Source organism: Paenibacillus sp. 1A_MP2, from assembly GCF_052244825.1.
GTDB lineage: Bacteria > Bacillota > Bacilli > Paenibacillales > Paenibacillaceae > Paenibacillus > Paenibacillus vandeheii.
In genome coordinates, this window is the sequence record NZ_JBQQCS010000001.1 from 1,785,463 (window position 1) to 1,843,133 (window position 57,671).

The 57,671-nt window shown below is 48.4% G+C and carries 54 protein-coding genes and 9 pseudogenes (2 of these 63 only partly in view); 58 read left to right on the forward strand and 5 right to left on the reverse strand.

Features of this window, described 5'->3' with window-relative positions:
- The 26 genes and pseudogenes from ACTWJ7_RS08875 to folE2 form a co-directional block, all read left to right on the forward strand.
- On the forward strand, positions 1–834 hold the 3' portion of the coding sequence (locus ACTWJ7_RS08875) for a LysR family transcriptional regulator (protein ID WP_301881321.1). 39 nt of this gene lie to the left of the window's left edge; the window shows 834 of its 873 coding nt (coding positions 40–873); its start codon lies off the left edge, out of view; the stop codon is at positions 832–834.
- Between the two features lie 68 nt (positions 835–902).
- Positions 903–1,964 (forward strand): LLM class flavin-dependent oxidoreductase, encoded by a 1,062-nt coding sequence (locus ACTWJ7_RS08880; RefSeq protein ID WP_301881322.1) that lies wholly within the window; start codon positions 903–905, stop codon positions 1,962–1,964.
- Between the two features lie 199 nt (positions 1,965–2,163).
- Entirely contained in the window at positions 2,164–3,279 is a 1,116-nt protein-coding gene (locus ACTWJ7_RS08885) for an amidohydrolase (protein WP_301881471.1), read from the forward strand.
- Between the two features lie 265 nt (positions 3,280–3,544).
- Entirely contained in the window at positions 3,545–4,960 is a 1,416-nt protein-coding gene (nikA, locus tag ACTWJ7_RS08890) for a nickel ABC transporter substrate-binding protein (RefSeq protein ID WP_443145345.1), read from the forward strand.
- On the forward strand, positions 4,960–5,151 hold the full coding sequence (locus ACTWJ7_RS08895) for a hypothetical protein (RefSeq protein WP_443145346.1): 192 nt from the start codon (positions 4,960–4,962) through the stop codon (positions 5,149–5,151). Before nikA ends, ACTWJ7_RS08895 begins: the two co-directional genes overlap by 1 nt.
- Before the next feature lie 116 nt (positions 5,152–5,267).
- Positions 5,268–6,197 (forward strand): nickel/cobalt ABC transporter permease, encoded by a 930-nt coding sequence (opp1B, locus tag ACTWJ7_RS08900; protein ID WP_024632588.1) that lies wholly within the window; start codon positions 5,268–5,270, stop codon positions 6,195–6,197.
- Position 6,198: 1 nt separating this feature from the next.
- On the forward strand, positions 6,199–7,083 hold the full coding sequence (gene opp1C / locus ACTWJ7_RS08905) for a nickel/cobalt ABC transporter permease (protein ID WP_301881325.1): 885 nt from the start codon (positions 6,199–6,201) through the stop codon (positions 7,081–7,083).
- Positions 7,046–7,858 carry an ABC transporter ATP-binding protein gene (locus ACTWJ7_RS08910; protein ID WP_301881326.1) on the forward strand — a complete coding sequence of 271 codons (813 nt, stop codon included), beginning with the start codon at positions 7,046–7,048 and terminating at the stop codon, positions 7,856–7,858. Before opp1C ends, ACTWJ7_RS08910 begins: the two co-directional genes overlap by 38 nt.
- Entirely contained in the window at positions 7,858–8,619 is a 762-nt protein-coding gene (locus ACTWJ7_RS08915) for an ABC transporter ATP-binding protein (protein WP_301881328.1), read from the forward strand. Before ACTWJ7_RS08910 ends, ACTWJ7_RS08915 begins: the two co-directional genes overlap by 1 nt.
- A gap of 242 nt (positions 8,620–8,861) precedes the next feature.
- Positions 8,862–9,413 carry a hypothetical protein gene (locus ACTWJ7_RS08920; RefSeq protein WP_443145347.1) on the forward strand — a complete coding sequence of 184 codons (552 nt, stop codon included), beginning with the start codon at positions 8,862–8,864 and terminating at the stop codon, positions 9,411–9,413.
- Between the two features lie 110 nt (positions 9,414–9,523).
- Positions 9,524–9,694: a hypothetical protein gene (locus ACTWJ7_RS08925; RefSeq protein WP_443145348.1), complete on the forward strand. Its 171-nt coding sequence runs from the start codon at positions 9,524–9,526 to the stop codon at positions 9,692–9,694.
- Between the two features lie 27 nt (positions 9,695–9,721).
- Complete coding sequence (locus tag ACTWJ7_RS08930; protein WP_301881332.1) at positions 9,722–10,516, forward strand: methyltransferase domain-containing protein; 795 nt, start codon at positions 9,722–9,724, stop codon at positions 10,514–10,516.
- A 32-nt stretch (positions 10,517–10,548) separates the two neighbouring features.
- A pseudogene (locus ACTWJ7_RS08935) lies at positions 10,549–11,848 on the forward strand (opine metallophore biosynthesis dehydrogenase).
- Positions 11,849–12,145: 297 nt separating this feature from the next.
- Positions 12,146–13,702: a staphylopine-dependent metal ABC transporter substrate-binding lipoprotein gene (gene cntA, locus ACTWJ7_RS08940; RefSeq protein WP_443145349.1), complete on the forward strand. Its 1,557-nt coding sequence runs from the start codon at positions 12,146–12,148 to the stop codon at positions 13,700–13,702.
- Positions 13,703–13,715: 13 nt separating this feature from the next.
- A complete protein-coding gene (opp1B, locus tag ACTWJ7_RS08945) occupies positions 13,716–14,648 on the forward strand; it encodes a nickel/cobalt ABC transporter permease (RefSeq protein ID WP_079347591.1) in 933 nt (310 codons plus the stop codon).
- Positions 14,648–15,490 (forward strand): annotated as a pseudogene (cntC, locus tag ACTWJ7_RS08950) (staphylopine uptake ABC transporter permease subunit CntC); the annotation flags it as partial. The gene opp1B (ACTWJ7_RS08945) and the pseudogene cntC, both read left to right, overlap by 1 nt.
- Positions 15,491–15,514: 24 nt before the next feature.
- Positions 15,515–16,360, forward strand: a complete 846-nt coding sequence (cntD, locus tag ACTWJ7_RS08955) for a staphylopine uptake ABC transporter ATP-binding protein CntD (RefSeq protein ID WP_079347587.1) — start codon at positions 15,515–15,517, stop codon at positions 16,358–16,360.
- The gene (locus ACTWJ7_RS08960) at positions 16,326–17,090 is read left to right on the forward strand and encodes an ABC transporter ATP-binding protein (protein ID WP_301881340.1); all 765 of its coding nucleotides are present in this window, start codon (positions 16,326–16,328) and stop codon (positions 17,088–17,090) included. Before cntD ends, ACTWJ7_RS08960 begins: the two co-directional genes overlap by 35 nt.
- Positions 17,087–18,280, forward strand: a complete 1,194-nt coding sequence (gene cntE, locus ACTWJ7_RS08965) for a staphylopine family metallophore export MFS transporter CntE (protein WP_301881343.1) — start codon at positions 17,087–17,089, stop codon at positions 18,278–18,280. Before ACTWJ7_RS08960 ends, cntE (ACTWJ7_RS08965) begins: the two co-directional genes overlap by 4 nt.
- Positions 18,228–19,532, forward strand: a complete 1,305-nt coding sequence (gene cntE / locus ACTWJ7_RS08970; protein ID WP_443145350.1) for a staphylopine family metallophore export MFS transporter CntE — start codon at positions 18,228–18,230, stop codon at positions 19,530–19,532. Before cntE (ACTWJ7_RS08965) ends, cntE (ACTWJ7_RS08970) begins: the two co-directional genes overlap by 53 nt.
- A gap of 427 nt (positions 19,533–19,959) precedes the next feature.
- A pseudogene (locus ACTWJ7_RS08975) lies at positions 19,960–21,155 on the forward strand (GTP-binding protein).
- A 28-nt stretch (positions 21,156–21,183) separates the two neighbouring features.
- Positions 21,184–21,453 (forward strand): 30S ribosomal protein S14, encoded by a 270-nt coding sequence (gene rpsN, locus ACTWJ7_RS08980; protein ID WP_079347577.1) that lies wholly within the window; start codon positions 21,184–21,186, stop codon positions 21,451–21,453.
- Positions 21,454–21,538: 85 nt separating this feature from the next.
- Positions 21,539–22,593 (forward strand): annotated as a pseudogene (locus ACTWJ7_RS08985) (NAD(P)/FAD-dependent oxidoreductase).
- On the forward strand, positions 22,587–24,257 hold the full coding sequence (locus ACTWJ7_RS08990; RefSeq protein WP_301881348.1) for a nucleoside recognition domain-containing protein: 1,671 nt from the start codon (positions 22,587–22,589) through the stop codon (positions 24,255–24,257). Before ACTWJ7_RS08985 ends, ACTWJ7_RS08990 begins: the two are co-directional and overlap by 7 nt.
- A 26-nt stretch (positions 24,258–24,283) precedes the next feature.
- Complete coding sequence (locus tag ACTWJ7_RS08995; protein ID WP_179132716.1) at positions 24,284–24,616, forward strand: DUF3024 domain-containing protein; 333 nt, start codon at positions 24,284–24,286, stop codon at positions 24,614–24,616.
- Between the two features lie 48 nt (positions 24,617–24,664).
- A complete protein-coding gene (gene folE2, locus ACTWJ7_RS09000) occupies positions 24,665–25,609 on the forward strand; it encodes a GTP cyclohydrolase FolE2 (RefSeq protein WP_079347571.1) in 945 nt (314 codons plus the stop codon).
- 135 nt (positions 25,610–25,744) lie between these two features.
- On the opposite strand, the pseudogene ACTWJ7_RS09005 reads toward folE2, so the two are convergent.
- Positions 25,745–26,807, reverse strand: a pseudogene (locus ACTWJ7_RS09005) (substrate-binding domain-containing protein).
- Between the two features lie 361 nt (positions 26,808–27,168).
- Between ACTWJ7_RS09005 and modA the strand changes: the two are divergent.
- The 21 genes and pseudogenes from modA to ACTWJ7_RS09110 all read left to right on the forward strand — a co-directional run bounded on the left by modA (position 27,169) and on the right by ACTWJ7_RS09110 (position 43,996).
- Positions 27,169–28,008: a molybdate ABC transporter substrate-binding protein gene (gene modA / locus ACTWJ7_RS09010; protein WP_443146354.1), complete on the forward strand. Its 840-nt coding sequence runs from the start codon at positions 27,169–27,171 to the stop codon at positions 28,006–28,008.
- A complete protein-coding gene (gene modB / locus ACTWJ7_RS09015; protein ID WP_179132715.1) occupies positions 28,005–28,688 on the forward strand; it encodes a molybdate ABC transporter permease subunit in 684 nt (227 codons plus the stop codon). The genes modA and modB overlap by 4 nt, the downstream gene beginning before the upstream one ends.
- A gap of 433 nt (positions 28,689–29,121) precedes the next feature.
- Positions 29,122–29,451: a hypothetical protein gene (locus ACTWJ7_RS09020; RefSeq protein WP_079347565.1), complete on the forward strand. Its 330-nt coding sequence runs from the start codon at positions 29,122–29,124 to the stop codon at positions 29,449–29,451.
- Positions 29,452–29,744: 293 nt separating this feature from the next.
- On the forward strand, positions 29,745–30,584 hold the full coding sequence (locus ACTWJ7_RS09025; protein WP_301881353.1) for a transporter substrate-binding domain-containing protein: 840 nt from the start codon (positions 29,745–29,747) through the stop codon (positions 30,582–30,584).
- 26 nt (positions 30,585–30,610) lie between these two features.
- A pseudogene (locus ACTWJ7_RS09030) lies at positions 30,611–31,353 on the forward strand (amino acid ABC transporter permease).
- A 4-nt stretch (positions 31,354–31,357) separates the two neighbouring features.
- Positions 31,358–32,067 (forward strand): annotated as a pseudogene (locus ACTWJ7_RS09035) (amino acid ABC transporter permease).
- Entirely contained in the window at positions 32,064–32,816 is a 753-nt protein-coding gene (locus ACTWJ7_RS09040; RefSeq protein ID WP_079347557.1) for an amino acid ABC transporter ATP-binding protein, read from the forward strand. The pseudogene ACTWJ7_RS09035 and the gene ACTWJ7_RS09040 overlap by 4 nt, the downstream one beginning before the upstream one ends.
- A 122-nt stretch (positions 32,817–32,938) precedes the next feature.
- Positions 32,939–33,226 (forward strand): hypothetical protein, encoded by a 288-nt coding sequence (locus ACTWJ7_RS09045; protein WP_024632560.1) that lies wholly within the window; start codon positions 32,939–32,941, stop codon positions 33,224–33,226.
- Between the two features lie 23 nt (positions 33,227–33,249).
- Complete coding sequence (locus ACTWJ7_RS09050) at positions 33,250–33,588, forward strand: hypothetical protein (protein WP_024632559.1); 339 nt, start codon at positions 33,250–33,252, stop codon at positions 33,586–33,588.
- Complete coding sequence (locus ACTWJ7_RS09055; protein WP_079347555.1) at positions 33,585–33,884, forward strand: hypothetical protein; 300 nt, start codon at positions 33,585–33,587, stop codon at positions 33,882–33,884. Before ACTWJ7_RS09050 ends, ACTWJ7_RS09055 begins: the two co-directional genes overlap by 4 nt.
- Before the next feature lies 1 nt (position 33,885).
- Positions 33,886–34,227: a hypothetical protein gene (locus ACTWJ7_RS09060; protein ID WP_024632557.1), complete on the forward strand. Its 342-nt coding sequence runs from the start codon at positions 33,886–33,888 to the stop codon at positions 34,225–34,227.
- Positions 34,228–34,482: 255 nt separating this feature from the next.
- Positions 34,483–35,576 (forward strand): annotated as a pseudogene (locus ACTWJ7_RS09065) (CgeB family protein).
- A 62-nt stretch (positions 35,577–35,638) separates the two neighbouring features.
- A complete protein-coding gene (locus tag ACTWJ7_RS09070; protein ID WP_301881359.1) occupies positions 35,639–36,778 on the forward strand; it encodes a CgeB family protein in 1,140 nt (379 codons plus the stop codon).
- Between the two features lie 61 nt (positions 36,779–36,839).
- Positions 36,840–37,160 (forward strand): hypothetical protein, encoded by a 321-nt coding sequence (locus ACTWJ7_RS09075; RefSeq protein ID WP_443145351.1) that lies wholly within the window; start codon positions 36,840–36,842, stop codon positions 37,158–37,160.
- The gene (locus ACTWJ7_RS09080; protein WP_443145352.1) at positions 37,154–38,440 is read left to right on the forward strand and encodes a glycosyltransferase family 4 protein; all 1,287 of its coding nucleotides are present in this window, start codon (positions 37,154–37,156) and stop codon (positions 38,438–38,440) included. The genes ACTWJ7_RS09075 and ACTWJ7_RS09080 overlap by 7 nt, the downstream gene beginning before the upstream one ends.
- A gap of 14 nt (positions 38,441–38,454) precedes the next feature.
- On the forward strand, positions 38,455–39,546 hold the full coding sequence (wecB, locus tag ACTWJ7_RS09085; protein WP_079347722.1) for a non-hydrolyzing UDP-N-acetylglucosamine 2-epimerase: 1,092 nt from the start codon (positions 38,455–38,457) through the stop codon (positions 39,544–39,546).
- On the forward strand, positions 39,539–40,525 hold the full coding sequence (locus ACTWJ7_RS09090) for a polysaccharide biosynthesis protein (RefSeq protein WP_024632552.1): 987 nt from the start codon (positions 39,539–39,541) through the stop codon (positions 40,523–40,525). Before wecB ends, ACTWJ7_RS09090 begins: the two co-directional genes overlap by 8 nt.
- Positions 40,522–41,349, forward strand: coding sequence for a dTDP-4-dehydrorhamnose reductase family protein (locus ACTWJ7_RS09095; RefSeq protein ID WP_079347549.1), 828 nt, complete (start codon positions 40,522–40,524; stop codon positions 41,347–41,349). Before ACTWJ7_RS09090 ends, ACTWJ7_RS09095 begins: the two co-directional genes overlap by 4 nt.
- Positions 41,331–42,272 carry an NAD-dependent epimerase/dehydratase family protein gene (locus ACTWJ7_RS09100; protein WP_079347547.1) on the forward strand — a complete coding sequence of 314 codons (942 nt, stop codon included), beginning with the start codon at positions 41,331–41,333 and terminating at the stop codon, positions 42,270–42,272. Before ACTWJ7_RS09095 ends, ACTWJ7_RS09100 begins: the two co-directional genes overlap by 19 nt.
- Positions 42,269–42,985: a glycosyltransferase gene (locus tag ACTWJ7_RS09105; protein ID WP_079347545.1), complete on the forward strand. Its 717-nt coding sequence runs from the start codon at positions 42,269–42,271 to the stop codon at positions 42,983–42,985. The genes ACTWJ7_RS09100 and ACTWJ7_RS09105 overlap by 4 nt, the downstream gene beginning before the upstream one ends.
- Positions 42,986–43,279: 294 nt before the next feature.
- Positions 43,280–43,996 (forward strand): glycosyltransferase, encoded by a 717-nt coding sequence (locus tag ACTWJ7_RS09110; protein WP_301881361.1) that lies wholly within the window; start codon positions 43,280–43,282, stop codon positions 43,994–43,996.
- Positions 43,997–44,153: 157 nt separating this feature from the next.
- Here the strand turns inward: ACTWJ7_RS09110 and ACTWJ7_RS09115 are convergent, their stop codons facing one another.
- Positions 44,154–44,327 carry a hypothetical protein gene (locus ACTWJ7_RS09115; protein WP_179132714.1) on the reverse strand — a complete coding sequence of 58 codons (174 nt, stop codon included), beginning with the start codon at positions 44,325–44,327 and terminating at the stop codon, positions 44,154–44,156.
- Complete coding sequence (locus tag ACTWJ7_RS09120; RefSeq protein ID WP_301881362.1) at positions 44,324–45,562, reverse strand: glycosyltransferase family 4 protein; 1,239 nt, start codon at positions 45,560–45,562, stop codon at positions 44,324–44,326. Before ACTWJ7_RS09120 ends, ACTWJ7_RS09115 begins: the two co-directional genes overlap by 4 nt.
- 186 nt (positions 45,563–45,748) lie before the next feature.
- Here ACTWJ7_RS09120 and ACTWJ7_RS09125 point away from each other — a divergent pair, with 186 nt between their 5' ends.
- Together ACTWJ7_RS09125 and ACTWJ7_RS09130 are read left to right on the forward strand one after the other, a co-directional pair.
- Positions 45,749–45,913 carry a hypothetical protein gene (locus ACTWJ7_RS09125; protein ID WP_443145353.1) on the forward strand — a complete coding sequence of 55 codons (165 nt, stop codon included), beginning with the start codon at positions 45,749–45,751 and terminating at the stop codon, positions 45,911–45,913.
- A 441-nt stretch (positions 45,914–46,354) separates the two neighbouring features.
- Entirely contained in the window at positions 46,355–47,842 is a 1,488-nt protein-coding gene (locus ACTWJ7_RS09130) for a DHA2 family efflux MFS transporter permease subunit (RefSeq protein ID WP_301881365.1), read from the forward strand.
- Positions 47,843–47,951: 109 nt separating this feature from the next.
- On the opposite strand, the gene ACTWJ7_RS09135 is transcribed toward ACTWJ7_RS09130, so the two are convergent.
- Both ACTWJ7_RS09135 and ACTWJ7_RS09140 read right to left on the reverse strand, forming a co-directional pair.
- Positions 47,952–48,182: a hypothetical protein gene (locus tag ACTWJ7_RS09135; protein ID WP_443146355.1), complete on the reverse strand. Its 231-nt coding sequence runs from the start codon at positions 48,180–48,182 to the stop codon at positions 47,952–47,954.
- Entirely contained in the window at positions 48,083–48,997 is a 915-nt protein-coding gene (locus tag ACTWJ7_RS09140; protein ID WP_443146455.1) for a glycosyltransferase family 1 protein, read from the reverse strand. The genes ACTWJ7_RS09135 and ACTWJ7_RS09140 overlap by 100 nt, the downstream gene beginning before the upstream one ends.
- 249 nt (positions 48,998–49,246) lie before the next feature.
- Here ACTWJ7_RS09140 and ACTWJ7_RS09145 point away from each other — a divergent pair, with 249 nt between their 5' ends.
- The 9 genes and pseudogenes from ACTWJ7_RS09145 to nagA all read left to right on the forward strand — a co-directional run.
- On the forward strand, positions 49,247–50,356 hold the full coding sequence (locus ACTWJ7_RS09145) for an ABC transporter ATP-binding protein (protein WP_301881366.1): 1,110 nt from the start codon (positions 49,247–49,249) through the stop codon (positions 50,354–50,356).
- Positions 50,353–51,069 (forward strand): ABC transporter permease subunit, encoded by a 717-nt coding sequence (locus tag ACTWJ7_RS09150; RefSeq protein WP_301881367.1) that lies wholly within the window; start codon positions 50,353–50,355, stop codon positions 51,067–51,069. Before ACTWJ7_RS09145 ends, ACTWJ7_RS09150 begins: the two co-directional genes overlap by 4 nt.
- 4 nt (positions 51,070–51,073) lie before the next feature.
- A pseudogene (locus tag ACTWJ7_RS09155) lies at positions 51,074–52,467 on the forward strand (GldG family protein).
- A complete protein-coding gene (locus ACTWJ7_RS09160) occupies positions 52,464–53,462 on the forward strand; it encodes a DUF4340 domain-containing protein (protein ID WP_301881370.1) in 999 nt (332 codons plus the stop codon). The pseudogene ACTWJ7_RS09155 and the gene ACTWJ7_RS09160 overlap by 4 nt, the downstream one beginning before the upstream one ends.
- 241 nt (positions 53,463–53,703) lie before the next feature.
- Positions 53,704–54,675, forward strand: a complete 972-nt coding sequence (locus tag ACTWJ7_RS09165; protein WP_301881372.1) for a YhcN/YlaJ family sporulation lipoprotein — start codon at positions 53,704–53,706, stop codon at positions 54,673–54,675.
- Positions 54,676–54,935: 260 nt separating this feature from the next.
- Positions 54,936–55,160, forward strand: coding sequence for a helix-turn-helix domain-containing protein (locus ACTWJ7_RS09170; protein ID WP_017692532.1), 225 nt, complete (start codon positions 54,936–54,938; stop codon positions 55,158–55,160).
- A 760-nt stretch (positions 55,161–55,920) separates the two neighbouring features.
- Positions 55,921–56,784, forward strand: coding sequence for a MurR/RpiR family transcriptional regulator (locus ACTWJ7_RS09175; RefSeq protein ID WP_079347524.1), 864 nt, complete (start codon positions 55,921–55,923; stop codon positions 56,782–56,784).
- Positions 56,785–56,788: 4 nt separating this feature from the next.
- Complete coding sequence (gene nagB, locus ACTWJ7_RS09180) at positions 56,789–57,517, forward strand: glucosamine-6-phosphate deaminase (protein ID WP_301881385.1); 729 nt, start codon at positions 56,789–56,791, stop codon at positions 57,515–57,517.
- An 11-nt stretch (positions 57,518–57,528) separates the two neighbouring features.
- On the forward strand, positions 57,529–57,671 hold the start of the coding sequence (gene nagA / locus ACTWJ7_RS09185) for an N-acetylglucosamine-6-phosphate deacetylase (protein ID WP_301881472.1). 1,051 nt of this gene lie beyond the right edge of the window; the window shows 143 of its 1,194 coding nt (coding positions 1–143); its start codon is at positions 57,529–57,531; its stop codon lies beyond the right edge, outside the window.

The following is a 57,671-nucleotide window of genomic DNA, read 5'->3' on the forward strand; positions in this document are numbered from 1 at the left end:
CATTACGGAAGCTTCAATAAGGCTGCCGAGGTACTCTTTTTGTCCCAACCTTCTGTCACCGCTCGTATTCAGTCCCTTGAACGTGAACTCGGCTGCAAATTGTTTGACCGTCTGGGTAAACAGATTGTGCTCACGGAAGAAGGGAGGAAATTCCTTCCCTACGCCCAGCAGGTGCTGCAAGTGATTCAGAAGGGCAGACAGAAGATCCAGCAACGCCGTACGACGCCTGATGCACTAAGACTCGGCAGTACGGTATCCGTATCCAACTATGTCATTCCAGACTTTCTGCCCAAAATCAAGGAAGCTTATCCTGAGGTCAGTATAAAGCTGACGACAGCAACGACGGACCAATTGGTCGCCAAGCTGCTCAGTCAGGAGATTGATCTGGCGTTTGTACGCAAGGTCATGCACCCGGCGATCCGTACGATTGCCTTTTATGAGGACCCCATTCAGCTTTACGTTTACAAAGGGCATCCATTTATAGAACGTGGGCATGTCAGTATGGAAGCCATCCGGAATGAACGACTGGTCTTTTTCGAATGTGGGTCACTGGACTGGCTGCGCATTCACCGGGCCTTTGACTCGCTGGAACATCCGCCGGATATTACATATCATGTCGATCATTCGGAAACGGCGAAGAAACTGGTTATGCAGGGGGCAGGCATCGCATTTCTGCCTGGGTTAACGGTGCAGAAGGAAGTACGGGAGCAGGAACTGTTCCCCATTCAGGTGCACGAGGTTGCAGGTGTATCGCTGCAGATCAGCGTCGTTACGTTAAAAGAAGAACATTCGCCTTTTGCAGAGCCTTTCGGGGAGCTGCTGCGGCAGCTATAGAGCGTCGTTTAAGGAAGCAGGAAGGATTTAATAAGTCAGGCTCGGCATGATCGAAGGAGGAGAATGTGATGGGTATTCGTGTTGGCATATTGGATCAAACCCCGATCTACGAAGGGGAGACTCCGATTGATGCGTTTCGGCATACGATTGAATTGGTACAGCGGGCTGAACAGCTTGGATTTCATCGTTTCTGGGTATCGGAACATCATGACTCAGGCCATGTCGCAGGCTCCTCACCGGAAGTACTCATTTCCCATTTGCTGGCGCATACGGAGCGGATTCGTCTCGGTTCTGGCGGGGTAATGCTCCAACATTATAGTCCTTACAAAGTGGCCGAGAACTTCAATGTGCTCTCTGCGCTTGGCCCGGGGAGAATCGATCTTGGTATTGGACGTGCACCAGGGGGATTGCCTCGCTCCACACAGGCACTACAGCAAGGAATTCAGGAGGCCGCTTCCCTAAAAGATAAAATCAATCAGGTCAAGCAGTTCATTCATAATGAACAGCATGAAGACGAAACACATCCTTTGGCAGGCTTGAGCGCCGCACCGGTATCCGCAATCCCGGCCGAGCTCTACGTGCTTGGGGCAAGTGTCGATAGTGCAGGCATGGCGGCAGCACTGGGGCTGCCGTATGTATTTTCATTGTTTATTAATAGCAATACAGAGGTCGCTCAGGAGGCTTTGCGTACTTACCGGGAACAATTCGACCGCTCACATGGGCGGGAGCCTTATGCCATTCTCGCTATCTCATTAATTGTGGCGGAGAGTGCGGAAGAAGCCGAAGGACTGGCAAGTGAACATATGCTGGTCAAAATCCATCTGGAGAATGGCAAGGCATTAACCGTTGGTTCCATAGAACAGGCGGAAGAATTCGGGCGGCAATCGAACGAGAAATATCGGATCGAGATTTTGGAGCCAAGTGTGACGAGAGGTACAAAGGAAACGGTCGGTCAGGCTCTGACGAAGTTCCAGCAGGATTTTGCCGTGGATGAACTGATGGTTACCACAGCCTCACGTGATTTTGCCAAGCGTATTCGTTCATTTGAATTGTTGCGTGAGGCACTGGATGAGCAGGGACTGGGCGAATTCTCAACTGAATCGACACCTGCACAAGTGGTAATCAGTTAGGCATAACCATGGTAGAGAGCATACTTGCTGAACGAAGTGACCCGTGTATTATATTCATTCATCTTACATGGCACATACGATGATAAAAGGAGGCAATGTCGTGAGCAGTGATCTGAAACAGGCAGAGCAAGCAGAACAGAGCCGCAAGCATGAACTTTACGTTGGGCAGGATGAAGCATTCGCAGAGCACTTAACCGCGATTCGGCGACATTTGCATCGTAACCCCGAGCTATCCGGAGAGGAACGCGAAACGACAGAAGCCATTCGGGGCTGGCTGGTTGAGGAAGGCGTACGGATTGCGGATGAATACTCGCTGCGAACAGGCCTAATCGCTGAAATTGGGCAGGGTGATGACCCGGTAGTGGCATTGCGTGCAGATATTGATGCCCTGCCGATCCAGGAAGAAACGAAGCTGGAGTATGCTTCGCAAGTGGCGGGTCGGATGCATGCCTGCGGTCATGATGCACACACCGCCATTCTGATCGGTGCTGCACGATTGTTGAAACAGCGTGAGTCCCGGCTGCCGGGCAAGGTTCGTTTGATTTTCCAGCCCTCGGAGGAGAAAGCGACGGGGGCACGGCAGGTGATTCAGAGCGGAGCGTTATCTGAAGTACGGGCTGTTTTTGGTTTGCATAACAAACCGGATCTGCAGGTTGGTACGGTAGGTATCCGTGAAGGGGCGCTGCTCGCAGCGGCAGACGGTTTTGTGGTTAAAGTAGAAGGTGTCGGAACGCATGCGGCAGTGCCGGAAGCGGGCATTGACCCGATTGTGGTTGCATCTCATATTGTGACCGCATTACAGGCCATCGTGAGTCGTAATGTCGGAGCACAGGAGAGCGCTGTAATCAGTGTGACCAAAATAAACAGTGGCACCGCCTGGAACGTCATTCCCGAAGAAGCCATCTTGGACGGCACCGTGCGTACCTTTGACGAGAAGGTGCGTGCCAAGATTCGCGAGCGCTTCAACCAGGTGGTTGCCGGTGTTGCAGCAGCCTTCGGGACACGCGCTACGGTGCGCTGGATTCAGGGACCACCTGCCGTGGTCAATGATGCGTCATTGGCTGCTGCGGCTGAGCAGGTGGCAGGTGAAATTGGTCTGAACATTATCCGACCGGTACCTTCTCCGGCGGGCGAAGATTTTTCCTTTTACCAAAAGGAGGTCCCGGGTCTGTTCCTCTTCCTCGGAACGTCAGGTCCGCATGAGTGGCATCATCCTGCATTCAATGTGGACGAACGAGCGCTGCCGCTTGGCGCACATCTTCTGGCAGCGCTGGCTGAACAGGCACTGCAAAAGTTGCAGTCAAACGGCGGATAACCGATAACAGCAGTCGGAAGATTGTATTGTTCTGTCATCGAAGTGGCAGCGTAAATATTTTTAGTTTAACTTATAAAATACAGTCGCGAATGGACGCAAAAAACGGTGACCTCAATCAGGTGACCGTTTTTTGCTATTTCCGTATTTTTAATTTAGTAGTTGTGGTTCTTCAGATTGTATGCTACGATTCTAATCGTAATTATTACTATTACAAATCGTAATTATTACTTATATATCTACTTCACGAGGGAAAAGGAAGGGAATCATGCATACATCACGCAAGGTTTACACATTGGCTTTATTAATTTCGCTCCTGCTAGTATTATCCGCTTGCTCCGGGACAGAAGCAGGAACGGCGCAACTAAACACGAAAGCTTCCAACGACGAGTTGGTCTTTGCCAGCACCAAGGATATCCGAGATATCAATCCCCATCTATACGCGGGAGAGATGCCGGCTCAGAATATGGTATTTGAATCCCTTGTAATCAATACGCCGGAAGGCATTAAGCCTGCACTCGCGGAGAAGTGGGATATATCAGAAGATGGCACCACATATACATTTTATCTACATAAGGATGTTCAGTTTTCGGATGGAGAGCCGTTTAATGCCGAAGCCGTGAAGATGAATGTCGATGCCGTGCTGGAAAATGTCGAGAAGAACTCCTGGCTGAATCTGGTTGCCGAGATCAAGGAGACGAAAGTGATCGATGACGCCACGTTCCAGATTGTACTGAAAGACCCGTATTATCCGACATTGGAGGAATTGGGGTTAACTCGTCCGTTTCGCTTCATCTCACCGAAAAGCTTTATTGACGGTACAACTGCGAATGGAGTCAGCAGCTATGCCGGAACAGGGCCATACATTTTAACAGAGCACAAGCAGGACCAGTACGCGACATTTACGGTCAATGAAAATTACTGGGGAGACAAACCGCAGATCCAAACGATGAAGTGGAAAGTCATGCCTGACCATCAAACGATTCTGCTCGCCCTGGAAAAGGGAGAAGTAGACCTGTTATTCGGTTCGGACGGTGACATGGTGGACAATGAATCGTTCAAAGTGTTGACGGATCAAGGGAAATACAGCACGGTCATCAGTCATCCGGTTGGCTCACGTGCGATCGTTCTTAATACCAACCGCTCAGCAACTCAGGAGCCCCAAGTGCGTGAAGCACTGATGTATGCCATTAATAAACAAATCATCGCGGAAGGCATACTGAACGGGACGGAACAAGTGGCAGATACGTTGCTCTCCACTTCGGTGCCGTACGCGGATGTGGGCCTTGAAGGTGTGCAGTATGACATGAACAAAGCAAGCGATCTGCTTACGGCGGCTGGCTGGGTTGCTGGCTCGGATGGCTATCGGTACAAGGATGGGAACAAGCTTGAACTGACGATCTATTACAATTCCGATAATGCACAGGAGCGGACCATTAGTGAATCGATGCAAAACGATCTGAAGCAGGTCGGCGTAGCGTTGAACATTGTTGGCGAGGAAAAGCAGGCCTATCTGGACCGTCAGAAAACGGGTGAATTTGATCTGATGTACTCCCTCTCCTGGGGATTGCCGTATGATCCGCAAACGTATGTCTCTTCCTGGAGAGTTCCCTCCCACGCCGATTATCAGGCCCAATTGGGGCTGGAGAAAAAGAGTGGCTGGATCATACGATTACAGACCTGATGGTCGAGCAGAATGAGGAACAGCGCCAAAACATGTACAAAGAGGTTCTAACGTATATTCATCATGAAAATGTATATATTCCACTGACCTATTCGGTTACCAAAGCCGTTCATATCAAGGCGCTTCAGGGTGTGGGCTTTAACGTTTCCCAATACGAAATTCCGTTTGAGAAGATGTACTTCGAAGAGTAATCAGGAAATTTTAAAATTCATTAGGAAAGTCAGGAAGCCTCGCTCATCCTCTTCCATTTGCGAAGTTGTGAAGCGAGGTTTCCTTATATATGGATGAAGTAGAGAGGAGGATCACCTTGGGCAGGTATGTCATAAAACGAATATTAGCCATTATTCCCGTGCTGATCGGTATTTCATTTTTAGCATTTATTCTGATCCATTTGCGAACCAGTGATCCGGCTGAAGTGGCGCTGCGGGTGAATCAAGTTACGCCGACACCGGAAATGGTGGATGCCATGAGGGAAACACTAGGTTTGGATAAACCGTTTCTGACCCGTTACGTGGACTGGATTAGCAGCAGCATTCAGGGGGATTTCGGCATTAGTTATGTTAACCAACAATCGGTTGGGGAGCAGATTGCACGAGCCCTTCCAGCCACATTAAAGCTATCGGCTGTTGCCCTCGTTATCATTCTGACGATAAGTATTCTGATTGGTGTGCTCAGTGCCATTTATGAAAATAGGCTAGTGGATCGTTTGATGCGTGCATTGGTCTTTATTGGCACAGCCATGCCGAGTTTCTGGATTGGCATTCTGCTGATGTGGTTATTTGCCGTCAAGCTGAATTGGTTTCCCACGAGTGGCATGGAGCAGGCAAGTTCAGTCATCCTGCCGGCAGTAACGCTGTCCCTGGTATTCATCTCTACCTACGTCAGGCTGATCCGCAACAATATGGTGCAAAACAAAACCGAAAACTACGTGCTGTACGCTCGTGTCAGAGGATTGAAGGAACGGACGATTATCTGGAAAGTGTTCCGTAATTCCCTTCAATTATCGATTACGGCGCTGGGTATGTCGATCCCGAAGTTAATCGCGGGTACGGTCATTGTGGAAAATATTTATGCATGGCCAGGCATTGGGCGTTTGTGCGTCACCGCGATTTTCAATTCGGATTTTCCGATTATTCAAGCTTATATTCTGATTATGGGTGTGATGTTTGTCGTCTGTAATTTACTCGTGGATCTTCTGAATTCAGCTCTGGATCCCCGGATAAGAAGGGAGGGGTAACATGATGTTCTGGAAGCGCCTGGTGTCCGATAAAATGGCAGTGTTATGCATGATTACGATCGCACTTGTGGTCGTCGCTGGCGTGGGAGCACCCTGGTTCGCACCGCATGATCCCACGAGTCTAAACATTATGAACAAATATGCAGGGATCAGTCTGGAGTATCCATTGGGTACAGATCAACTCGGCCGCTGTAATCTGTCACGTCTTCTTTATGGCATTCGTACAACGATCCTGTTTGCAGTAATTACAACCGTGATTACAATTACGATCGGAACCCTGCTGGGGATCATATCGGGTTATTTTCGCGGAAAGGTGGATGAAGTCATTATGCGAATCTGTGATATGATGCTCTCCTTTCCAGCAGAAGTGATGATTCTGGCGATTGTCGGCATTCTCGGTCCAGGCCTGCTAAATGTCGTCGTCGCCAATATTATCGCCAAATGGGCCTGGTACACCCGGATGATTCGTACAACAGTTATTCAATATACGGACAAGAACTATATTCGGTTTGCCAAAGTCTCGGGATGCGGGACGGGTCATATTATGAGAAAACATGTGCTGCCTGGCGTTTCAGGCGAAGTCGCTGTCTTTGCGACGCTGGATACGGGTTGGGTTATCCTCAATATATCGGCGTTGTCCTTCCTTGGTCTGGGTGTACAGGCACCTACGCCGGAGTGGGGCATGATGCTGAATGATGCAAAAAATGTAATGATTACACATCCAACGCAAATGCTTGCGCCTGGATTGGCGATTTTGCTGGTCGTGGCTGCGTTCAACTTTTTGGGAGACAGCCTGCACGCGGCGATGAATCCGAAAAGTTATATGCATAAGAAGGGAGGCCGGTTGAATGTCTTTGTTAGAAGTAAAAAATCTGTCCATCACTGATTCCAGAACCGGTCTGCCCATTGTGCAAAATCTGAGCTTTGCGTTGCAGTCCAACACCTGCCTTGGCATTGTGGGCGAGAGTGGCAGCGGCAAGTCCTTATCCACCAAAGCCATTCTGGGATTGACCTCTCCCTGGCTTGAAATTAGTGGAACAGCCTTTTACCAGGGGAAAGATCTATTACAGCAAACCGGGGAAGAGCTTCGAAAGATCCGCGGTCAGCGTATTTGCATGATTTTACAGGATGCAATGACGGCATTTAACCCGCTCGAACCGATTGGGAAACAAATGATGGAGACCTTTCGAGAGAACCTTCGAATCTCCAAAAAAGAAGCCAGACAACTGGCGGCGGATGCCTTGCATCGTGTTCATATTCTTCAACCTGAGCAGGTGCTGCAAAAGTATCCGCATCAACTATCAGGGGGCATGCTGCAAAGAGTAATGATCTCCATTGCCATGATGCTGGAACCTGACATTATCATCGCCGATGAGCCGACAACCGCACTGGATTCGATTAACCAGCGTGCGATTGTTGAGCAATTCAAGCAGCTTCGCGAAACGATGGGTATGTCCATCATCTTCATATCGCATGATTTGGGTGTCGTGCAGTATTTGGCGGATGATCTTATCGTTATGCGGGATGGGGAGTGCGTCGAACAAGGAAAGGCGAATGACGTATTTACGAATCCTCAGCATGAATTTACACAGTTTCTGATCCAGACCCGAATCAAGCTGTCCGAGCCTTTTCAGGCTTCCATGGAAGCAGGTGTGCAGTAATGCTGGTTGAAGTGAATCATCTGTCCAAAAGCTATCCCAAATCGGGTGGTTTCTTTCGAAAAGAGAGAACAGAAATTCTAAAAGATATTCATTTTGAGATCCGTGAAGGTGAATGTCTGGGTCTGATTGGTGAGAGTGGAAGTGGGAAAAGTACGTTAAGCCGCCTGATTCTTGGATTGGAGAAACCAACGCAAGGAGAAGTTCGGATTGAGGGGATGGCCGTTTCCCAATGGATGAAGAAGAATAAAGGGAAAATAAGCGTTGTTTTTCAGGATTATACGTCTTCAGTCAATGGCAAATTCATCGTGCGGGATATCATAGCTGAACCCTTGGTTGCACTGGGTGATATTGCGGATCTGGATGACCGGGTCAATGACCTGCTCGCGAAGGTGGGGCTTCCTCATGCGGTGATGCACAAATATGCTCATGAACTGAGTGGTGGGCAATTACAGCGGGTATGTATCGCCCGTGCAATCTCAACCCGCCCGAAATTTCTGGTGTTGGACGAAGCACTTAGTTCTTTGGATGTCTCCGTCCAGGCGCAAATCCTGGAGTTGCTGCACACTTTGCAGCATGAAATGAACATGACCTATCTCTTTGTAGCACATGATCTTCAGGCTGTGGCGAATCTGTGTGACCGGGTACTCTTTCTCTATCGGGGAACGATTGTGGAGGAGCTTGAACGAAATCGTCTCTCGGATGCTACCAATGATTATGCAAAAGCATTGCTGGCATCCGTTATGCCTTTTAGAAGTCGCTGATGAATCTCTAATTGCATACGTTTGGCTAAATAGGGTTGACGCAAATGCGTCAGCTCTGTTCCTGTTTGAACATAAAATGACAGTTGTAACGCTCTCTTTTTGATATGGAAATATTTGTTGACGCTCCCAAGTAGGATGTGCTATATTTTTCTCGACTGATAATCGTAATCATTACTATTAACATTGTATAGCAATGTGAACTTAGGCTTAATTCCATATCAAGAATAGGAGTAGCGGCTGCGATGAAACAGGAGATCGATTTTATCAAGTTCAATCCCACGCAAAATATGACGGTTCTGGTGAAAACGGATCATCCGGCTGAGACATATCCACACATTGCCGCTCAAATTATGTCTTATGACAATGTGTACGCTGAACAAGTGGGGTTCATTGGGGAGCAAAAAGCAGGAGGCGGCTGCCCATTTGGAAATGGCCGGGGAGAGTTCTGCGGGAATGCCTGCATGGCCTTGGCCGCGTACATCGCGTCCGAAGAGGAGCTGGAATCGTATGAGTTTACAGAAATCATGTTGGAAGTCTCCGGAACAGACCAATTAATCCGCTGTCAGGTGAAGAAGCAGCAACAGAATGAGTATTTCTGTCAGGTAACGATGCCGGTCCCTCAGCAGATTGAACGGCGAACGATCAAGTATGAGGGAACAGACATGGATATGGTGATCGTGCGGTATCGGGAGTTCATTCATATCGTCATTGAAGTGGAAACGTTTGATGAAGCGATGAGAAAGAGGGCACAAGCGCTGGCGCGATTACTCGGATTAACCTTGGGGATAAGCTGATTGGCATTTTATTATACAACTCCCGATCCGAAGAGCTGGCACCGCTCATCTTTGTCCCGCAGCTGGATAGTCTGATCTGGGAAAGGGGGTGCGGTTCAGGTACAGCCTCCGTGGGAGCCTATCTGGCATGGAGCAGGCAAGGGGAGATCATTCAGCATATCAAGCAGCCCGGTGGTGCGATCAAAGTAATGGCTGAGTGGAATGGAGCAGAGCTTGAACGAATTACGATCGAAGGATCTGTTGGAATTGTAGCACAGGGCAAAGCATTTATAGATGCATGACCATGACAAGTTACAGGAGGAAAAGGAATGGAGACCTTGATTGATTTTCAAGCATGCTTGAGTGAATTTTCCGGGAAATTCGATGAGCTGGCAGGCAGATATGATCATACGGTTCAGCATAGCTCCGAGCTGGAGGCTTTAATCGATGACTATTCCACGTTTATAACAGACAAGCAAAATGAACGAATCTGGGAACAGCTCGATCGTCAGGAATCTGGCAGCATGCATCAGCTTGTCCTTGATCTGAGAGACAAGTCTGCACGATGTGTGGCGATTATGGAGAAATATAGGGCATTGAAGCTGCAAGACGGAGATGTGGAAATCGCGGATTATTTCAGAAACATCGAAGAATGTATTGAAAAAGAGTTTGGCAGCTCTTATGTCACTTCGGATTCCAAAGTACTGCTGATCGGCTCCGGGGCATTTCCGATGACGCCTTTGTTTATCGCCAAGCGAACAGGAGCGAAGGTAGTCGGCATCGATATTGACGAGGAAGCCATTACACTCGGGAAGCAGGTTGTGGAGAAGCTGGGTGCGGGCTTGAACATTCATTTGCAGCAGACATTAGTGCAGGACCTAGCTTTTACAAAAGAAGCCACGCATATCATTTTCAGTTCCACGGTTGCCAATAAATATGAGCTGCTGGATCAATTGCATGCATTGACGAATGAACATGTAGTGGTGGCCATGAGATACGGTAATCAGTTAAAGTCGTTGTTCAACTATCCGATGAGAGAGACCGACAGCAGCAAGTGGAATATGATCGACAATATTCTGCGTCCGGATGATGTATTCGATATTGCGTTATACCAAAAAGCATAGCTCGCTTGAGCTTGTGAAAAGGGAGGCTTAATATGAGCGGATTTCAGAAAATCTTGTTGCTTGGAACAGGTCCGGCATCCATTCAGCTGGCGGTAACGCTCAAAAAGCAATTCAGCTGCACCTTAGGCATCGTGGGAAGAGAATCGGTGCGTTCAGAATCTTTTTTGAGGCCATTCGGCAAACGGACGGATTCATTGGGGCAAGCATTCAAAATGAAAAGCATCGACCGTTGGCGGGTGAATGCTTCATTGACCGGGTGTTTAGGGGATATGAGAGCATAGAAGGTGAATGGGATACACTCATTTTGGCCGTGACAACCGATGCTTACATCGATGTACTGAAACAAATGAATAACAACTTCATTAAACAAGTGAAATGCATTATTTTGGTCTCCCCAACCTTTGGCTCCAACCTGCTGGTAAAGCATTATGTCAGACAGCTACATGCGGACACGGAAGTTGTCAGCTTCTCTACCTATTTGGGGACACCCGCTGGATGCACGACCAACCGTCCAATCATGTGATTACAACAGGCGTCAAGAAAAAGGTCTACATTGGTTCTACTTCAACACCTTCCGAACATGTGGACAGACTGTGCAAGATGTACGAGCAATTGGGCATTGGACTGGAAGTCATGCCATCTGCAATTGAGGCGGAAACGAGAAATATTTCTTTATATGTGCATCCGCCGCTGTTCATGAATGACTTTTCATTGGATGCCATTTTCGGAGCGTCAGACATTCGGAAATATGTATACAAAATCTATCCCGAAGGTCCGGTAACCCAATATTTGATTCGGGACATGCGAACGCAGTGGAACGAAATTATGACGATTACGGATCGACTTCGTATCCAGGGGGTCAATCTGCTGCAATTCATGACGGATGATAATTATCCGGTACGATTGGAGAGTTTATCACGCCAGGATATCGAGAATTTCAATCAATTGCAGGACCTTCATCAAGAGTACTTATTATACATACGATACACCTCGCTATTGATTGATCCCTTTTCGGAACCGAGTCCGGAGGGCAAGTATTTTGACTTTTCGGCCGTTCCTTTCAGGAAGATGTTCATCAATCAGGATGGAGCTTTGGACATTCCCAGAATGCCCAAGGAGGATTATTACCGCATCAAAATCATTCAGGGCATTGCGAGACATTTGCAGGTAAGCTGCCCAACCATTGATACATTTATTGCCACGTATGAGGCGAAGATTCAAGAAGTCGCTCGCGCTCACCCCGAACAGAATCTGTCGGATGCCTTTGCCGTTCAATCCTTCGATGAAGACATTCGGATGATCTGCTCAGGACTGGCGAATAGCAAGGTTTAATTACATCTCAATCTATACAAGTGAACCTGAATTTTACATCATAACGGAGAGTGCAGAACCAATCTGAAGAAGCGAAGCGTGCGCCTTTATCCCGGATTTTTCCTTTTATATAAGGGAATCAAAAAAATCTGGGGATAAGAGCGATCGGAAGATGGTACTGCAATCGGAGTAGCACGATGTAACATTTTCTAAGTGAACTTGTATATATCTTTCATCATCAGGGGGAAATGTTGTGAAAAAAGGTAGTGGTTTTCGTTTTATATTGCTTCTATTGTCTGTTATTACGGTGCTCGGAGGATGCGGCCAAAAGAGGGTGCCAACACCCAAACCGAGTCAGCCAATAGCGAAGTCAAGTCTGAACTCATATATGCATCCGCCAAGGATATTAATGATATGAATCCCCATCTGTACACAGGTTCAATGCCCGCACAAGGGATGGTTTACGAATCTTTGGTTGAAAACACAGTCGATGGAATCAAGCCATTACTGGCGGAATCCTGGGATATTGCCGAAGACGGGAAAACGTATACGTTCCATTTGCGACAGGATGTGAAATTCCATGATGGTGAGCCGTTTAACGCCGAGGCGGTCAAACAAAATATCGATGCGGTTCAGGCGAATGCCGAAAAACATGCCTGGATCAAGCTGTCCACCAAAATCGTAAGTACAACCGTCATAGATGAATACACATTCCAACTGGTACTTTCCGAGCCCTATTACCCAGCCCTGGTAGAGCTGTCCATGACCAGACCTTATGTATTTATATCACCGAAGGATTTCAAGAATGGGGGTACAAAGGACGGGGTGAGTGGCTACGATGGCACCGGACCCTACAAGCTCACCGGACATAAAATCGACGAGAATGCAACGTTTGAAGCCAATGAAGAATACTGGGGCGGCGCACCTGAGATTCAAAAAATTACGTCCAAGGTTCTGCCAGCAGGAGAAACGACATTATTGGCATTACAGAAGGGCGAAATCAACTTTGTGTTCACGGATGACCGGGGTGCAGACAGCATAGATGTTGAAGCCATGAATCAATTGGCTGACTCGGGTGATTATCAGGTGGTCCGAAGTGAAGCGATGAATACAAATATGATCGTCGCCAATAGCAGCAAAAAGGATAACCCTGTGCACGAGACGGCTGTTCGTGAAGCAATATGGTTTGCGATTGATCGGGAAACGATCAGTAATGATATTTTTGATGGAACACAGACTGTAGCGGATACCTTATTCTCATCAAACGTCAATTATGCCGATGTCGAGTTGAAGAAGCGGGAGTATAGCCCGGAGACGGCAAAGGAGCTTTTGGAAAACGCAGGCTGGACCCTGTCAAACACGGAAGCAGTGAGGACAAAGAACGGCCAGCAACTAGCCATGACCCTGTATTATGACAGCAATTCGTCTTCCCAGAAAACACAGGCGGAATTGATCCAGCATGCCTTAAAAGGATTGGGAATTCAATTGGAGATTGTCGGAGAGGAATCCACATCCATCGCGAACAGAAGGGCAACCGGGGAATATGATCTGTTGTTCAACCAAACCTGGGGACTGGCGTACGATCCACAGAGCACCATCTCTGCCTTTACTTCGGATTCCGCCTACAAGCATACAACAAGTGACCTTGCCCAAGCGGATGAGCTGTACAAGAAAATTGATGAAGTCATGGTGTCCACAGACGAGGCATCCCGCCAATCCCTGTACGCTGATATTATGAAAATCGTCCATGATGAAGCCGTGTTTATTCCAATTACCAATGGGCGGGTTACTGTCGTTGCTCCCAAAAATCTGGCCGGAATCTCATTCAAGCAGACTCAATATGAATTGCCATTCGAGCAAATGAATTTTAAATAGAGCGGGGATGGATATGGGAAGTTATATAGTCAAACGAATATTGCTCGCCATACCCTTGCTATTCGTTATTTCATTTATAACGTTTGTACTCATTAATTTGTCGCCTCTGGACCCTGCTGTAGTTGTATTACAGGCACAGGATGTTCCTCAGATTACGGATGAATTAATTGCGCAAACCAATGAAGCATTGGGGTTCGATAAGCCGTTCGTCATCCAGTATGTGAATTGGTTGATGGCCTGTATGCAGTTTGATTTTGGCAGCTCGTATGTATCCGGTGAAGCGGTATGGTCCCTGGTCGGTCCGGCATTCCTGAACACATTAAAATTAACGCTGGTATCCTCGGTATTCATTATCGGGTTGTCCATTCTTCTGGGTGTGATCTGTGCCATGAGAGAAGGGAAAGTGATTGATAAATCGGTCAGAGGCATTTCGTTTGTCCTGACCGCGATGCCTTCCTACTGGCTTGCAGCTATCCTGATCTGGTATTTTTCCGTGAAGCTGGACTTGTTGCCTACGAGCGGGATGGACTCATGGAAGAGCTACATTCTGCCGGTCATCGTGATTACGGTGAGTTATACAGGCATTTATTTTAGAACGGTCCGGAGTTCGATGTTAAGCAACATGAATGAGGATTACGTGCTCTACGGAAGGGCAAGCGGCTTAAGTGAGCGGAAGGTGACCCTGCATATTTTGCGAAATTCGCTGCAAGTGGCGGTATCCATATTTTGTATGGCGATCCCCATCGTGCTCGGCAGTACCGTCGTGATTGAAAATGTGTTTGCGTGGCCGGGACTTGGGAGGTTGAGTGTGAGGTCGATCCTCAGCCGGGATTTCCCGATTATTCAGGCGTATGTTCTTATATTGGCCGTAACCTTTGTGCTGTTTAATACGATTTCTGACGTGATCAATGCGGCGATGAATCCCAGGTTAAGAAAGGATCTCTGATGCGATTATTAAGAAATTTGAGCAAAGACAAGCTCGCGATGACATCGCTCGCTTTCATTGTGATCATTATTGCTGCGGGCCTATTTGCCCCTTGGTGTGCACCCCATGACCCGGAGGAAGTGAACATGAAGCTTCGATATGCTTCCTCCTCCTGGACCTATTGGCTAGGAAATGATCATCTCGGCAGATGTGTGTTTTCCAGACTCATTTATGGTATTCGTCCCAGTGTGCTATGGGTGCTGGCTGCCTTGATGATGTCTGTTCTGGTCGGAGCTGTCGTCGGATTTATCGCAGGTTATTTCAAGGGGAAGACAGATGCCTGGATCATGAGAATATGTGATGTCATGCTGTCTTTCCCGGGGTACGTCATGACACTGGCTGTAGTCGGTATTCTGGGTGCAGGACTTGAACATATTCTGATAGCGTTTGTGGTCCTGAAATGGGCGTGGTTTGCCCGCGTCATTCGGACATCCGTGATGCAATTCTCCGAAATGGAGTATGTGAAGTTCGCCAAAGCATCTGGCATTGGCAGCCTTAGCATTATCACCAAGCATATTGTTCCGGTTACCTTTGCTGATATAGCAGTGATTGCGAGTGGCTCCATGTGTTCGATGATGCTGCAGATGTCGGGGCTTTCCTTTCTGGGTTTGGGAATCCAGGCTCCTCATGCCGAATGGGGGATGATGCTGAATGAGGCAAGGCAAGTTATGTTCTCCAGACCGGAGTTAATGTTGGCACCTGGAATAGCCATTGTCATTGTGGTCTCGGCCTTTAATTTTTTATCAGATGCACTTCAGGTCGCTTTGGACCCCAAATTAATGACTTCCCAAGGTAAGCTTCGTAAAAAGAGGTGGGAAAGAACGTTTATGAATACAGTAGAGGTTAAACATTTGAAGGTCTGGGATGCTAATACGGACAAGGTCATTATTCATAACAGTTCATTTCAGGTCAAACAAGGAAGCTGTCTGGCCATAGTCGGGGAAAGCGGAAGTGGCAAGTCCGTCACCTGCAGGTCCATTATGCGTTTGAATAAACCCTGGATTCGCCAATCCGGAACGATTCTCTTCCAAGGCGAGGACTTGAACCAGCTTTCTGAACAAGAAATGAGACGAAGAAGAGGCAAAAATATATGCATGATTCTGCAAAATGGCATGAGCGCTTTTGACCCTTCTTCAGTAATAGGCGTCCATATTCGAGAGACGCTCCAGACGCATTTTGACTGGAATAACAGAGATAGCGAACGGAAGATCATTAGTGCTATGGAAAGTGTCATGTTAAAGCATCCGCAGGAAATCCTGAATCAATATCCACATCAGCTATCGGGCGGCATGCTGCAGCGAATCATGATTGCATTGGCACTCGTGTTGGAGCCGGATCTGATCATTGCGGATGAACCAACAACGGCGCTGGATACGATCTCTCAATATGAAGTGGTTGAACAATTAATTCAACTGCGTGAACGAATGGGGTGTTCCATGCTGTTTATATCCCATGATCTCGGTGTGGTTCAGAAAATTGGGGATGAAGTGATGGTTATGAAAGACGGAGCCATTGTCGAAAGCGGGGACATTCGGTCTGTTTTTACGAAGCCGAAGCATGCCTATACTCAATATTTGGTTTCCACCCGGTTGGAGCTGAGCAATCATTTCAGGAAATTGATGCAGGGAGGGGATACAGATGCTCAAGGTGGATGGGATAGAAAAATCCTATAAACAAGGCGGATTGTTCTCCAAACAAAAGCAGCAGGTTTTGAAAAACGTGGCATTTGAATGCTACCAAGGCGAATGTCTCGGCATTATCGGCGAAAGCGGAAGCGGCAAGTCCACATTGGGACGTTTGATCCTGGGCATTGAAAAGCCTGATCGCGGTCGTATTTTATTTGATGGGAAAAACGTGAACAATCGCCGTGTGCGAATGGGCAGCATCAGTGCCGTATTTCAAAATTATGCGTCCTCCATTAATCCATTTCTCACGGTGGAGGAAGCCATTATGGAGCCCCTGAAGGCTCAAAAAAAAGTGGAAGCGGATATGCAAAGCAAGGTGGATCGGTTGCTGCATCAGGTGGGGTTGAATTCTTCCTACAGGCTTAAATATGCACATGAACTGTCCGGTGGAGAGGCCCAAAGAGTATGTATCGCAAGAGCCATATCCACAGAACCCCGATGCATTGTATTTGATGAAGCCATCAGTTCGCTGGACGTGTCTGTGCAGATTCAGGTGCTGCGATTGTTAAAGGAATTAAAGCAATTCTATCAGATGATCTATGTGTTTATTACGCATGATATTCAGGCGGCAGCCTATATTTGTGACAGGATTATTATTTTCAGGGACGGTCAGATTGAGGAAATGGTACCGATTAAGCAGCTAAAGGATGTTCAGTCTGATTATGCCAAAAAATTATTAACCTATTTAATTACTTTCCAGAGGGAGGACCAAAGATGAGTGGAGCGATGTCTTGGCCTTTTCTGCGTTTGTACATCTTGGTTCTTCTGTATTTTAGTGCAAATGCCATTCTTAATGTGATTATTCCTTTACAGGGTGAATCCTTGGGAGCGAGCAGTACAACCATTGGGCTGATTATGGGCGCCTATATGTTTACGACCATGTTTTTCAGGCCATGGGCCGGGCGGATCATTCAAAAGCGCGGGCCGATTAAAGTGCTGCGTTTTATTCTGATTATCAATGGTTTTGCCCTGATTTTATACACGTTTACGGGTCTCGGGGGTTATCTGGTGGCTCGTATTTTACAGGGGGTATCGACGGCATTCTTCTCGATGGCTTTGCAGATTGGCATTATTGATGCCTTGCCGGAGAAGGACCGTTCCCAGGGTATTTCCTATTATTCGTTGTTCAGCTATATCCCCGGCATTGTGGGTCCTGTTCTTGCGTTAGGGATTTGGCAAACAGGTGGCATGGATTATTTTACAGTTGTCCTGATCGGTATTGCCGTCTGCACAGGCGTCTTCGGATATACGGCCAAAATGGACAAGAGCAAGGAGCAGCCTCCTGGGAATTCGTCCGAACAGAACGTAAGCATGTTTCAGTCCTTTCGTCAGTTAGTGCAAAATCGATTCTTGTTTAGATGCAGTGTACTCATGTTAAGTGCTTCCGTTGTGTTCGGTGCAATTACGACTTTTATTCCCCTCTACGCCAGTCAATTGCCAAGCGGCAATGCAGGTGTCTATCTGATGCTTCAGGCGGGAACGGTTGTGTTGACCCGGATCATGTTACGCAAAAAAATCCCTTCCGATGGCAGGTGGCATGCACCTTTTATCATGGGAACAATGCTGCTGCTGGCAGTAGCCGCACAATGTGTCAGCCTGGCTATTACTGGAGGGGCTGCCTTGCTGTATGTGGGGGCAATCTTGATGGGCATTGCTCAATCCATCCTCTATCCGACGTTAACCACCTATTTATCCTTTGTGCTGCCGCAGCTGAATCGGAATGTATTGATCGGCTTATTTATTGCGACAGCAGATCTGGGTGTATCTCTGGGTGGTGTGTTGATGGGACCGATCGCTGATCTGTCCTCCTATTCGTTTATGTACATGATTTGTGCTATCCTAGGAGCGGTAATGATTGCTTTTGCCTATGAACGAAGAAAACCAGTCACAGATATGTCTGTGGGTTAACGCAACTAGAAAGTGGGGACATGTTTTGAAGTCTTCTGTCACGACCAGCGGTACATTAAATCCGGTATCCTTTTCGTTTATCCGGTTTTATCTGTTGGCCTTTTTATTTTTTGCCGCCAATTCGGCTTTGACGATTATTCTCCCTTTGCGGAGTGAAGCAGCAGGGTTGAACCAGGCCGAGATTGGTCTGATGATGGGCGCGTACATGTTTACGTGTATGCTTCTACGGCCTTTTGCGGCGCAGCTTCTGGGGCGTTATGGTCCGCTGCGTGTAATGAAGTGGCTGTTGATTTTGCATGCCGCAACATTACTGTTGTTTGTTGTGTTTGGTGTGGAAACGTATTTGTGGCTGCGGGCGCTGCAAGGTGTAGCGACGGCGTTCTTTTCCATGACGATGCAGGCTGGCATTGTGGAAAAGCTGGAGGACAAGGACCGGGCTCAGGGACTGTCCATGTATACCCTTTTCACGATGGTTCCGTCCTTGGTCATTCCCATTCTCGCCATCCAAATCTGGGAAAATGCCAGCGATATCTGGTTTACTTTGCTGATGATCGGTTTGGCAGCTTTTCCGCTCCTGATTGGCTATAACGTGGATCTGCCCCGAAGCACGGTGCAAAATAAATCGTATACGCTGGGTGATATGATGCGATCATTCGGCGGTATCTGGTGCAGCACACCACTGCTGATTAGCAGTGTGGTCATGCTGTTTGCTTCCTGTGTATTTGGAGCCACGGCGACCTTTCTTCCGTTGTATATGGTATCGACCGGAATGGCGAGTGCAGGGGTGTTCTTAACGATCCAGGGGCTGGTGGTCATTCTGTGCAGATTCATTTTGCGCAAAAAAATACCGTCTGACGGCAGCTGGAATACGTGGCTGATGGCGGGTTTGCTGCTGTGTGCAGCACTGGGAACCCAGTTGCTCGCAATGTCCGAGACGGTTGGTTCATTAGTGTACCTGTCCGCGGTGTTCAGCGGTTTTGCCGTAGCATTGCTCTACCCGACATTAACCACCTATTTATCATTTGTGCTGCCTGCCGATTCCAGATATGTGCTCATGGGTATTTTCATGTCCTCGTATGATCTGGGCTTCTCCCTGGGCGGTCTTGCGATGGGACTGATTGTACAAATAAGCTCGTATTCCACCATGTTTACGATCTGTACGCTGTTATCCGTTGCAGCCATGATCCTGGTTGTGGCCTACAGGCAACGGATGGAATCAGGCAATAGGGCTAAACCTGTGGTGACGGCCTGATTGTATGGCACATATAAAAACAAGAGTTAAAGGCATATGGACTGACTTTTCTGGAATCGTATCATTATGATTCGAAGCTACAGGAAACAGGCCATAGGCCTTTTTTTGACGGGGGTTTGCGGCAGTAGCGGAGGGGACGGAATCGATCTGAAGAAGCGGTAGCGTTCGCCTGAAAGCTTTCTGTAAGAAAGCTGCTTCGAAAGCATACGCTGTCTTTCGAATTTCTAACCTTTGATAGACTAAATTAAGGAAATTTGGAGACAACAGCGATCGGAAGACGATCCGTGACCAAAGCGGCCACCTCGCACGAGAAAAACAAAAATGATTTGACAACATCGTTCAACAGGATTATAGTCATTGTTGTTAATCGTAATAATTACTATTAAGGTCAGAGGCATATGACCACAACTATAAGGAGTAGATACACATGACACAAAAGCAAGTTCCGGTAACTGTTCTTAGCGGTTACCTCGGCTCAGGTAAAACGACGGTTCTGAATCACGTGCTGCACAATCGGCAGGGACTCAAGGTCGCCGTCATCGTCAATGACATGAGTGAGGTAAACATTGATGCTGCACTGGTAAAGGGGAAGCGACCTTATCGCGCACTGAAGAAAAGCTGGTGGAGCTGTCCAATGGTTGCATCTGCTGCACGCTGCGGGATGATCTGATGCAGGAGATTGAAAAACTGGTGAATGAAGGCAGGTTTGATTATATCCTGATTGAATCGACAGGAATCAGTGAACCTGTTCCGGTAGCGCAGACCTTTACATATGCCGACGAGGAGTCGGGTATTGATCTGACAAGTCTGGCGAAGCTGGATTGTCTGGTGACGGTCGTGGATGCGAATCGTTTCTGGCAGGATTTTGCTTCAGGACAGAGCCTTCTGGATCGGAATCAGGCTACAGGGGACGAAGATACCCGTGACGTGGTGGACCTGCTGATTGACCAGATTGAGACCTGCGATGTGCTGTTGCTTAACAAGTGTGATCTGGTCGAAGACGTGGAGCTGAACAAGCTTGAAGGTATCATTCGCAAGCTTCAGCCCAACGCCAAAATTATTCGGACCATGAACGGACAGGTCAACCCGTCTGAAATTTTGAATACAGGTCTCTTCGACTTCGAGAAAGCAAGCATGTCCGCCGGATGGATTCAAGAGCTGGAGAAAGAATCACATACACCCGAGACGGAGGAATACGGTATTGGTTCCTTCGTGTACCGTCGCCGAAAACCATTCCATCCTTCTCGTCTGGCTGAATTCATGAGCTATTGGCCCGAAGAAGTGGTGCGAGCCAAAGGCTTGGTATGGCTGGCTGCTGAAGGGGATGTGGCTGCAAGTCTGAGCCAGGCGGGTTCATCCATTCAGTTTGGCCCTGCCGGACATTGGGTCGCGGCGCTGCCGGAAGCGGACAAGGAAGAAATTTTGCGTACGGAGCCTGATGTGCTGGAGAAGTGGGATGCACAATGGGGAGACCGCCAGACTGAGCTTGTCATGATCGGAATTGAAATGGAGCGTTCCATCATTGAAGAAGAACTGGACCAATGCCTGCTCAGCGATGAGGAAATGAAGGCCGACTGGGGCCATTTTGACAATCCGCTGCCTTGGCCCGTTGAAGTTGTATAAAAAAAATGCATAAAAGGAGCTGGAATCCATGGCTAAGAAATCAAAAGTAGTACGCGAAAAACAACGTCAGGCCATCGTCGCCAAATATGCGGACCTGCGTCGTGAACTGAAAGAAAAAGGGGATTATGAAGCGCTGCAGAAATTGCCGCGCAACGCTTCAGCGACCCGATTGAAAAATCGCTGTGAACTGACGGGCCGCCCGAGAGGGTATTTGCGCAAGTTCAAGGTATCGCGGATCGTGTTCCGTGAGCTGGCTCATCAAGGGCAAATTCCAGGCGTCACGAAGTCCAGCTGGTAAGACGCATGAATGATCCTTTTGATTATGATTGCGTGATTGTTGGAGGGGGCCAGCCGGAATCGGCATGGCTTCTGTCCTGCAGGATATGGAGCTGTCCCGCTTTACCGTGCTGGAACGGAGTGAAGTGGGGGCCACTTTTCTTGCGTGGCCGGAGGAAATGCGTCTGATCACCCCTTCGTTTACAAGCAACGCCTATGGCATGATGGATCTGAACGCAGTGACTCTTCATACGTCTCCAGCGTATACGTTGGGAACAGAACATCCGACAGGGGTGGAGTATGCGAATTATTTGCAGGTGGTGAGCCAGTTTAAGAAATTGCCTGTGCAGACGGGTGTAGACGTTTCGGAAGTGATTCCTGAAGAGAACGGCTTTCGGGTTGTGACATCCAATGGACAACTGCGCACGCGCTTTGTCGTCTGGGCAGCCGGTGAATTCCAGTACCCGAGACTGGACCCGTTCCCTGGTGCCGAATATGGTGTGCATAGCAGTTTATTTTCCAGCTGGACGGCAGTTCAGGGAGAAGAATGTGTCATCGTTGGCGGCTATGAGAGCGGCGTGGATGCAGCCATTCACCTGAGTAAACTGGGAAAAACGTAACGGTAATCGATCGGAACGGACGCGGGCTTGCCAAGGGCAGCAGTGATCCAAGTGTGGAGCTGAGCCCCTATACGAAGGATCGGCTGCGCGCGGCGATGATGGATCAGCGGATACGAATGATGCAAGGCTATGAGGTCAAGTGGATTGAGCCGGATGAACTGGGCGGTTACGTCATCTATTGCGAGAATGATTCCGGGGAATCCCACTTGCTTAAGACGGCTCAGGCTCCTGTTCTGGCGACGGGGTTCCGCAGCAGTTTACACCTGATTGAGAACCTGGTCGAGCGCAACAAGGAGGGACAGCTGCAATTAGGAGCAGCAGATGAATCGACGATTGCCCCTGGGCTATTCATTACCGGACCACAGGTCATGCATGCGCACCTCCAATTTTGTTTCATTTATAAATTTAGACAGCGCTTTGCAGTTGTGGCCGGGGCCATGGGTGAGAGACTTGGATTGGATCTGACTCCGCTGGAAACCTATCGCAAAGAAGGCATGTTTCTTGATGATCTGTCTTGCTGTGGTGAAGATTGCACATGCTGAATTCGGTTCTGGAACAGCCGGAAGAACTTTGTCAAGTGGTGCTGGTCGGTTTCGAATCTGCAGGTAAATCGGCTCTGTTTCGGGGCCTCACGGGCAGAGATACTGGCGAAGAATCCAATGTTCGAGGCTCCACGGTAACTGTCCGCAGGGCAGAACTGCCTGAACAGCAGCTTGAGCTGATCGATACGCCTGGAATCCGGTTGAAGGATGACAGTGTCACGACCATGCTGGCCCTAAAACAACTCGCAGCAGGTGATACGGTTGTCATGGTGGTACGCGGCACAGATGTCGTGCAGGAGCTGCCTTTACTGCTCGGCATGCTGGATGTCACAGGCAAAAATGCTGTGCTGGTGCTTACGTTTGCCGACAAATGCGGACCGGGTTTAACGGCTCAGGTTGACTATTACCGTAAAGGCCTGGGGATTTCCGTCCTGCCCTTCAATACAAGGGAAATGGACGGGAGCGCCCAAGGCCTGTTATGCCGCGCGATCGTTGCCGCCAGACCGATGAAGAGGCATCTACAGTTGGAATCACCGCCTGCCTCCCCTGTGATCGAACCGCAAACAACGATGTTTGAACACACGGTTTGGGGGCGTTTTGCGGCTTTGGCAGCACTCATCTTATTATTTGCAGTTCCGGTATATGTGGCGTATCTGTTCTCCGGCTGGGTACAACCACTCGCGGATGTCTGGATTCTTGAACCACTCGATCGGATGACTGTGGGATTATGGAACCCGCTACAAGCGATGATGCTCGGAGATTACGGCATGATCAGTCTGGGCTTGTATTCCTTTATCTGGGCTTTTCCGGTCGTATTCCTGATTGGCGTCAGTGTGGCGGTGACGGAGGAGAGTGGACTGAAGGATCGCATTACCGACTCGCTGGATGGGTGGATGCGCAAAATCGGCCTGAACGGTAAGGATCTGATTCCGGTCCTCAGTGGTTTTGGCTGCAATGTTGTGGCTGTGTTCCAGAGTCGTACATGCAGTTCCTGCACAACAAAGGCCTGTGTTTCAATGATCTCCTTCGCTTCGGCGTGCAGCTATCAGATTGGGGCTTCTTTATCGATATTCAGTTCCGGTGGCAAGCCGTGGCTGTTTTTTCCTTATATGCTTGTCCTGGTCCTTGTGGGCGCACTTCATACCCGTCTGTGGAATCGAAATCGGATGGATGATACGCTCCCGTTACATGCGAACCGGACATTTCTGCAAAAACCTTCATGGCGTTCCGTAAGCTGGCGCGTAAGATCCGTGATGAAACAGTTTCTCATACAGGCAATGCCCATTTTCATCGGTATTTGTGTGGTAGCCTCACTACTGGAGCAGACAGGAGTATTGTCTGTTCTGACCCGCACGCTTACGCCGCTGCTCGCGATCTTTCATCTGCCGGGCGATGCCGCGGGCGGCATTTTATTTTCCATTTTAAGAAAAGACGGGTTGTTGGTACTGAATCAGGATCAGGGCTCCTTTATTGCAGACTTGAGCGGCGGACAGTTATTTATCCTGGTGTATCTGGCTTCCACGTTAACAGCATGTCTGGTGACCATGTGGACCGTACGCAAGGAATTGGGAGCAGCCTTTGCTGCACAACTGACAGGCAGCCAGCTGCTAACGTCACTGGGCAGTGCATTTGTACTGGCATGGGTGTGGAACTGGATGGCGTAACGATGTGGAGGAAAGGGGGGATCACCATGCTGGACTCGTTTACCATTCGGAGAATTCAGTCGGTGCTGGACGGTTATATTCACGAGAAGGTGCCGGCTCCCCTGCGAACAATGGTGAAATTAACGTATGAGTTGAATAATAATGAACTGATTTTGACCGAGGAAAGGCCTGCTGAGGAACGCTATCAGTGGGACAAGCTGCCCATTGCCCGATTTTACTGGGAAGCGAATCAGTGGAAGGTATATGCGAAAGGTGATCACAGTAGCTGGAATGTGGTCGACGTCATTGAGCCTTGTCCTGATTTTGAAGTTATCCTGGAGCAGGTTGAGCGGGACGAGGCAGGTTTGTTCTGGCGATGAAGGTGCAGCGGATAACGGAAATATGTGATGGAGGGAGAGATTTGGAAAATGCAAAAGGAACAGCTGGTTAACAGGAGTAACCGAGTGGCGAGTGATGCTTTGATCATGCCGGACAAAGCCGAGCGCTTGCGGTTATTCGGCTCTGTTGACCCGATACAGGGAGATAAGCCTGTACGAAAAGAAGATATGCAGGATTTGCAGAACAGCAAAAATGATTTTCTGTTTGAGCTGCAACAAGTCGGTATTGATCAGGTGAAGTATCCTCTGGATGTCATTTCGGCCAAAGATCCCGAGAAATTGTCCAGCATTGGAACGTTCCGGCTGACGACTTCGCTGGATCGAGAATCCAAAGGCATTAACATGAGTCGCTTGATGGAGCAGCTTCAGAAAAGTCGCGGTGAAGGACTGAGTGACCGGATTCCGGATCTGATTGCGCTGACGCAGCAGATGGCCGAACAGATGAATCAACCGAAGGCAGAGCTGAAAGTAACCTATCCCTGGTTCTACGAGCGATCCGCGCCCGTAACCGGTATGTCTGGACTAAATCATTCTTTGGCTACGGTTCATGTCCTCTGGGAAGCTGGCAAATCCCCCGTTCTAAGAACGGGTTTACATATACAGATCACGACGTTATGTCCTTGCTCGAAAGAAATCAGCGAATATAGTGCGCACAATCAGCGAGGTTTACTGCGTATCCAGGTGCAGGGCGACCCGGGAGAAGCCTTGCCGGGCTATTGGAAGGAAGAGCTGCTGAATGTGGCCGAAACCAATGCAAGCAGCTGCCTGTATCCCATTCTCAAAAGACCTGATGAGAAACGGGTCACGGAACGTGCATATGAGAACCCGCGGTTTGTGGAAGATATCGTCAGGCTGGTGGCGGCAGATCTGTATGAGAAGCATTGGGTACGCAAATTTAAGGTGGATTGCAGGAATGAAGAGTCCATCCACCAGCATGATGCGGTGGCCCGCATCGTATATGATAAGTCGAGATAGCATGCCTGATGGCTGCAGAATTTTCATTTTATATATATGAAAGAAAACAGAAGAAACGCCGTCAGAGAGAGCAGAGGCGTTTCTTCTGTTTTTCTGTACTTCCGAATTCCCATGAGAAATCCAGGTATAATCGCGCTAAACCTCGTATAAAATTTCACCTGTTCGAGATACATCATATCCCTCAAACGATTGCAGTTCATGCCGGAACTCCGTTGATTGAAGAATACGTAATACCGATTCGGTCCACGCTTCGTTTCCCGGTTTCTTCAGCATTACCAGGTCATAACGTTCCTGGACAAGTGGAATGAAATCAACCTGACCGACAAGTCGTGCAGCCTTCTCGCTGCCGATTCCGACATCGGCTTCGCCGGAACTGACCTTGGCGGCTACGCCCATATGACTGGTTTCTTCCACGTCATACCCGATCAGATGAGAGGTAGGGATACCGTGCAGACGCAATTGTTCGTCCAGGAGTACACGTGCACCCGAAACCTTTCTCCCGGTTCGCCAATCGCAGCTCGGGCTGCTTCAGATCGGTCCAGTTCTGCAAGCCGCGCGGGTTACCGCGTTGGACGTACAGCCCGGCAGGTCGTGTCAGCAGATTGACGACGACATACGACCAGCCAATCAGGATTTTGCGTATATAAGGCAGATTATATTCTCCTGTATCTCCGTCGAGCAGATGGGTACTGACCAGATCAGACTCCCCGCGGTACATGGAGATCAGGCCGTCCAGACTGCCCATGAAGGAACGCAGTGGTCGAATATCCTGTGTTTGTTTCTCCATATATCGCATGAGAATATCGAGGCTGACATCCTGTCCCGTAATGACCAGATGGCGAGTCGAATGGACTGACGAAGTGTTGCCCGTCATGGAAGATGAAGCGGCGAATGTGCCTCTGGATGGAGAGGAAACAACATTTGCAGCGGAGTGAACGGCAGGATTAGATAGATTGGTTCCCGTCGCGTAATCAGATTCAAGAGGTTGACCCGAATCCACAGCGGCCCGGTGTGCTGGCGATTGCAGCTGCTTGGAGCGCTGTTTATACGCTTCCAGATCGGTGGCGTCAACACGCATTTGTTTGCCGACGCGATAAGCGACGAGGTCTCCCTTTTTGATCAGATCGTAGACCGTCAGTTTGGATATTTTGAGCAGCTTGGATATTTCTTCGGTGGTATAGGATTGCTCCTCCGTCATCAGTGAAGATCCTCCTTCAAGGTGCAGATCATAACTATATAACCTCAACTAATGAATATTTACACTGGCACTTCGATGACAGAACAATCTTCCGATTGCTGTTATCCCCAGATTTCTTTGATCCCTTTATGACAGATAAACGCTGTGGTCTCTTGTACTATACCATTAACAGCCAGAGGGTATAAACTCGCCACCGGAATTCAGTATATATGGCTTGCTCTTCAACGGGTTCATCAAAGACGACCTTCCTATTTCAATGATCTTATGTATAATGAAATATAATTAATTATATCTAGTTATAACTAAACATAACATCGGGGGAGAAGTGGATGAAAAGAGTATTGGATATGTGTTGGGGAGTATGTCACTTGGACTGGCTCTCGTATTGGCCGGTTGTGGTGCAAGCACGGAGAGTACAGATACATCCACAGCAACACAACAAACGGGGTTAACTCCAGCGGCATTAGGCGAGGGTACATCAACTGAAAGTACCGAGTCGCAGGAAACAGTGGAATTGACGATCTCGGCAGCAGCCAGTTTGACCGATGCGATGAAGGAGATTGAGGCGAATTATGAGAAGTCTCATCCCTACATTGAACTCAACTTCAACTTTGGCGCATCAGGTGCATTGCAACAGCAGATTGAACAAGGTGCGCCAGCAGATGTTTTTGTATCGGCTGCGACCAAAAATATGAACGCGCTCGTGGATGAGAAATTAATTGCATCCGGTGATCAGAAGAGTTTGCTGCAAAATTCATTGGTAGCCATTATTCCAGCGGATAGCTCGAATACCGTAACAAGTGAGAAGGATCTGACGGCCGATTCCATCAAGACAGTCGCGATTGGTATACCGGAAAGTGTGCCTGCTGGAACCTATGCGAAGGAAGCATTGACCAATGCCAAACTATGGGATCAGCTGGAAGGCAAGCTTGTGCAGGGCAAGGATGTCAGACAGGTTCTACAATATGTAGAGACAGGCAATGCGGATGCGGGTTTTGTGTACAAAACGGACGCGCTCACTTCGGATCAGGTGAAAATTGCATTTGAAGTGGACCAGAACAGCTATACACCTGCCAATTATCCAGTAGGGATTATTGAAGGTACGAAACACCGGACAGAAGCGGAACAATTCTACACGTATTTGCAAACCCCTGAAGTGCTCGATGTATTTGCCAAATACGGATTCTCTATTCCGGAATGAATGTGAGCGCAATAGACTGGGCGGTATTCTGGCCACCGGTTCGTCTTTCCCTTCAGGTTGCCCTGCTGTCCAGCGTAATCGCAGCGGTGGCGGGTATCGCTGTGGCCTGGAAGATGTCGCGTACTACGTTCCGTGGGAAAATTTTTCTGGAAACGGTATTTATGCTTCCGCTCGTGCTTCCGCCGACCGTGGTCGGGTTTATATTACTCGTGTTATTGGGTCGTAAGAGTCTGCTGGGACAGTGGATCGAAGCGATATTCTCCGCGCCTGTCATTTTCTCCTGGTGGGCTGCCGTCATTGCCTCCGTGGTGGTTGCTTTCCCATTGGTATATCAGACGATGAAATCCGGATTTAGCGGGATTGATCGGGATCTGGAAGATGCAGGCCGCTCCATAGGAGCGAATGAATGGCAGGTATTCCGTTATATCTCGCTTCCGCTTGCAGGGAGAGCATTGATGACGGCTTTCATCCTGGGTTTCGCTCGTGCACTGGGGGAATTCGGAGCTACGCTCATGATTGCAGGTAACATTCCGGGCAAAACGCAAACCGTACCCACTGCGATCTATGTTGCTGTCGATTCGGGCAATCAGACGATGGCCTGGGCCTGGACAGGCTCCATTATTATTATTTCGTTTATCATGCTGCTCTTAACCAGACAGCCGCGTGACGGCAAGGCCTGATTTGAGCCATCCATGTGAATAAGACAAAACCCGCTTAAGGAATCTTCCCTCGGAGCGGGTTTTTGAATGATTTGAGCCGGGTATAGTCGTGTATATCATGTATGGTTGCGTTCATCCAAGACGTTCTTTATTTATCCGGTATGTACAGAAGGGGTCTAAAAACGGGAAGGGTCCAGCGTTTTGACCATAAATACAATCTCTTCCTGCCGTTCAGGGGTCTATAATATTTTGGTGTTATTTTATCATGAAATTGATGGTTGGAATATCATTCTCGAATCAGATCTGTCTATAAGTCCATCGAAAGCTTCTATATGTAAAAATGACAAAACTTTTTCCAATTTTACTCGTTTCAGGACTCGCCTAAAGCATGCTCCATCCTGTAAAATAGAAATGACTGATTCCAGCCAAGAACTGAAATAAGGAGAGACGACTAATGAATACGAAATCTGATTGCGGTATATCGTTGCAAATTGACGACTATCTGGATCTTTTGCATTTTGCCATCCAAATCGAGGATCAGGAATGGCAGCAGTCCCTTATCCACCAGCTCAAAATATTTCAGCCGGAAGCGGAGCAGCGCACACCTGAAGAAGAATTATGGATGAGATTTGACTATATCAACAGTAAACTGACAGGTCTCTGCCACCAGATTCACGCGACCCATTCAACGGATGAACGCAAGAAGTTTGAAGAACGAATCGGATTGTTGCAACTGCAGCGTATAGAAGTGGCTCGTAAAATTAAATGGGCCAGTCGCAGATAGATGGGTATTTGAAATGAAGTGATCTGGAATTGAAGAAGCGATCCCCAACCTGGTTGGTGAATCGCTTCTTTTGCTTTACTTTTAGATCATATCGCTGGTGAAGCATAGAGAAGTTCTATAACGTTATCAGGATGTCCTATTAACATATATATTGCCTGGATATGACATAGGGTGTTATTCTTTGTTCAATCTAATTCCGACTATACAAGTGTGAATGGTTAGTTAAATCAAAGATGAGGAATGGGAGTACACATCATATTGGCTGAAATGACAGCCTGTGGAGGAGATCGGGAATGGTTAATCAATGGGGGATTCGGAAATTCCGGACAGCATTGCTGTTCATTACGATGTTGGTGGTACTGGCGGGTTGCAGCTCAGGCAATGCAGCGAATGAATCGGATACCGCAGCTGCGTCCGGTCAAGATAAAGTGAAGAAGATTATCGTGGGTACAGGCACTCAATTCCCGAATGTTTGCTTTATTGATGAGAATGGCAAGCTGACCGGATACGATGTAGAGCTGATTCGCGAGATTGATAAACGATTGCCTGAATATGAATTTGAGTTCAGTACGATGGAATTCAAAAATCTGCTGCTCAGTCTTGAAACGAAGAAAATAGACCTGATCGCTCACCAGATGGAAGTGAATGAAGAGAGGCAGGCCAAGTTCCTCTTTAACGACGAGGCGTATAATATTTTTCCTAATAAAATCGTAGTCAGCGAGAAAAACCAGGATGTAAAATCCATCGAGGATCTGAAAGGGAAGAAGCTGATTGTTGGCGCAACAAGTAATGCAGCTGTATTGGCTGAAAAATGGAATGCAGCGAATGGCAAAGTCATTGATATTGTGTATTCCGGAGCAGGGGAAGATACGAATACCCAGATCAAAACAGGCCGGGTGGATGCAACCATCAGTACACAGTTTGCCATCGATTATCAGAATAAAGTAGTGGATGCCCAATTGAAAACGGTTGGTGAAGCGCTGTCCAATTCCAAGGTCTATTTTATTCTGAATAAGGATGAGCAGGAGCTCAAAACGAAAATTGATGAAGCGCTCAAATCAATCAAGGAAGATGGCACATTAAGCAAATTGAGCACAGAGTGGCTGGGAGCCGATTACACGGTTGAGGAATAGTTCGTTGAGAAAGGTGAGCGACGGTTATGGGTAAATCATTCGATCTGTCATTGGTTCTGGATTTCGTCCCTGAACTGCTGCGATATTTGCATATTACACTGATTGTACTGGGTGGTTCCATTGTGCTTGGCCTTGCGGGCGGTGTGCTTCTGGCGGTTCCGAGATTATACCGGATTCCGGTGCTGAGCCAGCTCGCGACCCTGTACATCTCTTTTATGCGGGGCACACCGATTCTCATCAAATTGTTTCTGGTCTATTACGGATTACCCGAATTGCTCAAGCCCATAGGTGTGGATTTGTCCAGAACTGATCCGCTGGTATTTGTCATCGTGACTTATGCGCTCAGTGATGCAGCGTCCTTTGCGGAAATCTTTCGCGGAGCTGTACGCAGTGTGGACAAGGGCCAGACGGAAGCAGCTTATGCTGCGGGCTTGACCACGTTTCAGTCATTTCGACGCATTGTGGTACCGCAGGCGCTCATTGTTGCTTTTCCGAATATGGCGAATACGTTGATTGGTTCGTTAAAGGATACGTCTCTGGCTTTTTCCATTGGGGTCATGGATATGGTGGGCAGGGGCAAACGCTGATCTCGGCTACATCGCATGCACTTGAAGTGTATATTAGTCTATCGATCGTCTACTATGTTATCGTGCTTGTACTTGAAAAAGGATTTGCGCTCGCAGAACGCAGACTCCAGCGTCACGAACGCAAAAAAGAAGTCCGTGGGCCAGCGGTGAGAGCTGAACGCCTGAAACGAATAGCGGGGTGAGCGAATGTCTATTGATTTTAACTTTATCTACACCTCTTTTTCCAGATTCTAAAGGCATTGCCACTGACACTCGTCATTACGATTGTACCGTTGATCGCAGGCTTTGGCATGGGGCTGGTTACTGCTTTGGTGCGGATCTATAAGGTTCCATGGGTCTACCGGATCGCTGATTTCTATGTTTCGTTTTTCCGTGGTACACCGATGCTGATGCACTTGTTTCTAATCTATTACGGAATTCCGTTGATCATCGACAAGCATGCTGCCCGGTACGGTTGGGCTTTTCAATCGTCTTCCATTCCGATTCTGGTATTTGTGCTGTTTGCCTTCTCGTTAACTGCGGGAGCCTATATGTCTGAGATTATCCGTTCCGGTATTCTGGCGGTGGATACCGGACAACTGGAAGCTGCCCATGCTGTGGGCATGAGTACCTCTCAGGCCATGAGACGCATTATTTTACCGCAGGCGGTTGGTGCAGTTCTGCCGAATCTGTGCAGCATGTTTGTTGGTTTCCTGCATGGATCAACCCTGGCGTTCACCGTGTCTCAGATGGATATTCTCGGCAAAGCGGATGTGGTCGCTTCGGTCAGTCTGAAATTTCTGGAGGCTTTCATTGCTGCTGCATTAATCTATTGGGGTCTGACAGTAATAGCCGAACGGATTACAGCTTTGCTGGAACGCAGGGTTGCCGTGTACAGCAAAGGAGGGGTGTCATGATATCACTGACGAATATACACAAATCTTTTGGCCAGCAGGAAGTGTTGAAAGGCATTGATCTGACTGTGGAACAGGGGGATGTTGTTGCCATTCTTGGACCAAGCGGGTCAGGTAAAACGACATTACTGCGTTGTGTGAATTTTCTTGAACGTGCCGATGAGGGCAAGGTACAGATCAGCGGATTAACCGTAGACTGCAAGCATGCGCGCAAACATGACATTGTGCAGTTACGGCGAAAAACGGCGATGGTGTTCCAGCATTATAATCTGTTCAAACATAAAACAGTGCTGGACAACGTTACCGAAGGGTTAATTATTGCCCAGAAGATGTCCAAAACAGATGCTCGTGAACGAGCCTTGCGTGTGCTTGAACAAGTGGGTCTGTCCGCCAAGATCAATGAGTATCCCAGCATGCTGTCAGGTGGACAGCAGCAGCGGGTTGGTATTGCTCGGGCGCTGGCATTGAATCCAGAGGTGATTCTGTTCGATGAACCTACCTCGGCGCTTGATCCCGAGTTGGTAGGTGAGGTACTGTCCGTCATTCGATCTATTGCCAAGGAAGGCATCACCATGATTGTTGTCACCCATGAAATGGGCTTTGCCCGCGAGGTGGCGAATCGAGTTGTATTCATGGATGGGGGTTCCGTCGTGGAAGAAGGAACACCGGAGGAGGTATTCGTGCGTCCCAAACAGGAGCGTACCCGCCAATTCCTCAGCCGATACTCATCCGATTGGAGTTATGTCATCTGACGATATAGGCGCAAGCTGGAGTAACTGACGATCCCGGCCCGGCATATGCTGTAGCAGGCAAATGCTGATAGGCCGGGTTTTTCTATGGGTGAAAGCAGGCCGTGACGGTAAGGAGGAGGACCATGCAGAGCAAGATCGATGAAATACTCACACATATTGCACATTCTCACCAGCAGGTTGCACGTGTACTGGATGCCAAACGTCAAGTCGCTGTGCGCATGTCTGAAATCATTAATCATTTGCCGGATATCGAACCGGAGCTGGATGGCGTTGACGGTCTGCTGGACAGCTCAGGACAAATCAACAAAAGCATCATCTCCTATTTGGGAGGCCTGGCAGATCTGGAAGAAGCCGTAGCCGAAACGCTGACCCAGGTAATGCGGGAGATGGCGGACCAAGAGGAAGAATAAGCCCGAAAGGCGGGTGAATGGACATGAGCAGAGAACAAAGCCTCATCCTGATGCTGGATGCAGCCGCCAAAATGCAGTGGAATATTGCCCTGATTTTGGAGGCCAAGGCGATTGAAGCTGAGAAGGTAAGGAACTGGGCGCTAAATCATCTGAATGGTGAAGCTTTTCTGACGCATAGCGATCAGGTGGCGGAGCCACTCAAGATGCATGATCAGCTGGTGGAAATACTGGAAGGACTGACCCGAATGGAAACCGGATTATGCAACAACCTGAAGGCCATTTTGGTCCAGAGCGATGGTGAAGAAGGCGGCATGGACGGTGGCATGTTTGGCGGTATGGATATGGGGGATCTCGGAAAATGAGTCTGTTGCGGCGTGAGCAGGAAGCGAAACTGTCCCTCATTGAGTCCATTGCACACAGTCAGCAGGCGCTCGCCCGCATTCTGGACAGTGTGGCCAGCGTGTCTGCCCACTCGGAAGTATCCGCCCGCAGTCTAGCTGAGAACATTCGTCTACTTAGCCGTTATCAAGAGGAGATGTCCCGGATGGTTACGGGGATAAGGCTGGCCCAAATCCAGCATGGGGAGCCTGGAGAGCCATGGCTCAAAGACCCTGGATATGCGATACGCATGGTCCGGAACATACAGGAGGAATGTTGACATGTTAAAGAAGAAAAAAATACGTCTGAGAACCAAAAGAGCTCTGCTTACTCGGGGGGCCCGTCTGCGCAAAATCCGTAAACTGCGTGCGGTCAAAGGCAAACGTGTACTGCATAAACGTACTCTCAAAGGACGCAGTGCGTGGCTCAAAAAAAAGAAACGTGCGGTACGACGGCACCGGAGTGTGAAACCTGCACAACCGTTCGTCCCGGCTACCCCTACCGATCCGAACCCGGACAGCGCCTACAGCCAGGGGTACAACGAGGCGTACAACGAGGGATTCAACGCGGGTTTCGCCAAGGGATTCGAGGACGGACATCAGCTGGCTTACAAAGCGCAATAACCGAATAGGTGTGCATTTTCTAAATAGTTAGATACATCCCAGTGTATGACGATTGCCCGGGGGACAGATCCCTCCGGGTTATTTGTATCGCCGCAAAAGCGGACATGCCCGTGCAGGCGGATGTGGAGGGCAGACGCCAATTTTGCGCCTTGCAGGACACCCGTCCATGATGCATCTGACCCCGGGGCATATCCTTTAGAGGGAACACCAATCTCGGGGAGAATCTGACAATGGGATCTCCTGAAGGAAGACAGGGTGAAGGATGTGGCAAAACGAAGACACCGACCGCCCACAGAAGCGGCGACGGCTTACCGTGGCGGATATGTAGAAGGCCGCAGATTTGGCGGCTGTCAGGCCATGATGGAGCGAGTGCAGATGTTTGAGCCGACCGTGCGAAATATGAAAGTGCTGTATATTCCACAGGGATTCGATGCCATCGATGAAGGCGTCATTGGAGCTCTGCAGCAATCGGTTCGTGAGTGTGTTGTCGGATCGCCGGCAAACATGCTGCAGGAAGCCAGCCAGCACAGGCCCGATCTGGTACTGGTCATGAATGGACTACACGTATTCCCACCCGATCATCTGGAGCAGGTGAATGGCATAAGGGCACTGGGAATTCGAACAGCGGTATGGTTTGTGGATGACCCGTATTTTACTGAAGATACGACAAGCATCTGTCAGCATTATGATGTCGTGTTCACGCATGAGGAAGCGGCCGTGCCGTTCTATACTGCACATGGAGCGGGTCGAGTGATCTATATGCCGCTTGCAGTGAACCCGGGCATGTTTCAACCCAGACGTACGGCACCACAGCATCAGTATGACATTTGTTTTATCGGCACCGGATTCTGGAACCGAATTGCACTGTTCGACGAGCTGGCTCCTTTTTGGCGGACAAAAAGGTATTCATTGCCGGCAGCCAGTGGAACCGGCTGAAACGCTTCGACATCCTGGGCCAATTCATCCATGAAGGCTGGATCGATCCTGGAGCGACAGTGGATTATTACAATGGCGCCAAAATCGTCATTAACGTTCATCGGACTTGCGAGAACGGGGAAGACAATCGCAATACACATCATCTTGAAGGTCATTCCATTAATCCACGCACGTATGAAATCAGCGCCTGTGGCACGATGCAGATTACGGATGCACGCCAAGATCTGCCACGCTACTACCGGCCCGGGTATGACATCGAAACCTTTACAACGGCGGCAGAACTTCAGCACAAAATCAAATATTATCTGCACCATGAAAAGGAACGGCAAGCGCTAGCCTGGCGTGGACTGCTCACCACGTTGAACCAGCATACGTTCACCCGTCGTATCGCTCAGCTGCTGGAGCACGTGTAAATCTCTTTCTGCAGGACAGCAGAGTTAGAGAACCCTATCCCAAAAATAAAAGGAGTGGCGGTATGTCTCTCAAACACCGTAAAACGAGAAAGTTTCATGCACCAGTGCTCAGTCTGGCTGACCAAGCACGCAAAAACGGGCAACATGCCGGATATGATGCGGGCAAGGAAGAAGGATATCTGCGCGGCCGTGCCAACTATATTGTCAATTGTGCACAGGAGCCATTGCCGTTCCGGCAGCTTCACGTGCTGTATGTATCTTCGGGCAAAGGATTCCCATATTCCCCACTGGATGAAGCCATCATGGCAACATTGCAGGGTATGGTTGCCCAGGTAACTCTTTCCGACCCGCGTCAGCCTGTATCTGAAATTGCGCTGCAAACCCGCCCTGACCTGGTGCTTGTGCTGGATGGCATGGATATTCCGCTGGAACATCTGGATGCGATTCGTCAAGCAGGCATTAGGACAGCAATTTGGCTCACGGATGATCCGTACTATACGGATATGACACTTGAGACAGTACAGCATTTTGACCATGTGTTCACATTGGAGCTGAACTGTGTCGAGTTGTATCGACAAAATGGCTGCCCTTCTGTTCACTACCTGCCCTTTGCTGCATTCACCAACCACTACTTCCCGATCACTACTCCATCTCCATTGCACCGGGATGTCAGCTTTATCGGTTCGGCTTACTGGAACCGGGTGTATTTCTTCAATCCGATCATGGCACAGCTGATGTCGCACAATACCGTATTTAATGGCATCTGGTGGGATCGCTTGCCTGACTATGCCGCTTACGGCGAGAAGATTGAACTGGGTCGCTGGATGAGTCCGCAGGAAACGAACGATGTCTATAACGGTACCAAAATTGTCATCAACCTTCACCGCTCCCACGAAGACGATTCCGTTAACAACAACCATGTTAAAATTCAACCAGCCTCCCCGAATCCGAGAACATTTGAAATTGCGGCTTCGACGACTCTTCAGTTGACCGATGCGCGGGATGACCTGGCACGTTTCTATAAACCGGGTGTGGAAATCGAGACTTACTCTTCCCCTCAGGAGCTGCTCGATAAGGTTGAATACTATCTCCATCATGAGAAAGAGCGCCGTGAGATTGCACTTCGAGGACTGGAACGGACATTGAAGGATCACACGTATGGCAAAAGAATCAACGAACTGCTGAGTATTATATTCCCATAATCCTGTCCGGAAGGAGGTGTGCACAGAACCCTGCATATTCGTATTCAGGGTCCGTGCAGCCATGGCGACTAAACCCAAACTCATGTTGTTTTCCCATGTGTGCAACACCCGCAGTATTACGGGCGCGGAGAAGCTGTTGCTTCATTTTATGAGGGAGATGGGTTCCGTCTTCGATTGTGTACTCGTCGTTCCTCAGGAAGGAAAGCTCGCCGGACTTGCACGGAGATTCGATATTCAGGTCAAAGTATGCTTCCTGCCGATGCTTCACGGTGTGTACACACCTTACCGGGGATTGCAACGGATGCAGAACAGCTTCGTCATAAGCCAGATTACCAGGACGTGGTCTCCCTTATCCGGGAGACTGCACCTGATCTGGTGTTAACGAATACCTGTGTCAATGTGATGCCTGCCGTAGCAGCGAAGTCTCTGCAAATTCCGGTGATTTGGAAGATTACCGAAATTATTGAGTTGAATGAACATACAAACGAAGCCATACAGATGATTGGGCGTTACTCGGACTGGATCATAGGTATATCCGAAAGTGCCGTAGCGCCATTCAAGCAAGCCGGCATGAGTGCCAAATTGACCGTGATCTCCCCAACCTGGGACCCGGCCTTGCCGGCTCCGGAGCGGTGGGTTCATCTGAGAGAACGCAAACGCAAAGAGCTCGGTTTCAAGTCATCGCAGATCTGTATTGGTTACATCTCTTCCTTCATATATGATGCCAAAGGTCTGAAACCTTTTGTAGATATGGCTCTGCAATTGTGTGAAACCCATCCACGCTGCCGTTTCTGGATCATTGGTACATCAGCGGACAAAAAGTACTATGACGAATGTGTATCACGGGTGAAAAAATCAGGTTATTATCGCAGATTTACCTTTACGCCGTTTGAAGAGAACGTATCACTGGCCTATACGGCCATGGATATGGTGGTTATTCCGAGCATGGTTAAAGAAGGCTTCGGCATGACCGCGCTGGAGGGGCTTTATTTCGCCAAACCGGTTATTGCCTTTGCCCAGGGCGGACTTAAGGAATTGCTGGAATCGGTAGGCAGTGGTGCATTTTTGGCCCCGGCCGGGGATTACCAAGCGCTTGTCACCTTGGCAACAACCCTGCTAAATGATCCTGAACTGGCCTCAGACACCGGTTGGCGTAATCGGACAGAAGCGGAAAAGCTGTACGGTATTGAAACCTACAGGGCAAAGCTGCATACGATGGTGACACAGTGGTTGATGCGTTTTCCCGGATGGTTTCCGTACATTCAGCCTCCGAATGGGCCAGTGTACGCTTGGGATGAGGGCCGTTTGCGAACCGTGCTGATTCTGGATCCGGCTTCGGTTCGGACACGATCGTTCCCATTGAGTGTGATGCAGGCCTTGCCGCTCTCGTCCTTGCCTCCGCTTGCCATCGGTCAGCCTGTTCATGAAGAATCAGAACCTTACTCAAGCCACAGAACAGGTCGAAGTCGTTATCCGAAATCGCCTCACCGCAGGGGGAGACGTTACCGGTTGAAACGAGGAACGGGAACTGGTGGAAGAAAACTGAAGCCAGGCAAAAAGAAGAAACAGCGTGTGCGTGTGATGCAACCGACTGTTCGCAAACGTGTGCCTGGCAAAGCCAAACGAAGCCGGGTTCGCCGGAGATTATCCAATAGACGATGAAGGCAGGGGTTACGATGAAGATCATGACGGTGCTGGGTACGCGACCTGAAATTATACGGCTCAGCCTGATCATTTCCAAGCTGGACCAGTACGCGTCCAAACATATTCTGGTACACACGGGACAGAACTTCACGGAAAGTCTCAGCGGTCTTTTCTTCAAGGAAATGGGCCTGCGGGCGCCGGACTACGTCCTTCAGGATGAAGCGGCCTCGCTGGGTCGACAGTTATCCTCGATGTTTACGCAAATGGAAGATCTATTACATCAGGAGAAACCGGATAAAGTACTGCTGCTCGGGGATACGAACAGTGCATTATGTGCCGTTCTGGCAGAACGGATGGGCATACCCGTCATTCATATGGAAGCAGGCAATCGATGCTTTGATCTGGATGTGCCCGAGGAGAAAAATCGCAGGGTTATCGACGCCATTTCCACCATTAACATGCCGTATACCGAACAGAGTAAGAAACATCTGGTTAGTGAAGGAGTGCCCAGTCGCCGAATCGTGCTGACAGGTAACCCAATCTATGAAGTGATGCAACACTACGACGCACAAGTGAGTTCCAGCAAAATACTAAAGAAATTGAAGCTGAAGTCCGGGCAATATTTCTTGGTTACGGCCCATCGGGCGGAGAATGTCGACCACCCTCCACATTTGCTGGAAATCATGAAAGGCTTGAACCAGGTCGCTGAAGAACATGCCATGCGAGTCATATGCAGCATTCACCCTCGAACGGCCATTCGAATCGCCGAGCATCTGCAGCTGGAGATGCACCCGCTGGTGGAATTTCACGAGCCATTCGGTTTTTTCGACTTCGTGATGTTGGAACGACATGCACGCTGTGCACTTACGGATAGTGGAACCGTTCAGGAGGAGTGCTGCATCATGGGAGTGCCTACGGTAACCATGCGTCGAACGACAGAACGTCCGGAGACCGTGGATTGCGGCAGTAACGTGGTCTCAGGTCTGGATGCGGAGCGTATTGCGGGCTGTGTGAAAGTAATGACCGAAATGTCAAACGACTGGGATTGCCCACAAGGTTACAAAGCAACCGATGTATCCAGTAAAGTGGTCAAATTTCTGCTTGGAGGGAAAATGCATGTTTGAAAATAAGCGTATACTCGTGACTGGCGGTACGGGATCATGGGGTTATGAACTTGTGGCTCAACTGCTGCCCCAGCAGCCCAAGGAGATTATTGTTTACTCCCGGAATGAGTCCAGTCAAGTGGCGATGAGTCGTGAATTCGAAGACCCGCGCCTTCATTTTCGCATTGGTGATATTCGAGACAAGGATGCCCTAACCGTTGCCTGTCAGCATGTGGATTATGTATTTCATCTCGCAGCGCTCAAGCATGTGCCGGTGTGTGAAGACCAACCGTATGAAGCACTCAAAACCAATGTGATCGGCACACAGAATGTCATTGAAGCTGCGATTGAAAATAATGTGGAAAAAGTCATTTATATTTCGACCGACAAGGCAGCGAATCCATCCAATTTCTATGGCATGACGAAGGCAATCGGGGAGAAGTTAATCGTATATGCCAATCTGCTGCACAGCAATACTCGGTTTGTAACCGTACGTGGTGGGAATGTACTTGGAACGAACGGCAGTGTCGTCCACTTATTCAAGAATCAGATTCGATCCAAAGGTCAAGTATCCATCACGGATATGAAAATGACCCGATTCTTTCTCACCCTGAAAGATGCGATCACATTGCTGTTCAAGGCTTCGGTGGAAAGTGTCGGTGGTGAGATTTTTGTCATGACGATGCCAACCTGCAAAATTGTAGATCTCGCAGAAGTACTGATTGAGGATTCAGGCGTGGAGAATGTATCCATTGTGGAGCGCGGTACTCGGCCTGGTGAGAAGATTCACGAAATTCTGATGAGTGAATTCGAGAGCATGACCACTGTGGTATACGATGAGCAATACTTGGTGATTTTGCCTACACTGGGTATTCCGGGATTGAAAGAGCATTACACGAACTGTCCTCCGGTCTCCTTCAGCAGCTTCAGTTCCGAGCATCAACTGATGAGCAAAGCAGAGATTCGTGAAATTTTGCAACGCGGAGGATTCCTGTCATGAAACTTCTGATACTTGGGGGAAACGGAATGGCCGGCCATATCTTGGTCGACTATTTCCGCCGTCAAGGCGTGCATAGTGTCTTCTACACGACCCGGGATGTATCCGATCCTAACGGTCTGCTGCTGGATGTAAACGACTGCTTCATGGTCGATCGTCTGGTGGAGGCTGTGCACCCGGATGTCATCGTTAATGCAGTGGGTGTATTGAACAGCTTTGCGGATGAAGACAGAATTACCGCTTATCATATTAACGGATTTCTGCCACATCGTCTGCGGCGGATTGCCGATACGATCGATGCACGTCTGATTCACATCAGTACCGATTGTGTGTTTAGTGGGGACCGGGGAGCATACCGGGAGGATGATGTAACGGATGGAACATCTGCCTATGCCATCACGAAAGCACTGGGTGAAGTTCAGGATGCCGGGCATCTGACGATCCGTACGTCCATTATAGGACCTGAAATTCGAAAAGGCGGCATCGGTTTGATGCACTGGTTCATGTCTTGCACAGGCGAGGTTGGTGGGTATACACGTGTCTTCTGGAATGGAGTGACCACCCTAGAACTGGCCAAATGGGTAGATCATTATCTGGCGTCGCCGGTCAGTGGTCTCATCCATCTGGCGCATCCGGTGCCTGTCAGCAAGCACGATCTGCTTGTGCTGTTCAAACAGACATGGGATAAACAGGATGTTGTTATCGTACCTGATGATAGCGTTGTGCAGGACCGCACGTTAGTATCCACACGTGAGGATGTGAAGACAGACCTTCCGGATTATTCTACGATGCTGAAGGAGCTGGCATTATGGATGGAGCAGAGCTAACAGGCAAAAAGGTACTGATCACGGGTGCCTCCGGCTTCACTGGACGGCATGCGGTTGCTTACTTCAGGGCAGTCGGTGCGGAGGTGGCAGCGGTGGTCAGGCGGGTAGGCATACATTCGTTTGGCGATGGCGTGGCTGTACATGTCTGTGATCTTAACGATAAACAGCAAGTCCGTCATTTGATTGATGAGATAAAACCGGATTATGTGTTACATCTTGCAGGCAAAAATTCCGTACCGGATTCATGGACTGATCCGTTGCTCGTACTGGAGACCAATGTGATGGCTGTTCTGTACCTACTGGATGCGCTGAGAAGCTGTCCGGCGGCACGGATCGTAATTGTAGGTTCCCGATTAAAATATACCGCCGAACCCGGTCGTACACCGCAGCCTCCGCATCCGTACAGTCTCAGCAAAGCATTAGAGGAAATGGTATCTCTATCCTGGATGTCTCTCTTTGGACAGCAGATTATGCTGGCTGAGCCGGGAAATCTGATTGGGGCAGGTCCTTCGACGGGCATATGTTCGCTGCTGGCACGTCATATTGTTGCTTGTGAACTGGATGGCAAGACGGAAGCCTTTCGTCTATCCGGCCGGGATAATACCCGTGATTTTCTGGATGTGAGGGATGCGGTCAGAGCCTATGCAACACTGCTTGTTCAAGGCACCATGGGGAATGTATACCCGGTTGTGTCAGGCACGGAGCGCAGCCTCGGAGAGATTGCGGATATGCTGCTTACCATGTCCGAAGCGGAGGTGCCTGTACGATGGGACGGCGCTTCTTCCGGTCCGGACGGGGCAGGAGATCAGCAGGAATTCTCGGCGCTGCGCAAGTTGGGCTGGCAGCCACTGATTCCATTTGCCCAATCTCTTCAGGACATTCTGAGTGATGTTCGTACCCAGCATGGGAGGTCGACTGAATGAATCCGAAAGTGTCCATCGTCATTCCGTTTTACAATTGTCCCTATGTGCCTCAAGCGATCCAGAGTGCACTGAACCAGACATATACCGATGTGGAGATCATTATCGTCAACGATGGTTCTACCCGGCATGCGGAGCTGCTTCAGCCGTATCTTCCATACATTTATGTTCTTGGCAAAAGTAACGGCGGCACAGCTTCGGCTCTGAATCACGGCATCCGTCATGCCTCCGGGGACTATATCGCATGGTTAAGTTCGGATGATCTTTTATATCCGGATAAGATTCGTCATCAGGTTGAATTTATGCAACGGGAGAATGTGCTCATCTCACATACCAACTTTAATTACATTAATGAACATTCTGCGGTGACCAAGCTGAACGGAGGGGCTGACCCGGTACCTGAGCCAGATTGGCTGCGCCTCTTCGTTAATGGTAATCCGGTGAACGGTTGTACCGTGATGATCCGCAAGGATCTGTTCAGTGCGGTGGGATTGTTCGATGAACTGTTGCCTTATACGCATGATCTGGATCTATGGATGCGTATCCTGCTGAACGGTCATCGTTTTCCATATCTGAACGAGTCGCTCACAGCATATCGACGGCATGGAGAAATGGGGTCGGTACGTCATGCGGATTCCATCGGCCGGGAGGCCTCCATGGTGTGGTCCAGATATCGGGAGTCTTTGTTGCAGCGAATTGCTGTGATGGGAGGATAAAAAAACTTGGTGGGGGTTATGGAGGCCGCAGGGTGGCCGAATAACGCCCTCTTTTTTGTAAGCATATTTCATAATTCACTAAAACTCGCTCCGGGAACAAGATGTAGACGAATAGAAGCATTTCGAGCTGTTTCCTACTGATTGAAAGATGCTCTCTGGATTAATGCAAGATGCTTATTTAAATTGTGGATAATTTATGCGTAGCTATGCCAACAGATGCCTGATACCTATCGGATCTGTCCTCATATAATAGGGGGAATGGGGATTATTTACGCGGAGAAAGGGGAGGACCGAATGGAGCCGAAAGTATCAATTGTCATTCCTTTTTATAATTGCGCGTACATCGAGCAGGCTGTTCACAGCGCCGTTCACCAGACGTATCAGAATATTGAGGTCATAGTGGTAGATGATGGCTCTACGCAGCATGTGGAGCGGCTGCAGCCCTTCATGGATCGCATTCGCTATATTCGAAAAGAGAATGGTGGAACGGCAACCGCGTTAAACGAGGGTATCAAGCAGGCGACAGGAGATTACTTTGTGTGGCTCAGCTCCGATGATGTGATGCTGCTCGACCGGGTAGAGAAACAACTGAAATTCATGCTCGACGTCAAGGCATCATTCTGTCACGGGGCCTATCATTATGTAGATGCAAACAGCGAGTGGATAGACACGGTGAGACCGGAGGTAGGAAGTCGTCTGGAGATGCTTCAGGTGTTGACCGAAGGTTGCCCAATTAACGGCTGTACCGTGATGCTAGAGATGGATGCATTTCGAAAGTTCGGCATGTTTGACACCGATTTTCGTTACACGCATGACTATGAGATGTGGCTGAGACTGTTTCCGCTCTATGAGCTGTTCTATTACAATGAGCCGTTGATGTGTTATCGGGTTCATGAATCCATGGGAACCAAGAAACACTTTGAGGCATTGAAAGCCGAAATGGAGCTTGTTCAAGCGAAGCATCGGCCTGTGCTGCTTAATCTGCTGCAGGTAGGCGGTTATTGGAAGTAGAGAAGCAAAAGCTAAAGTCGTGGGAGCCACGAATGCGTATCGCTAAGCTAGCTAGTGAAACGTAAGATAAGAGAAAAAGAGGGTATTCGATTGCCGTGGTGGGGGCGGCATGAACGAATATCCTCTTGTTTGTTCCTGTTTGCCAAGTGTCTTGATTCTAGTTATTCTCAGAAGTCAGAATGATCATGGTTGCTGGATCAGGGAAAACATATCCTTTGGGCAGTTTCCTCATTAATTCGTTCATTACAGCGTAATCCACCTCAATATGTGTCGTCGACACTGGGATGGAGAACCAACGGTTATACAAATCACTGGGGACAAGCAATGTCATATTCTCTGACCTCCTAAATAAATGGCTTCCTGGTAAACATGCAGCGTGCGCAATCCCATCTCCTCCAGTGATCGATGTTGTTCAGCCCATGCTTTAGCCGCTGCTCCTACCTTCGCACGGCTGGCATTATCCTGCAGAAGAGCGTTTAACAGTTCACTAAGGGCCTCGACATCCTGCGGTGGCACGACCCAGCCGGTATGTTCAGGCTGCACCATCTCAGGCATACCTGCCGTCCCGCTTACGATGACAGGCAATCCGGCGAGCTGAGCCTCTGTGACCGAGAAAGGCTGCGTATCCTGCAAGCTGGGCTGCACATAAATATCGGCACGACGCAGGAATGAAGGAATGTTGTCGAGTTTACCCCAGAAAACGATGTCACCACCTACGCCAAGATCATTGGCCAGGGAACGCAAATCCTCCATCAGGTTGCCTTCTCCAGCAATCCAGCAGACCCAATCGGATCGGGTCTTCTTCAGGCTGGAGAGTGCTTTGACCAGAATATGCACCCCTTTGATGTGCTCCAGTCTGCCCGTAAAGGCGATCACTTTTTTGCCTGCTGGCTTGCGCTGACGGAACTTGACCGCTGCTTGTGCACGGTAGGCTGGAATATCCACAGCATAAGGAATAATTCGGAATTTTGATTCGGGAACACGGAGGTCCGTAAGTGTGCTCTTAATCCAATGGCTGGAGACCAGAATAAGTTCGGATTGTTCAGCACTTCGCTCTTCTAATGACAGGAAGTATCGTCCGCGTTTGGATTGCATATATTCGGGAAGTGTAAGCTTCGCGTTAGAGTTTTGAGCATCGTAAAAGGCTTCGCGCGCAAGCGCTCCGTGGTAACTTGTGACCAGCGGTGTATTGCGGTTCAATATGCGTTTCATTGCAACGGCAGCGACCGGATCCTGCGCATGGATGACGTCGTAATGATCAACGCCTAGATAGGCAGCACCCATTTCAAAGGCATATCTGTTCAACTCATAATAAGCCACGAGAGAATCGGCAGTGAATTGAGGAAAATCTGTTGGATTAAGCTTGGCTTGAAGCATAGGCCATACCTTATCCTTTGAGAAGGAACGATTTAGATTGCGAATGTACACTTCATTTTTGGCTCCGTTGGTGCCCATTATATCCACCTCTACGCCAAGTGCCATCAGCCTGTCAGCCAGCTGCTTCACATATGTCCATATTCCACCCATCTGTGTAAGCTCCCAATAGGTCACGAGCAGAACTCTCATAGGTACCCCCTTGTCTCGGCCTGCACAGGCCGAGCTTCTATCTATCCAGTCTATGAAAAAGACAGACGAAAGGGTGGGCGTTTCCGTGGAATTGGTTAAAATGGGTGATTTTAAATAGCAATGGACGAGAGAAGGCATAACATATCTGGAGAAAGGTTCAACTCGCTTTACAGGAGGCGATGTACAGTGGTCGCATTTGTGTTGGAGATTCACGAAAACCTGCTGCAAACCGTTGTTCCGGTGAGATACATGGACATTGAATTGGCATTTGCAGGGAACGACGATGTGGATATATTTGTTGGAGGAGTAAGTTCTACCCGGGGGAGCTATATCGATACCTTTTTCGGATAGGGGCAGATACAGGGAACTATATTATTCATAATCTGGCGATCTCATCCGATCCGTGCGAGCTGCGTATCATTAGCAACAGTTCTTCACCAAGCCATCTGGTTATTCGCATATACTGCAGAAGTGACCAGGGTCAGACCCTGGGAATACTTTCGGAGCATCAGATGATCAAGATGGCAGATTAGTAAAGCTCACATCGAGAACGAGTTTATCCAAACGGATGGAGCAGGAGAAGACCTGGTCCATTTTTTGGCATGCACACTTAATTCGTTGCCCAATAAAAATAGCTTGACAGCAAAGGTATTTTCATTAGAATTAACCTATGCTTAAACAAAAGTTTAAAACGACGGTTTAAAACAAAAGTTTGAAACGTCGTGAATATAAGGCCGATCGAGAGGCAGATACCAAGATAACGCCTCCAGGCCGGAAAAGAGAGTGGAGAGAGTGAAACAACAAACAGCAGTGCCCCAGGACCCGGCAGAGTTTTCGATTAAAACGATTATTTTGCCGCTACTGGCTATTATCGTCGGGATGATTATGGTCATCTTGGACAGCACGGTGGTTAACGTGGCGATTCCGAATCTGGTTCAATATTTTGAGACGGATCTGAAGACCATTCAATGGACCGTTACAGGTTATACGTTGGCCTTGTCAGCTGTCATTCCGCTGGCAGGATGGTTGACCGACCGATTTGGAGCCAAAAGAGTATTTCTGTTTACGATTGCCATGTTTACCTTGGGTTCGGTATTATGCTCAATTGCGCAATCTCCTGAACAATTGATTATTTACCGGATCATCCAGGGACTTGGCGGAGGCATGGTTGCTCCGATTGGTATGGCGATGGTGTTCCGTCTGGCTCCTCCTGAAAGAAGAGGCTCGATCATGGGGATGCTCGGAATTCCGATGTTGCTGGCTCCTGCACTGGGCCCCGTATTATCCGGCTGGTTCATTGAATCATTCAGCTGGCACTGGATTTTCCTGATCAATCTGCCGATTGGTATTGCCGCTTTTATTCTATGTATCAAGTTCCTGCCGGATACGGATCGTGGACGCACACCTGCACTAGATCTGCTCGGCATGATTCTGGCGCCAATTGCATTCTCGATGCTTGCATACGGTGTAAGTGAGGGTGGAACAAGCTGGAGTTCTGCAACAGCATTGACGGGTGTGATTGTCGGGGGCGTGGCCCTGATTCTGTTCATTATCGTGGAACTTCGTCACAAAAATCCACTGCTGGAACTTCGAGTATTCAGATCCTCGGATTTCACACGTGGTATTATTCTGGCATGGGTATCACAGGTTGCTTTGTTCGGAGCGATGATTTTGATCCCGCTGTATTTGCAGCAGATCAAAGGCTACACTGCACTGGAAACAGGACTCATTCTGCTTCCGCAGGCGCTGGCTTCGGGTGTGGGTATGCCACTTGGTGGACGATTGTTTGATAAAATCGGTGCAAGACCACTGGCCTTTGTGGGTCTGGGTATCATCTCGGGTGCACTGTTTATTCTGTCTTCCATTACGGCGGAAACCGGTCTGGGTCTAATCATTCTTAGTCTTGTCATGATGGGCTTGGGTATGGGCTTCTCCATGATGCCTCTTAATACGCATGTACTGAATGCTGCTCCACGTAAGCTGGTAGGTCGGGTCACCCCGCTTACTGCGGCTGCACAACAAGTAGTCGTATCCTTTGCCGTTGCCGGCCTGACCGGATTCCTGACCTCCCATATTGCAAGCAATACAGCTGGAGCTACTGATGCTGCAGGTATGGTGAATGGATTAGTGGCTGGTTTTAACGACACCTTCTTCCTGGCGGCTTGCATTGCCCTGTTTGGATGTCTGCTCAGTCTGATCCTGCGCAAACCGAAACGGGTGGAAGAAGATTCCCTTCAAACAGGGGATAAACCCGATCCAGCGATGATGATGGGACACTAATTCAAATCAGCTGAGATTAAGGTAACACTTCACTTGAATTTAAGGCAGTTCAGAGATTTTTCTGAACTGCCTTTTTGTTTTGTTCAAAAGAAAATGCTCAAGGCTGTCATCATTTCACGGAATGAAATGGCGTATCGGTCAGGTGAGAAGGAAACGGCCATATGCTGTCTGCCCTGAATGCGTATATAATCCGCAGCTGTATGTTGTGCATCAGGTCTACTGCTTCAGATACAGCGGCATTCACGTTTCCAATCGGATAGAATTTCCCCGTTCGGTTATGTGTAATGAAGGAACGTACGCCATCCGAATCGGTACTGAGTACAGGACAGCCGCAGCTGATGGCTTCAGCAACAGCGTATCCAAAGCCTTCGAGCAGTGATGTAGACAGCATGATTCCCCCGAAGCTGCGATCATGGAGTAGAATGTGGGCATCTGGGAATGGGGGACGTTGATAAAGATGCCAATCCGATCTTCTAGCCCGTACTCCGCAAGCATGTGTCGGAACATGACCTCATCCTCTGGATTGGCCAAGGTGGGATCATGGAACATCCATAGTCTGGCTTCTGGAACACTTTTAATAATTTCGCTGGATATCATCAAATATTCCCGCCAGTTTTTGTTGTGCTCGAGCCTTCCCACCCATGCAAGTACCGGATAGGGTGGGATATCCACCGAGATGGGGGCAAAGGTAGTGGTATCCAGCATATTGGGAATGACAAACCGATGAAGCCATGGACACATATGGATGAACAGCTCCAGTAAATGATCCGTAGGAGGAATGACCGCGGCATTACAGTGGGCTTGCAGATATGGTACTCCCATCTGAATGGTTTCCATAGCATGTTCACGCGTCCCTAGTCCCTGTGCTTCAAAGATAATGCGCCCATTATACCCGAGGGACCTTAATCTACCCGGCATGTAAATATCCGAAGTGACAATAATGGCATCATAACGATGATGATGGATCAAGCTGTGTATCTCCTCATCACTGGAAGCTGTGAAGACCGGCGTGCTGTTATTGTTCTGCATTCCCGAGCCAGGGTACAGATACAATACATGCGCTTCGATGCCATGGCGTTGCAGAACGGCTGTACGAAGTCGGTTTAATGTATTCACACCACCGCTTGGAACAAAAAATGTGAATAGTACTTTCACACGGTTCACCCTCTGACTTTTGTGAAGGAGCTCATGCTCCCGTACTGTATGGTACGTTGCCCCAGAGTACAGGGTGTGGGTGAATGAAGAGTTGTTCACATTTTAGACACATATTTTTAAGCTCTCTTTTAAGTGACTTTAAGCTGCATTTAGGATACAACACGTAAGATACAAGGAACTTCCCGTGTTGACCATCCGAAGAAAAGCGACGATGGCACACGGGTATTTTAACGGGAAAGGATGAATGATGTGCTCGAAGTGAAACAGGTAAGCAAAGTATTTGATGGACGGCGTGGCGTGCATCAACTGGATTTCACAATGGAGCGCGGTGAGATTGTTGGATTTTTGGGACCAAATGGTGCCGGGAAAACAACGACGATGCGAATGATCACAGGTTATTTGCATCCAACGGAAGGTTCCATAACGGTAGATGGCATATCCGTGCACGATCAGGGGCGGAGCGTTCGTTCCAAGATTGGTTATCTGCCGGAGACACCACCGCTTTATCCCGATATGACGGTGCAGTCGTATCTCAAATTCGTCGCTAATCTAAGAGATGTCCCAACACGTGAAGTAAAGTCACGGGTCAGTGAGATGGTGAGCAGACTGGGTCTCCAGGATCGGGAGAAGCAACTGGTTCGTGGACTATCCAAAGGGTACAAGCAACGTCTGGGTCTGGCTGGAGCCATTATTCACAAACCGGATTTGCTTGTGCTGGATGAACCCACTTCAGGACTGGACCCGAATCAGATTATAGAAATACGGGATCTGATTCGTGAACTGGGTGAGAATCATACTGTGCTGCTTAGTACACATATTTTGCCTGAAGTAAGCGCAATTTGTAATCGCATGTTAATCATTAATCAGGGACAGCTTGTATTGGATGGTTCACCTCAGCATTTTGGCTCAGCGATGGGTGATCAGTTCAAAGTATCCATTGAAGTGAAGGCAACAGAGCAGCAATTACATAACTTGCTGACACCTTGGGAGAAGGTGCGGAGTGAACTCGTTCATACACCTGATGGACATGCGTCCAACGATTCTTCCGATACGGTCAAAATGCTGCTTACGGGTGAATCGTCGGACGATTTTCGGGAAGAACTGTTTTACCTTTTGTCTGGGGCAGGCTTGCCGATCCTGGAGATGAAGAAAGAAAATCTCAGTCTGGAACAGATATTCCTGAAGCTTACGACAATGGAATCCGAAATGGAACTGCCAACCAAGGAGCCTCAAGCGGATACCGTGCAACTCGCGGCGACTGAAGCAGAGACCCAATCGGATATCGCTTCAGATCAAGAGCCATCGGCAATGTCCAAGAGCGCTTCATCTGAATCCCGCACAGGGGAGGAGTCCAAATGAGAAGAATGATGGCGGTTTGCAACAAAGAATTGCAAGCATACTTCCTGTCACCGACGTCGTATTTCGCGTTTGCTGTATATGTACTGATGACAAGTTTGCTGTTCTATTCCAGCTTTGTGTACTATCAGCCAAGTATTGTGGATTATCGCCTCGTACTGGGCGACACGTTATCCATGCTGCTGTTTGTAGTGCCCCTGCTAACGATGAGACTGGTGGCAGAGGAATTCAGACAGGGGACGGACGAACTGTTGTTGACTTCACCTGCACGGGTGACCGAGATTATTTTCGGCAAATATCTGGCATCACTGGCCATTCTCGTCGTACTTATTCTGTGCAGTCTCGTTTATCCGTTTATTATGTCCTTCTTTGGTGAACTGGATCTGACATCGGTGTGGTTGTCTGCACTGGGTCTATTTTTCCTGGGCGGAAGCATGATGGCGATCGGACTGTTTGCTTCCACGCTATCTCAGCACCAGATGGTCTCTGCGGTAGCCGGTTTTATTATCTTGCTCGTATTCTGGATGCTTGATTCATTTGTTGGCAATTCCGGATCTGCCCTACAGCAATGGCTTGACCCATTTGCACTGACGAACCGGTTTGACAGCTTTACGAAGGGCGTACTTAGTGGCCCGGATATATTGTATTACGTGACGCTCTCAGGTGTGTTTCTCCTGTTAAGTATTCAAATTGTGGAACGGAAGCGGTGGAGGTGAGAAGATGAAAAAATGGTTGAGTCATACCAACAGTACCGTGCTGTCTGTAGCGGTGATTGGCATCTTTATTTTGCTGACCCTGTTTCTGAATTCGCTTGGCGGTTTCCAATGGGATCTGACCTCGAACAAACAATATACCTTGTCAGACCAGTCTTTAACCGCGATCAAAAATGTAAAAGAAGACGTCAACGTCTTGGTGTTAACTGTCGAAAATGCGAATAATACAGTCTTGAACCGCGAAGTTACCGATATGGTTCAGGAATACACGAAACGCAACAGCAAACTGAAAATGAAGCAGTACAATCTGACACAGGAGCCTACGCTGGCTTCTAAATATGGCATCACAGGCAGCTCTATTGTATTGGAACAGGGCGATCAGCATAAAGTCATTGATATCGCCAGTCTGTTCACCGCTGTCGGGGATGGTAGCGATGGATCGTACCAGTTCACAGGTGAGGAGAAGCTGACACAAGCCCTAATGAACCTTTCTTCAACGGAGATGCACAAGATGGTCTTCCTGACAGGGCATGAGGAGCTTGGGGTGGATCAACTGACTACGCTGCGTTCATCACTGGAACAGAATAATATCACAACAGAAGAACTTCAACTGAATCAGGCAGGTCAGGTTCCCGAAGATGCGGATGTGCTTGCGATCATTGGTCCACAGCGCGACATCAGTGATACGGAACTGAAGGCAATACGGACTTATTTGAGTAACGGAGGAAAATTGCTGTTATCCCTCGGTTTTCACGAAGACATGAAATTGACATGGAAAAATATTGATGCACTCATGACCGATTATGGCGTGGTGGATGAGCATGCAGTCATGGTGGATAATCAGCAGGCCAGCACAATGGGACCACTTTGGGTCGTGCCGGAGTATGGCACACATGCCATCACGGATAAACTGGCAGAAAGCAAGCTTTATCCATGTTATCCCTGTCTATTGCTTTGACAAGCAAAGAGCAGGATAAATACACGTTGTCGCCGCTCATTCATTCATCGAATGACAGTTATGGTGAGACGAACATTGGAGGCTTATTGCAAAACGAGACATCCAATGATCAAGATCAGGATGTACAAGGTCCTGTCGAGCTTGGATATGCGGCTGATACAACGGATGGCAAACCGAAGGCTGTTATTCTGGGTTCATCCATTTTCATGCAGGACTCGGAAATAGCGAACGGCGGAAATAGGGATTTTATTCTGAATACCGTTAATTATTTAAGTGAAAAAGAAGACGGGGTAACCATCCGTCCGCGGGTGCAATCCGGTTATCAAACGGCGTACCTGGACGGTGAGCAGGCCAGAACTATTTTCTTCGTGGCAATTGTCGCATTCCCGCTCATCTTTGTTATGATAGGTGTACTCTTATGGTGGAGGCGCAGACGGGTATGAAAAAATGGCTCCCAACGATTCTGGTCGTATTGGTTTTGATTATCGGCTGGGTCTATGCGGCCAGTCAAAATTATTTTCGTGAAGAGGAAGCGGAGAAGGTCAAGTTGCTTGGTATTAAGTCTGCCGACATTCAGTCCATCACGATTCATGACAACAATGCAGACACATCAGGTGCCTCAAAGCCCTCCCAATTGGAACTAAAGAATGGCGTATGGAGTATGGTGGAACCAAAGGCTTATCCTTTGAATGGTTATGCGGTTAGCAGTTGGCTTGATGCCTTGAGTGGCGCGGATCAGGAACTGATTGTGGAGGAAGAGACGAAGGATCTCGACAAGTATGGATTGGGTGCAGATGCAACGCTGCTGGATATCCAACTGAAGGATAACTCTGTAATCAAACTGAGCATCGGTGGCCAGCTGCCAGCAGATGACGCTCGTTATGTTCGGGTAGACTCCGGGCCTGTCGTAGCCGTACAGACGGAATCCATCAGCAATATAGAAAAATCACGGCACGATCTGTTGGACACGACTCCCTTTAATCTGGATGAAAGTAATGTGACTACGCTGGAGTGGGAAGGTGAAGCAGCCACATGGATGCTCAAATCAGCCTCTGAGGAGGGTGCAGCAGAGCAGACGTGGACGCTTAATGGTGAATCGGTTGAAGCTACAGATGCTGTATCGCTGATTGGCAAAATTAAAAACCTGTCCACAGCAGACGATGTACGCAAAGCTTCTGAACTGAAAGGCACCGTGCCACGCTTTACTTTATCCGTTGAGCAGACGGTTAATGGAGAAGCTGTTACGGATGTGTACCGTGGGCTTACTATTCCATCGGAACCGGATCAGATCTGGGTAGTCACACCAGACGGTCAGTGGGCTTATCCTATGGATGCAGCTAGTCTGAGGGAAGCAGAGCAATTTCCGACTTCGATCCAAAAATCAGATGTGTCATCTTCAGCGGAGAAGGACACTGATGGAACTTCCTCATCCAAATAAGTGAATTGTCTGCTTCAACATACAATTGAGGAGCTAACTGAAACAGGAATACGAAGGTAACGAAGGTGGTGCTGCACTTTGTGCATGCACCGCTTTTTTTGTTTTTTTTTTGAAACTTGAAAGAATTCCCGTTTAGCCCCGATAAATAGAGGTTGATGTTCCATATCCTTTCAGCATATCGGTCCGTACAGAAGAGCATCCTATCCTTGTGACCAAAACCAACATAATTGGAGGATGAGACATGCCAGCAGCCAAAAAGGCGACAGCAATCAGCTTATCTTTGTCTACTGCAATCTTCGTAATGGCCGGATTGACGGGTTGTGGAACCAGCACAAAAGATAACAACAATCTGCACACCCAAAGTGTTCGTCATGAAGTGAAAGGCATTAACCGTTATGGTGTTGAGTCCAATGGGATGGATGGTATTCGTGCGAAAAGCTATCGGACGCATAACGTCACTGACCTGAAATCAAGTGACGAGCTGGCTAAACGTATTACGGAAATGAAGGAAGTGAAGTCAGCACATGTTATGCTGACCGATCGTAACGCGTATGTTGCAGTCCGTTTGACAGATGGTCACACTGGCAAATTGGAAAGCAAATCTTTGCGTAACCGTGCAAATGGCACAATGCGTACCGAAAGCATGGGGCAGGAAATGGGCGGTTTGCGTGTAAATGGTGGTAATGGAACGATGTCTCCATACAGCACAAGTGGCATTGCACCAGGACTGAACACCAATGCAGCTACGGATCGCAGCCACATGGGCAATGACCGCAGCATCTATGGAACCATGGGTACTGGATCTTATGGCATGATGCGTGGTCTGACCAACAGTGGCAATGGCACTTCACGTTCAATGAGCGATGGTCATTATGGCATGAAGAGTGAGACCACGCGAATGGACAGCACGGATGACAACACACCGGAAGAGATTAAATCCAAAATCTCGGCCAAGATCAAACAGTTTGCACCTAACGTAGAGAACGTATACGTGTCGGCTAACCCGGAATTTGTCCAGCATGTGGAGAGCTATGCCACGGATATTCGTAATGGTAAACCGGTTAGAGGCATGATTAACACGTTCCAATCGATGGTTGAACGTATTTTCCCAACGAATGCGTTGAACACCAAGCACCGTGACGGCGTGCTCGATGATGGCATCATGAATCGTAACAACAACGATGGCATGATGAACCGCATGAATCATCGGTAACCAATAGTCAGAAGAACAAGTTGCCTTTGCGCAGATGGTTACATCAGCAGCAAAGGCATGCTTGTTTCTGAGTGAGAATAACGTTTTTAACAAAATGAAATAGAATGCTTATATAAGACTGAGCTTATTCTTAAAACCCCAATTTACTGCCCATTTTTTTGATAAAACTGAACCAACGCCCTTGACCTTACATAAGATGAGTTGACTGTATCCCCTTAACCTTGTTACACCAACACAACCCGAGCAAGGAGGGGTGAACATTGAAGGGTATCGATCATAAAAGCAAATTTCTGTTGACCCACCGTGAACGCGAAGTATTCGAATTACTGGTTCAGGACAAAACAACGCGTGACATCGCAGGGCAGTTATTCATCAGCGAGAAAACGGTGCGTAACCATATTTCGAATGTGATGCAAAAACTCAATGTTAAGGGTCGTTCGCAAGCAGTTGTTGAGCTGATTAAGCTCGGAGAACTGAAGATCTGACGCGATACTGCACAGTTGATTGAAGCAGCATGAAAGTCTTTTTCTATTCTTCATGATGAAGAATGGGGAAAGACTTTTTTGTGTTAGGTTGGAAAGCAAAAACAAGCGAATTCTCAAAGTGGAGAAATCGCTTGTTTTAAATAGTCATTCTCAGAAATTTAAATTCAAAATTTGCTGATTGCACTCCACTATTCTGGTTAGATCAGATTTAGGATAGCCTAGCCGCTTTGTCTTTTTACAGCACCACCAGCAGGAACAATGTATCTTTCCTTTGGCAAAAATCCCTTCGAACTTGTAGGACCAACCGTACCGAATAGCAAGCTGTTTTTTACGCTGAATAACACGCCTTCTGTGATGCCTGTAATAGGCTCGATTTCTTTGCTGAGATTTCATTGATCATCACGCTCCCTTGGGAAAAGGCTCAGCCCGCAGAAATTCCAAGGGTACAGATTGCTACGGGCAGAGCGTGATGGAAATCGTAATCGTATATGGCATAAGGGTTCACCTACATATTGTTATTGGAATGATCCTTCCTTAAAAAGGAAATTTCCACATTCGCTTCAAAGTTCAATTCCAATATAAGCTGAATCCGGTTCCTTAATCAAGAAAATGCCTTCTCAAAATTTCAACATACATACTGCTACTATATGGTGAGAATCCTCTTGATTTGCAGCAACGTATTGATTAAAATGAAAATATAAAAATGATTTTCTTTATTTATAATGAATTTATAAAAATAATTTTCAAAAAAGGAGTACTCATGGCAGCCATACTACATGCGTTGCAGCAAGAACTGAATGACCTTCCGTCACAGGAACGACGAATTGCAGAGGTGATTTTACAGTCCCCATCTGATATTCCTGGCTGGACCATTAACCATCTTGCACAGCAAAGCGGAACAAGTGCGGCTACGGTAACCCGCTTTTGCAAATCATTCCATTTCAAAGGTTTTCCTGATTTCAAAATGAAGCTGGCCGCAGAATTGTCGCATTCCACCAATGAAACAGCATATCAGGATATCGTGGCGGGCAATCCATTATCCAAAATTGTGGAAGCCATTGAAGCCAATCATCTAGCCTCCATTGCGGATACTACCCGTTTGCTGGATTTAGGAAGGCTGGAGCATGCGGTTCAGCTGTTATGTCATGCACGTCGCATTGATCTCTACGGTGTCGCAACCTCTTCCATTGTTACGCAGGATTTCTACCAGAAACTTGTGCGGATCGGCAAAAGCTGTACCGCCTTCTCGGATTCACATATGCAAATTACGTCGGCCTCTTCACTGTGTGAAGGAGATGTGGCGATGGCAGTATCCTATTCGGGTGAAACGCCGGAGACGATCGATGCTTTGCATTGTGCCAAACAGGCTGGAGCTTCAACGATTTCGCTAACTTCCTATGGGAATAACAAGCTTGCGGGGGTGTCGGATATTCCGCTGTTTACTTCTTCACTGGAAGAAGGCATGAGGCGGGGAGATATGGCTTCACGTATTGCACTGCTGCATGTCGTTGATATTTTGTTTACGGGCATGGTGAGTGCAGACTTTGATCGTTTTATCCCCAAATTGGAACAATCGTATCACAATGTACAGTCTTATCGAGTTCAACATAACGGAGGTGCCTAAGAAGATGAATATACGTATTTTTGAAAATGAAGAAGATTTGAACGCAACGGGTGCAGGTGTGATTGCCAGCTTGCTTCAGACGAAACCCCGGGCTGTACTGGGACTTGCGACTGGAAGTTCTCCTGTGGGTATCTATAAATCGCTTATTGCTTTGTATCAGAAAGGTCTGGTCAGCTTTGCGCAGGCATCGTCCTTCAATTTGGATGAATATGTCGGTCTCCCTGTGGACCATCGCGAAAGTTACCGCAGCTTTATGAATGAACAATTGTTTTCCCATATTGATATCGATCTCGCCAGAACGCATGTGCCGGAAGGACAGGCTTCGGATTTGAGCCAAGAATGTGTTTCCTATGAACAACGGATTGATGATCGTGGCCCTGTAGATCTACAGCTGTTGGGTATCGGCCATAATGGTCACATTGGCTTCAATGAACCTGGAACCGAGCTGACAGGGCGGACACATGTGGTGGATCTCAAAGAAGAGACAAGAAAAGCAAACGCCCGCTTTTTTAATAGCATTGATGAAGTTCCGACTCAGGCCATTACGATGGGGGTAGGTACGATTCTAAAAGCCAAACAAATTCTGCTGATCGCTCGTGGTGAGGAGAAAGCCGAAATTATTCGTGAAGCCTTTATGGGGCCGATTACGACACAATGTCCCGCTTCGCTGCTGCAATGTCATCCCAATGTGGTCGTATTGCTGGACCGTGCTGCCGGGAGGTTGGTGAAGTGAGCGTAGAACCTATGGAAAACCAGGAGCAAGGGAGTGAAAAAACCATTTCCCTTCTTCGAGGCAAACTCGTATTGCCCGATGGTGTAATGGAGGATGGTGCGCTCGTCTGGGCAGAAGGGAAAATCCTTTATGCTGGCGCACCCGAGGGACTATC

Bases quoted from the DNA above. Each gene is read 5' to 3' on its own strand.
- ACTWJ7_RS08880 (WP_301881322.1), top strand. From the start codon at position 903: ATGGGTATTCGTGTTGGCATATTGGATCAAACCCCGATCTACGAAGGG.
- nikA (WP_443145345.1), top strand. From the start codon at position 3,545: ATGCATACATCACGCAAGGTTTACACATTGGCTTTATTAATTTCGCTC.
- ACTWJ7_RS08895 (WP_443145346.1), top strand. From the start codon at position 4,960: ATGGTCGAGCAGAATGAGGAACAGCGCCAAAACATGTACAAAGAGGTT.
- opp1C (WP_301881325.1), top strand. From the start codon at position 6,199: ATGATGTTCTGGAAGCGCCTGGTGTCCGATAAAATGGCAGTGTTATGC.
- ACTWJ7_RS08910 (WP_301881326.1), top strand. From the start codon at position 7,046: ATGTCTTTGTTAGAAGTAAAAAATCTGTCCATCACTGATTCCAGAACC.
- ACTWJ7_RS08915 (WP_301881328.1), top strand. From the start codon at position 7,858: ATGCTGGTTGAAGTGAATCATCTGTCCAAAAGCTATCCCAAATCGGGT.
- ACTWJ7_RS08920 (WP_443145347.1), top strand. From the start codon at position 8,862: ATGAAACAGGAGATCGATTTTATCAAGTTCAATCCCACGCAAAATATG.
- ACTWJ7_RS08930 (WP_301881332.1), top strand. From the start codon at position 9,722: ATGGAGACCTTGATTGATTTTCAAGCATGCTTGAGTGAATTTTCCGGG.
- cntA (WP_443145349.1), top strand. From the start codon at position 12,146: ATGCGGCCAAAAGAGGGTGCCAACACCCAAACCGAGTCAGCCAATAGC.
- opp1B (WP_079347591.1), top strand. From the start codon at position 13,716: ATGGGAAGTTATATAGTCAAACGAATATTGCTCGCCATACCCTTGCTA.
- cntD (WP_079347587.1), top strand. From the start codon at position 15,515: ATGAATACAGTAGAGGTTAAACATTTGAAGGTCTGGGATGCTAATACG.
- ACTWJ7_RS08960 (WP_301881340.1), top strand. From the start codon at position 16,326: ATGCTCAAGGTGGATGGGATAGAAAAATCCTATAAACAAGGCGGATTG.
- cntE (WP_301881343.1), top strand. From the start codon at position 17,087: ATGAGTGGAGCGATGTCTTGGCCTTTTCTGCGTTTGTACATCTTGGTT.
- rpsN (WP_079347577.1), top strand. From the start codon at position 21,184: ATGGCTAAGAAATCAAAAGTAGTACGCGAAAAACAACGTCAGGCCATC.
- ACTWJ7_RS08990 (WP_301881348.1), top strand. From the start codon at position 22,587: ATGCTGAATTCGGTTCTGGAACAGCCGGAAGAACTTTGTCAAGTGGTG.
- ACTWJ7_RS08995 (WP_179132716.1), top strand. From the start codon at position 24,284: ATGCTGGACTCGTTTACCATTCGGAGAATTCAGTCGGTGCTGGACGGT.
- folE2 (WP_079347571.1), top strand. From the start codon at position 24,665: ATGCAAAAGGAACAGCTGGTTAACAGGAGTAACCGAGTGGCGAGTGAT.
- modA (WP_443146354.1), top strand. From the start codon at position 27,169: ATGTCACTTGGACTGGCTCTCGTATTGGCCGGTTGTGGTGCAAGCACG.
- modB (WP_179132715.1), top strand. From the start codon at position 28,005: ATGAATGTGAGCGCAATAGACTGGGCGGTATTCTGGCCACCGGTTCGT.
- ACTWJ7_RS09020 (WP_079347565.1), top strand. From the start codon at position 29,122: ATGAATACGAAATCTGATTGCGGTATATCGTTGCAAATTGACGACTAT.
- ACTWJ7_RS09025 (WP_301881353.1), top strand. From the start codon at position 29,745: ATGGTTAATCAATGGGGGATTCGGAAATTCCGGACAGCATTGCTGTTC.
- ACTWJ7_RS09040 (WP_079347557.1), top strand. From the start codon at position 32,064: ATGATATCACTGACGAATATACACAAATCTTTTGGCCAGCAGGAAGTG.
- ACTWJ7_RS09045 (WP_024632560.1), top strand. From the start codon at position 32,939: ATGCAGAGCAAGATCGATGAAATACTCACACATATTGCACATTCTCAC.
- ACTWJ7_RS09050 (WP_024632559.1), top strand. From the start codon at position 33,250: ATGAGCAGAGAACAAAGCCTCATCCTGATGCTGGATGCAGCCGCCAAA.
- ACTWJ7_RS09055 (WP_079347555.1), top strand. From the start codon at position 33,585: ATGAGTCTGTTGCGGCGTGAGCAGGAAGCGAAACTGTCCCTCATTGAG.
- ACTWJ7_RS09060 (WP_024632557.1), top strand. From the start codon at position 33,886: ATGTTAAAGAAGAAAAAAATACGTCTGAGAACCAAAAGAGCTCTGCTT.
- ACTWJ7_RS09070 (WP_301881359.1), top strand. From the start codon at position 35,639: ATGTCTCTCAAACACCGTAAAACGAGAAAGTTTCATGCACCAGTGCTC.
- ACTWJ7_RS09075 (WP_443145351.1), top strand. From the start codon at position 36,840: ATGGCGACTAAACCCAAACTCATGTTGTTTTCCCATGTGTGCAACACC.
- wecB (WP_079347722.1), top strand. From the start codon at position 38,455: ATGAAGATCATGACGGTGCTGGGTACGCGACCTGAAATTATACGGCTC.
- ACTWJ7_RS09090 (WP_024632552.1), top strand. From the start codon at position 39,539: ATGTTTGAAAATAAGCGTATACTCGTGACTGGCGGTACGGGATCATGG.
- ACTWJ7_RS09095 (WP_079347549.1), top strand. From the start codon at position 40,522: ATGAAACTTCTGATACTTGGGGGAAACGGAATGGCCGGCCATATCTTG.
- ACTWJ7_RS09100 (WP_079347547.1), top strand. From the start codon at position 41,331: ATGGATGGAGCAGAGCTAACAGGCAAAAAGGTACTGATCACGGGTGCC.
- ACTWJ7_RS09105 (WP_079347545.1), top strand. From the start codon at position 42,269: ATGAATCCGAAAGTGTCCATCGTCATTCCGTTTTACAATTGTCCCTAT.
- ACTWJ7_RS09110 (WP_301881361.1), top strand. From the start codon at position 43,280: ATGGAGCCGAAAGTATCAATTGTCATTCCTTTTTATAATTGCGCGTAC.
- ACTWJ7_RS09115 (WP_179132714.1), bottom strand. From the start codon at position 44,327: ATGACATTGCTTGTCCCCAGTGATTTGTATAACCGTTGGTTCTCCATC.
- ACTWJ7_RS09120 (WP_301881362.1), bottom strand. From the start codon at position 45,562: ATGAGAGTTCTGCTCGTGACCTATTGGGAGCTTACACAGATGGGTGGA.
- ACTWJ7_RS09150 (WP_301881367.1), top strand. From the start codon at position 50,353: ATGAGAAGAATGATGGCGGTTTGCAACAAAGAATTGCAAGCATACTTC.
- ACTWJ7_RS09160 (WP_301881370.1), top strand. From the start codon at position 52,464: ATGAAAAAATGGCTCCCAACGATTCTGGTCGTATTGGTTTTGATTATC.
- ACTWJ7_RS09165 (WP_301881372.1), top strand. From the start codon at position 53,704: ATGCCAGCAGCCAAAAAGGCGACAGCAATCAGCTTATCTTTGTCTACT.
- ACTWJ7_RS09175 (WP_079347524.1), top strand. From the start codon at position 55,921: ATGGCAGCCATACTACATGCGTTGCAGCAAGAACTGAATGACCTTCCG.
- nagB (WP_301881385.1), top strand. From the start codon at position 56,789: ATGAATATACGTATTTTTGAAAATGAAGAAGATTTGAACGCAACGGGT.